54 protein-coding genes and 5 tRNA genes (2 of these 59 only partly in view) are annotated in these 55,855 nt (G+C 74.3%); 35 read left to right on the top strand and 24 right to left on the bottom strand.

Going from position 1 to position 55,855, the window contains the following annotated elements; genetic code table 11:
* The 7 genes from ACFOW4_RS29080 to ACFOW4_RS29050 form a co-directional block, all read left to right on the top strand.
* Positions 1-101: the end of a carbohydrate ABC transporter permease gene (locus ACFOW4_RS29080; protein WP_377533482.1), read on the top strand. The gene continues 814 nt to the left of window position 1, outside the view; the window shows 101 of its 915 coding nt (coding positions 815-915); the start codon falls outside the window, past its left edge; the stop codon is at positions 99-101.
* Positions 98-2,230, top strand: a complete 2,133-nt coding sequence (locus tag ACFOW4_RS29075) for an alpha-galactosidase (protein WP_377533481.1) — start codon at positions 98-100, stop codon at positions 2,228-2,230. Before ACFOW4_RS29080 ends, ACFOW4_RS29075 begins: the two co-directional genes overlap by 4 nt.
* A 114-nt stretch (positions 2,231-2,344) precedes the next feature.
* Positions 2,345-2,752, top strand: coding sequence for a YciI family protein (locus ACFOW4_RS29070; protein ID WP_377533585.1), 408 nt, complete (start codon positions 2,345-2,347; stop codon positions 2,750-2,752).
* Entirely contained in the window at positions 2,749-4,005 is a 1,257-nt protein-coding gene (locus ACFOW4_RS29065; RefSeq protein ID WP_377533584.1) for an RNA polymerase sigma factor, read from the top strand. Before ACFOW4_RS29070 ends, ACFOW4_RS29065 begins: the two co-directional genes overlap by 4 nt.
* Before the next feature lie 125 nt (positions 4,006-4,130).
* A complete protein-coding gene (locus ACFOW4_RS29060) occupies positions 4,131-4,331 on the top strand; it encodes a DMT family transporter (RefSeq protein ID WP_377533480.1) in 201 nt (66 codons plus the stop codon).
* A 210-nt stretch (positions 4,332-4,541) separates the two neighbouring features.
* Entirely contained in the window at positions 4,542-5,504 is a 963-nt protein-coding gene (locus ACFOW4_RS29055; RefSeq protein WP_377533479.1) for a TIGR03557 family F420-dependent LLM class oxidoreductase, read from the top strand.
* A complete protein-coding gene (locus ACFOW4_RS29050; RefSeq protein WP_377533478.1) occupies positions 5,501-6,346 on the top strand; it encodes an alpha/beta fold hydrolase in 846 nt (281 codons plus the stop codon). The genes ACFOW4_RS29055 and ACFOW4_RS29050 overlap by 4 nt, the downstream gene beginning before the upstream one ends.
* Positions 6,347-6,547: 201 nt before the next feature.
* On the opposite strand, the gene ACFOW4_RS29045 is transcribed toward ACFOW4_RS29050, so the two are convergent.
* The 6 genes from ACFOW4_RS29045 to ACFOW4_RS29020 all read right to left on the bottom strand — a co-directional run bounded on the left by ACFOW4_RS29045 (position 6,548) and on the right by ACFOW4_RS29020 (position 11,852).
* On the bottom strand, positions 6,548-7,351 hold the full coding sequence (locus ACFOW4_RS29045; protein ID WP_377533477.1) for an endonuclease/exonuclease/phosphatase family protein: 804 nt from the start codon (positions 7,349-7,351) through the stop codon (positions 6,548-6,550).
* An 8-nt stretch (positions 7,352-7,359) separates the two neighbouring features.
* Positions 7,360-8,850, bottom strand: coding sequence for a phosphatase PAP2 family protein (locus ACFOW4_RS29040; protein ID WP_377533476.1), 1,491 nt, complete (start codon positions 8,848-8,850; stop codon positions 7,360-7,362).
* Between the two features lie 71 nt (positions 8,851-8,921).
* Positions 8,922-9,923, bottom strand: a complete 1,002-nt coding sequence (locus ACFOW4_RS29035; RefSeq protein WP_377533475.1) for a YihY/virulence factor BrkB family protein — start codon at positions 9,921-9,923, stop codon at positions 8,922-8,924.
* Positions 9,916-10,920, bottom strand: a complete 1,005-nt coding sequence (locus ACFOW4_RS29030; RefSeq protein ID WP_377533474.1) for a diacylglycerol/lipid kinase family protein — start codon at positions 10,918-10,920, stop codon at positions 9,916-9,918. Before ACFOW4_RS29030 ends, ACFOW4_RS29035 begins: the two co-directional genes overlap by 8 nt.
* 114 nt (positions 10,921-11,034) lie before the next feature.
* Positions 11,035-11,616 (bottom strand): Clp protease N-terminal domain-containing protein, encoded by a 582-nt coding sequence (locus tag ACFOW4_RS29025; RefSeq protein WP_377533583.1) that lies wholly within the window; start codon positions 11,614-11,616, stop codon positions 11,035-11,037.
* Positions 11,616-11,852, bottom strand: coding sequence for an HTH domain-containing protein (locus ACFOW4_RS29020; protein ID WP_088946910.1), 237 nt, complete (start codon positions 11,850-11,852; stop codon positions 11,616-11,618). Before ACFOW4_RS29020 ends, ACFOW4_RS29025 begins: the two co-directional genes overlap by 1 nt.
* Positions 11,853-11,941: 89 nt before the next feature.
* Here ACFOW4_RS29020 and ACFOW4_RS29015 point away from each other — a divergent pair, with 89 nt between their 5' ends.
* The 7 genes from ACFOW4_RS29015 to ACFOW4_RS28985 all read left to right on the top strand — a co-directional run bounded on the left by ACFOW4_RS29015 (position 11,942) and on the right by ACFOW4_RS28985 (position 20,589).
* Positions 11,942-12,508 (top strand): TetR/AcrR family transcriptional regulator, encoded by a 567-nt coding sequence (locus ACFOW4_RS29015; protein WP_377533473.1) that lies wholly within the window; start codon positions 11,942-11,944, stop codon positions 12,506-12,508.
* A complete protein-coding gene (locus ACFOW4_RS29010; protein WP_377533472.1) occupies positions 12,505-13,329 on the top strand; it encodes an oxidoreductase in 825 nt (274 codons plus the stop codon). The genes ACFOW4_RS29015 and ACFOW4_RS29010 overlap by 4 nt, the downstream gene beginning before the upstream one ends.
* A gap of 115 nt (positions 13,330-13,444) precedes the next feature.
* Entirely contained in the window at positions 13,445-14,305 is an 861-nt protein-coding gene (locus ACFOW4_RS29005) for a universal stress protein (RefSeq protein WP_377533471.1), read from the top strand.
* Between the two features lie 70 nt (positions 14,306-14,375).
* The gene (locus tag ACFOW4_RS29000) at positions 14,376-16,769 is read left to right on the top strand and encodes a phosphoketolase (protein WP_377533470.1); all 2,394 of its coding nucleotides are present in this window, start codon (positions 14,376-14,378) and stop codon (positions 16,767-16,769) included.
* An 11-nt stretch (positions 16,770-16,780) separates the two neighbouring features.
* Positions 16,781-17,641 (top strand): universal stress protein, encoded by an 861-nt coding sequence (locus ACFOW4_RS28995; RefSeq protein WP_377533469.1) that lies wholly within the window; start codon positions 16,781-16,783, stop codon positions 17,639-17,641.
* Positions 17,642-17,804: 163 nt separating this feature from the next.
* Positions 17,805-18,815 carry an Acg family FMN-binding oxidoreductase gene (locus ACFOW4_RS28990; RefSeq protein ID WP_377533468.1) on the top strand — a complete coding sequence of 337 codons (1,011 nt, stop codon included), beginning with the start codon at positions 17,805-17,807 and terminating at the stop codon, positions 18,813-18,815.
* A gap of 97 nt (positions 18,816-18,912) precedes the next feature.
* Positions 18,913-20,589, top strand: a complete 1,677-nt coding sequence (locus ACFOW4_RS28985; RefSeq protein WP_377533582.1) for a GAF domain-containing protein — start codon at positions 18,913-18,915, stop codon at positions 20,587-20,589.
* Between the two features lie 16 nt (positions 20,590-20,605).
* Here ACFOW4_RS28985 and ACFOW4_RS28980 read toward each other — a convergent pair whose 3' ends face one another.
* On the bottom strand, positions 20,606-21,244 hold the full coding sequence (locus ACFOW4_RS28980) for a response regulator (RefSeq protein ID WP_377533467.1): 639 nt from the start codon (positions 21,242-21,244) through the stop codon (positions 20,606-20,608).
* 195 nt (positions 21,245-21,439) lie between these two features.
* On the opposite strand from ACFOW4_RS28980, the gene ACFOW4_RS28975 reads away from it, so the two are divergent.
* Complete coding sequence (locus ACFOW4_RS28975; RefSeq protein WP_377533466.1) at positions 21,440-22,414, top strand: Acg family FMN-binding oxidoreductase; 975 nt, start codon at positions 21,440-21,442, stop codon at positions 22,412-22,414.
* 43 nt (positions 22,415-22,457) lie between these two features.
* Here the strand turns inward: ACFOW4_RS28975 and ACFOW4_RS28970 are convergent, their stop codons facing one another.
* From ACFOW4_RS28970 to ACFOW4_RS28960, 3 genes are all read right to left on the bottom strand, one after another.
* Positions 22,458-23,465, bottom strand: a complete 1,008-nt coding sequence (locus ACFOW4_RS28970) for an NAD-dependent epimerase/dehydratase family protein (protein ID WP_377533465.1) — start codon at positions 23,463-23,465, stop codon at positions 22,458-22,460.
* Positions 23,466-23,604: 139 nt separating this feature from the next.
* Positions 23,605-23,679, bottom strand: a tRNA-Val gene (locus ACFOW4_RS28965).
* Positions 23,680-23,732: 53 nt separating this feature from the next.
* Positions 23,733-23,805 (bottom strand) — tRNA-Gly (locus ACFOW4_RS28960).
* Between the two features lie 150 nt (positions 23,806-23,955).
* Between ACFOW4_RS28960 and ACFOW4_RS28955 the strand changes: the two genes are divergently transcribed.
* Complete coding sequence (locus tag ACFOW4_RS28955; RefSeq protein ID WP_377533464.1) at positions 23,956-24,198, top strand: DUF6458 family protein; 243 nt, start codon at positions 23,956-23,958, stop codon at positions 24,196-24,198.
* A 107-nt stretch (positions 24,199-24,305) separates the two neighbouring features.
* Here the strand turns inward: ACFOW4_RS28955 and ACFOW4_RS28950 are convergent, their stop codons facing one another.
* A complete protein-coding gene (locus tag ACFOW4_RS28950; protein ID WP_377533463.1) occupies positions 24,306-25,112 on the bottom strand; it encodes an isocitrate lyase/phosphoenolpyruvate mutase family protein in 807 nt (268 codons plus the stop codon).
* Positions 25,113-25,182: 70 nt separating this feature from the next.
* Here ACFOW4_RS28950 and ACFOW4_RS28945 point away from each other — a divergent pair, with 70 nt between their 5' ends.
* Positions 25,183-26,163 (top strand): DUF5937 family protein, encoded by a 981-nt coding sequence (locus ACFOW4_RS28945; protein ID WP_377533462.1) that lies wholly within the window; start codon positions 25,183-25,185, stop codon positions 26,161-26,163.
* Between the two features lie 76 nt (positions 26,164-26,239).
* On the opposite strand, the gene ACFOW4_RS28940 is transcribed toward ACFOW4_RS28945, so the two are convergent.
* The 3 genes from ACFOW4_RS28940 to ACFOW4_RS28930 all read right to left on the bottom strand — a co-directional run bounded on the left by ACFOW4_RS28940 (position 26,240) and on the right by ACFOW4_RS28930 (position 26,505).
* A tRNA-Val gene (locus ACFOW4_RS28940) sits at positions 26,240-26,314 on the bottom strand.
* 13 nt (positions 26,315-26,327) lie between these two features.
* Positions 26,328-26,398 (bottom strand) — tRNA-Cys (locus tag ACFOW4_RS28935).
* Positions 26,399-26,432: 34 nt separating this feature from the next.
* Positions 26,433-26,505 (bottom strand) — tRNA-Gly (locus tag ACFOW4_RS28930).
* Positions 26,506-26,880: 375 nt separating this feature from the next.
* Here ACFOW4_RS28930 and ACFOW4_RS28925 point away from each other — a divergent pair.
* On the top strand, positions 26,881-27,483 hold the full coding sequence (locus ACFOW4_RS28925) for a TetR/AcrR family transcriptional regulator (protein ID WP_377533461.1): 603 nt from the start codon (positions 26,881-26,883) through the stop codon (positions 27,481-27,483).
* A 117-nt stretch (positions 27,484-27,600) separates the two neighbouring features.
* A complete protein-coding gene (locus tag ACFOW4_RS28920; protein ID WP_377533460.1) occupies positions 27,601-28,176 on the top strand; it encodes a TIGR03086 family metal-binding protein in 576 nt (191 codons plus the stop codon).
* Here ACFOW4_RS28920 and ACFOW4_RS28915 read toward each other — a convergent pair.
* Positions 28,173-29,318 (bottom strand): alkane 1-monooxygenase, encoded by a 1,146-nt coding sequence (locus ACFOW4_RS28915; RefSeq protein WP_377533459.1) that lies wholly within the window; start codon positions 29,316-29,318, stop codon positions 28,173-28,175. The two genes, ACFOW4_RS28920 and ACFOW4_RS28915, sit on opposite strands and share 4 nt — an antisense overlap.
* A gap of 223 nt (positions 29,319-29,541) precedes the next feature.
* On the opposite strand from ACFOW4_RS28915, the gene ACFOW4_RS28910 reads away from it, so the two are divergent.
* Complete coding sequence (locus ACFOW4_RS28910; RefSeq protein WP_377533458.1) at positions 29,542-32,469, top strand: M36 family metallopeptidase; 2,928 nt, start codon at positions 29,542-29,544, stop codon at positions 32,467-32,469.
* A gap of 100 nt (positions 32,470-32,569) precedes the next feature.
* Here the strand turns inward: ACFOW4_RS28910 and ACFOW4_RS28905 are convergent, their stop codons facing one another.
* Positions 32,570-33,460 (bottom strand): hypothetical protein, encoded by an 891-nt coding sequence (locus ACFOW4_RS28905; RefSeq protein ID WP_377533457.1) that lies wholly within the window; start codon positions 33,458-33,460, stop codon positions 32,570-32,572.
* A 151-nt stretch (positions 33,461-33,611) separates the two neighbouring features.
* Here ACFOW4_RS28905 and ACFOW4_RS28900 point away from each other — a divergent pair, with 151 nt between their 5' ends.
* The 4 genes from ACFOW4_RS28900 (at position 33,612) to ACFOW4_RS28885 (ending at position 37,680) form a co-directional block, all read left to right on the top strand.
* Positions 33,612-34,280 carry a class I SAM-dependent methyltransferase gene (locus tag ACFOW4_RS28900; RefSeq protein ID WP_377533456.1) on the top strand — a complete coding sequence of 223 codons (669 nt, stop codon included), beginning with the start codon at positions 33,612-33,614 and terminating at the stop codon, positions 34,278-34,280.
* A 9-nt stretch (positions 34,281-34,289) separates the two neighbouring features.
* Entirely contained in the window at positions 34,290-35,453 is a 1,164-nt protein-coding gene (locus tag ACFOW4_RS28895) for a cytochrome P450 (protein ID WP_377533455.1), read from the top strand.
* 497 nt (positions 35,454-35,950) lie between these two features.
* Entirely contained in the window at positions 35,951-36,883 is a 933-nt protein-coding gene (locus tag ACFOW4_RS28890) for an ATP-binding cassette domain-containing protein (protein ID WP_377533454.1), read from the top strand.
* On the top strand, positions 36,880-37,680 hold the full coding sequence (locus ACFOW4_RS28885) for an ABC transporter permease (protein ID WP_377533453.1): 801 nt from the start codon (positions 36,880-36,882) through the stop codon (positions 37,678-37,680). The genes ACFOW4_RS28890 and ACFOW4_RS28885 overlap by 4 nt, the downstream gene beginning before the upstream one ends.
* A 35-nt stretch (positions 37,681-37,715) precedes the next feature.
* On the opposite strand, the gene ACFOW4_RS28880 is transcribed toward ACFOW4_RS28885, so the two are convergent.
* Genes ACFOW4_RS28880 through ACFOW4_RS28865 form a run of 4 tightly spaced genes read right to left on the bottom strand, consistent with a single transcriptional unit; the run spans position 37,716 to position 41,963 of the window.
* Positions 37,716-38,393, bottom strand: a complete 678-nt coding sequence (locus ACFOW4_RS28880) for a response regulator (RefSeq protein ID WP_377533452.1) — start codon at positions 38,391-38,393, stop codon at positions 37,716-37,718.
* Entirely contained in the window at positions 38,390-39,991 is a 1,602-nt protein-coding gene (locus ACFOW4_RS28875) for a sensor histidine kinase (RefSeq protein ID WP_377533451.1), read from the bottom strand. Before ACFOW4_RS28875 ends, ACFOW4_RS28880 begins: the two co-directional genes overlap by 4 nt.
* Positions 39,992-40,045: 54 nt before the next feature.
* A complete protein-coding gene (gene bioD, locus ACFOW4_RS28870; RefSeq protein ID WP_377533450.1) occupies positions 40,046-40,771 on the bottom strand; it encodes a dethiobiotin synthase in 726 nt (241 codons plus the stop codon).
* 55 nt (positions 40,772-40,826) lie between these two features.
* Positions 40,827-41,963 carry an 8-amino-7-oxononanoate synthase gene (locus tag ACFOW4_RS28865; RefSeq protein WP_377533449.1) on the bottom strand — a complete coding sequence of 379 codons (1,137 nt, stop codon included), beginning with the start codon at positions 41,961-41,963 and terminating at the stop codon, positions 40,827-40,829.
* Between the two features lie 139 nt (positions 41,964-42,102).
* Here ACFOW4_RS28865 and ACFOW4_RS28860 point away from each other — a divergent pair, with 139 nt between their 5' ends.
* The 5 genes from ACFOW4_RS28860 to ACFOW4_RS28840 all read left to right on the top strand — a co-directional run bounded on the left by ACFOW4_RS28860 (position 42,103) and on the right by ACFOW4_RS28840 (position 45,452).
* The gene (locus ACFOW4_RS28860; RefSeq protein WP_377533448.1) at positions 42,103-42,288 is read left to right on the top strand and encodes a hypothetical protein; all 186 of its coding nucleotides are present in this window, start codon (positions 42,103-42,105) and stop codon (positions 42,286-42,288) included.
* 10 nt (positions 42,289-42,298) lie between these two features.
* Positions 42,299-43,294 (top strand): biotin synthase BioB, encoded by a 996-nt coding sequence (bioB, locus tag ACFOW4_RS28855; protein WP_377533447.1) that lies wholly within the window; start codon positions 42,299-42,301, stop codon positions 43,292-43,294.
* A gap of 14 nt (positions 43,295-43,308) precedes the next feature.
* Positions 43,309-43,518 carry a hypothetical protein gene (locus tag ACFOW4_RS28850; protein ID WP_377533446.1) on the top strand — a complete coding sequence of 70 codons (210 nt, stop codon included), beginning with the start codon at positions 43,309-43,311 and terminating at the stop codon, positions 43,516-43,518.
* A 4-nt stretch (positions 43,519-43,522) separates the two neighbouring features.
* Positions 43,523-44,029, top strand: coding sequence for a GNAT family N-acetyltransferase (locus ACFOW4_RS28845; protein WP_377533445.1), 507 nt, complete (start codon positions 43,523-43,525; stop codon positions 44,027-44,029).
* A 142-nt stretch (positions 44,030-44,171) separates the two neighbouring features.
* On the top strand, positions 44,172-45,452 hold the full coding sequence (locus ACFOW4_RS28840; RefSeq protein WP_377533444.1) for a YbfB/YjiJ family MFS transporter: 1,281 nt from the start codon (positions 44,172-44,174) through the stop codon (positions 45,450-45,452).
* Here the strand turns inward: ACFOW4_RS28840 and ACFOW4_RS28835 are convergent.
* Together ACFOW4_RS28835 and ACFOW4_RS28830 are read right to left on the bottom strand one after the other, a co-directional pair.
* Positions 45,378-46,364 carry a GlxA family transcriptional regulator gene (locus ACFOW4_RS28835; RefSeq protein ID WP_377533443.1) on the bottom strand — a complete coding sequence of 329 codons (987 nt, stop codon included), beginning with the start codon at positions 46,362-46,364 and terminating at the stop codon, positions 45,378-45,380. The genes ACFOW4_RS28840 and ACFOW4_RS28835 overlap by 75 nt on opposite strands.
* Before the next feature lie 9 nt (positions 46,365-46,373).
* Positions 46,374-46,940: a DUF488 family protein gene (locus tag ACFOW4_RS28830; protein WP_377533442.1), complete on the bottom strand. Its 567-nt coding sequence runs from the start codon at positions 46,938-46,940 to the stop codon at positions 46,374-46,376.
* Positions 46,941-47,190: 250 nt separating this feature from the next.
* Here ACFOW4_RS28830 and ACFOW4_RS28825 point away from each other — a divergent pair, with 250 nt between their 5' ends.
* From ACFOW4_RS28825 to ACFOW4_RS28815, 3 genes are all read left to right on the top strand, one after another.
* The gene (locus tag ACFOW4_RS28825) at positions 47,191-47,985 is read left to right on the top strand and encodes an LPXTG cell wall anchor domain-containing protein (RefSeq protein ID WP_377533441.1); all 795 of its coding nucleotides are present in this window, start codon (positions 47,191-47,193) and stop codon (positions 47,983-47,985) included.
* Positions 47,986-48,371: 386 nt separating this feature from the next.
* On the top strand, positions 48,372-49,937 hold the full coding sequence (locus ACFOW4_RS28820) for an aldehyde dehydrogenase family protein (RefSeq protein WP_377533440.1): 1,566 nt from the start codon (positions 48,372-48,374) through the stop codon (positions 49,935-49,937).
* Positions 49,938-50,056: 119 nt separating this feature from the next.
* The gene (locus ACFOW4_RS28815; protein WP_377533439.1) at positions 50,057-50,425 is read left to right on the top strand and encodes a VOC family protein; all 369 of its coding nucleotides are present in this window, start codon (positions 50,057-50,059) and stop codon (positions 50,423-50,425) included.
* A gap of 63 nt (positions 50,426-50,488) precedes the next feature.
* Here ACFOW4_RS28815 and ACFOW4_RS28810 read toward each other — a convergent pair whose 3' ends face one another.
* Entirely contained in the window at positions 50,489-51,556 is a 1,068-nt protein-coding gene (locus tag ACFOW4_RS28810) for a GNAT family N-acetyltransferase (RefSeq protein WP_377533438.1), read from the bottom strand.
* 223 nt (positions 51,557-51,779) lie between these two features.
* Between ACFOW4_RS28810 and ACFOW4_RS28805 the strand changes: the two genes are divergently transcribed.
* Positions 51,780-52,991: an IS110 family transposase gene (locus tag ACFOW4_RS28805; RefSeq protein WP_377533437.1), complete on the top strand. Its 1,212-nt coding sequence runs from the start codon at positions 51,780-51,782 to the stop codon at positions 52,989-52,991.
* Between the two features lie 128 nt (positions 52,992-53,119).
* Here the strand turns inward: ACFOW4_RS28805 and ACFOW4_RS28800 are convergent, their stop codons facing one another.
* Positions 53,120-53,821: an amino acid-binding protein gene (locus ACFOW4_RS28800; RefSeq protein ID WP_377533436.1), complete on the bottom strand. Its 702-nt coding sequence runs from the start codon at positions 53,819-53,821 to the stop codon at positions 53,120-53,122.
* A 149-nt stretch (positions 53,822-53,970) separates the two neighbouring features.
* Here ACFOW4_RS28800 and ACFOW4_RS28795 point away from each other — a divergent pair, with 149 nt between their 5' ends.
* Together ACFOW4_RS28795 and ACFOW4_RS28790 are read left to right on the top strand one after the other, a co-directional pair.
* Positions 53,971-55,050, top strand: a complete 1,080-nt coding sequence (locus ACFOW4_RS28795; RefSeq protein WP_377533435.1) for a phosphotransferase family protein — start codon at positions 53,971-53,973, stop codon at positions 55,048-55,050.
* Positions 55,050-55,855, top strand: the 5' portion of a protein-coding gene (locus ACFOW4_RS28790; RefSeq protein ID WP_377533434.1) for an acyl-CoA dehydrogenase family protein. The gene runs 412 nt beyond the window's last position; only the first 806 of its 1,218 coding nucleotides appear in the window; its start codon is at positions 55,050-55,052; its stop codon lies off the right edge, out of view. Before ACFOW4_RS28795 ends, ACFOW4_RS28790 begins: the two co-directional genes overlap by 1 nt.

Here is a 55,855-nt window from a genome sequence, read left to right as displayed (position 1 = left end):
CGGCGGGCAGCGTGCTCGTCGCGATCCCCACCCTGGTGATCTTCTTCATGCTCCAGCGGCACTTCGTCCGGGGCCTGACCTTGGGAGCTTCCAAAGGATGACCATCCTGCACCTGCGCCGCGCGCGGACCAGCCTGGTGCTCGACGCGCGCGGCCCGGGGCTGCCCCGGGTCGTGCACTGGGGCGGCGACGTCGGCGACCTCGACCCCGACGCGCTGGGCCAGCTCGCCGCCGCGACCGCACCGCCGGTGGTGCCGAGCAGCTTCGACGAGCCGACCGTGCTCTCCCTGCTGCCCGAACCGAGCGCCGGGTGGAGCGGCCGGCCGGCACTGGCGGGGCACCGCGACGGCACCGGCTGGTCCACCGCGTTCCGACTGGACACGGTGGACGTCGCCGACGACGAGGGCTCGGCCCGGGTCACCGTCTCGGCCAGCGACCCGGACGCCGGGCTGTCCCTCACCGTCGAGATCGAGCTGGACCCGACCGGGTTGCTGCTGCTGCGCCACCGGCTGACCAACGACGGGGGCAGCCCGTACGAGCTGCGGGAGCTGACCCCGGTGCTGCCGGTGCCGGCGGTCGCCACCGAACTGCTCGACCTCACCGGCCGTTGGTGCCGGGAACGGTCCCCACAGCGGCACCCCTGGCACCACGGCACCTGGGTCCGGGAGGGCCGGCACGGGCGTACCGGGCACGACGCCGCCCTGCTGCTGGTGGCCGGCACGGCCGGCTTCGGCTTCGGGCACGGCGAGGTGTGGGCGGTGCACACCGCCTGGAGCGGTGACCACGTGACCTTCGCCGAGCGGCGGCCGACCGGCGAGTCGACCCTCGGTGGCGGCGAACTGCTGGGCCCGGGCGAGGTGCGGCTCGGCCCCGGCGAGTCCTACGAGACACCGCTGCTCTACGCGGTCTGGTCCGACGCCGGCCTGGACGGGCTCAGCGACGTCCTGCACACCCACCTGCGGGCCCGGCCGCGGCACCCGCGCAGCCTCCGCCCGGTGACGCTGAACGTCTGGGAGGCGGTCTACTTCGACCACGACCTGGACCGGCTGCGCAAGCTCGCGGACCGGGCCGCCCAGATCGGCGTGGAGCGCTTCGTGCTCGACGACGGCTGGTTCCGGGGCCGGCGCGACGACACCGCCGGGCTCGGCGACTGGTTCGTCGACGAGGACGTCTGGCCGGACGGCCTGCAACCGTTGATCGACCACGTCACCGGCCGCGGCCTGCAGTTCGGGCTCTGGGTCGAACCGGAGATGGTCAACCCCGACTCCGACCTGTTCCGCGCCCACGCCGACTGGCTGCTCGCCGTACCGGGGCGACTGCCGCCGGCCTGGCGCAACCAGCAGGTGCTCGACCTGGGCCGACCGGAGGTGTACGACTACCTGCTCGAACGCCTCGACGCGCTGCTCACCGAGCACCCCGGCATCAGCTACCTCAAGTGGGACCAGAACCGGGACCTCACCGACGCCGGGCACCACGGCCGCCCGGGGGTGCACGGGCAGACCCTGGCGGTCTACCGCCTCCTCGACGAACTGCGCCGCCGCCACCCCACCGTGGAGATCGAGAGCTGCTCGTCCGGTGGCGCCCGGGTGGATCTGGCGATCCTGGCCCGCACCGACCGGGTCTGGGCCAGCGACTGCAACGACGCGCTGGAGCGGCTCAGCATCCAACGCTGGACCGGGCTGCTGCTCCCACCGGAGCTGATCGGCACGCACGTCGGCCCGGAGCGTTCGCACACCACCAACCGCGTACACGACCTCGGCTTCCGGGCGGCCACCGCGCTCTTCGGCCACCACGGCATCGAGTGGGACATCGCCTCGATCAGCACCGAGGAGCAGACGGAACTGGCCGCCTGGGTCGCGCTGCACAAGCGGCTCCGGCCGCTGCTGCACACCGGCCGGGTGGTCCGGGTCGACCACCCGGACCCGGCCATCTGGGCGCACGGCGTGGTCGACCACGACGGCGACCGGGCGGTGTACGCCGTGGCCCGGCTCGCGACCTCGGTGGCGCAGGCCCCGGGAGCGGTACGGCTACCCGGGCTGGACGAGGGGCGGCGCTACCTGGTCCGACCGGCGGCGGACGTGCCGGCGCCGGCCACCATCGGCCGGGCCGGGCCGGGCTGGCTGCCCGCCGGAGTGACCCTGACCGGCGCGGCGCTGGCCCGGGTGGGCGTCCAGGTGCCCGCGCTGCACCCCGAACAGACGCTGGTCCTGGAGGTCACCGCGGTCGGCTGACCGCCGGAGAAAGATGCTGGGATTTTCTCGGCCGGCATGTCGAGAACCGTGGCGCCTGCTTCTACCTCAGGGTGAGAGCACCGATGATGGTGCGCAGGCGTGAGGAGCGAGACCATGAAGTACATGCTGCTGATGCAGTTCAGCGCTGCGGGGACCGACTTTCCCAGCATCGACACCTGGACCCCGGCCGAGATCCAGGCGCACATCGGGTTCATGCAGGAGGTCAACGCCAAGCTCACCGCCAGCGGGGAGTGGGTCGACGCGCAGGGCCTGGGCGGCCCCCAGCAGGCCCGGATCGTCCGCGCCGGCGACGGCGGCGCTCCCGTGGTCACCGAGGGGCCGTTCGCCGAGACGAAGGAGTTCCTGGCCGGCTACTGGATCGTCGACTGCGACAGCCCGCAGCGGGCGGTGGAACTGGCCGCGTACCTCTCCACCGCGCCCGGCCCCGGTGGCCGGCCACTGAACATGCCGATCGAGGTGCACCCGGTGATGTCCGCCCCGTCGCAGGAGATCGACGGCTGACCACCACCGGTCCCCGCATCGAGGACCTGCTGCGCGACCTCGCGCCGCAGGTCCTCGGCGTGCTCACCCGCCGCTTCGGCGACTTCGCCACCGCCGAGGACGCGGTGCAGGAGGCACTGCTGGCCGCCGCGACCCAGTGGCCGGTCGAGGGGCTGCCGACGAACCCGCGCGGCTGGCTCGTGCAGGTCGGGTACCGGCGCATGATCGAGCTGGTCCGGGGCGAGCAGGCCCGGCGCCGCCGGGAGGACCTGGCGACCCGGCGCGACCCGGACGACCGGCAGCGCGCGCCGGCGGCGGACGAGGCGCTGACCGCCGAGCGCGACGACACCCTGATCCTGCTCTTCCTGTGCTGCCACCCGGCGCTGTCGGCGCCGTCGGCCGTCGCGCTGACCCTGCGCGCGGTCGGTGGCCTGAGCACCGCCGAGATCGCCCGCGCCTTCCTGGTCCCCGAGGCGACCATGGCGCAGCGGATCAGCCGGGCCAAGCAGCGCATCCGGTCCTCCGGGACGCCGTTCCGGATGCCCGACCCGCCCGAGCGGGCCGACCGGCTGGCCAGCGTGCGGCAGGTGCTCTACCTGATCTTCACCGAGGGGCACACCAGCACCGCCGGTCCGGACCTGCGCCGGGTGGACCTGGCGGTGGAGGCGATCCGGTTGACCCGCGCGCTGCACGCGCTGCTGCCCCGGGACAGCGAGGTCGCCGGACTGCTCGCGCTGATGCTGCTCACCGAGGCCCGCAGCGCGGCCCGGACCGGCCCGTCCGGTGAACTGATCTCCCTGGCCGACCAGGACCGCGGCCGTTGGGACGCCGCCGCGATCGCCGAGGGCATCGCGCTGGTCACCGAGGCGCTGCCGCGCGGGCCGGTCGGCCCGTACCAGGTGCAGGCCGCCATCGCCGCGCTGCACGCCGAGGCACCCAGCACGGCCGAGACGGACTGGCCGCAGATCCTCGCGCTCTACCAGGTGCTGGAGCAGCAGTCCGGGAGCCCGGTGGTGGCGCTCAACCGGGCCGTGGCGACGGCCATGGTGCACGGCCCGGCCGCCGGCCTGGCCGCTCTCGCCCCGCTGGCCGAGGACCCGCGGCTGGCCGGGAACCACCGGTTGCCGGCCGCCCGGGCGCACCTGCACGAGATGGCCGGTGACCGGGCGCGGGCCGTCGAGGACTACCGGGCCGCCGCCGCCCGGACCACCAGCCTGCCCGAGCAGCGCTACCTGACCATGCGGGCGGCCCGGCTCGCCACCACCGAGGGCTGAGGACCGCATGGCGTACGTGCTGCTGGGGATCGCCATCGGCGCCGAGGTGCTGGCGACCAGCCTGCTCAAGTCCCGCCGGGTTCAGCCGGCACTGGCCCACCCTCGTTTGCGTCGGCGGCTACCTGTTGGCGTTCCTCCTGCTGGCCCAGGCGGTCAAGCAGATCCCGGTCGGTGTCGCGTACGCCCTCTGGTCCGGCCTGGGGACGGCGACCATCGTGGCGATCGGGGCGGTCTTCCTGGACGAGCCGGTGGGCGTCGTCAAGCTGGTCGGGATCGCCCTCATCATCGCGGGCGTGGCGATCGTCAACCTGACCGGCGAGCACTGAACCACTCGGGGGCGTAACCCGCGGTGGTGGCGGATCCGTGCGGACCCGCCACCTCCGCGTTCGTGGGTCAGCTCGCGGTGCAGCTCACCTGCGGCCCGGCGTTGCAGCCGTTCCCGGTGGCGATGAAGCCGGCGGCGAACGGGACGGGAGGGTTGGCCGCTGTCGGCCTGGGTATCCCCGGACGATCCGGCGGTGGGAAGGAGATACAGGATGGTCAGCGTCGGCTACACCCTGATGTGCGAGCAGACCGGTCCGAAGCAGCTGGTCGACCACGCGGTACGGGCCGAGGCGGCCGGCTTCGACCAGCTGGTGATCTCCGATCACTACTCTCCCTGGCTGGACGCACAGGGCCACTCCCCGTACGCCTGGTCGGTGCTCGGGGCGGTCGCCCACGCCACCTCCCGGGCCGAGCTGATGTCCTTCGTGACCTGCCCGATCCGCCGCTACCACCCGGCGGTGGTCGCCCAGAAGGCCAGCACGATCGGGGCGCTCTCGGACGGCCGGTTCACCCTCGGCCTGGGCGCCGGGGAGAACCTCAACGAGCACGTCGTCGGCGGCTGGCCGCACGTGCAGCAGCGGCACGAGATGTTCGAGGAGGCGTTGCAGATCATCCGGCCGCTGCTCAACGGCGAGACGCTCACCTTCTCCGGCAACCACTTCGACGTGCCCGACGCCTACGTCTGGGACCGGCCGGAACGCCCGGTGCCGATGGCCATCGCCGCCTCCGGCCGGCAGTCGGCCACCCTCGCCGCCGAGTACGGCAATGGCATCGTGGCCACCGAGCCCGACCCGCACCTCATCCAGCTCTACGACGACGCCGGCGGCGCCGGCCAGCCCCGCTACGGGCAGGTGGCCATCTGCTACGGCCCCGACGAGGCGGAGTGCCGCAAGATCGTGCACGACCAGTTCCGCTGGTTCGGCCTGGGCTGGAAGGTCAACGCCGACCTGCCCGGCCCGGACTCCTTCGCCGCCGCCACCCAGTTCGTCCGGGAGGAGGACGTCGCGGAGGGCATCCCCTGCGGCCCGGACGTGGACGCGCACGTCGAGGCGTTCAAGAAGTTCGTCGACGCCGGCTTCAGCCACGTGGCGATCGTCCAGGTCGGCGGGGAGACCCAGCCGATGTTCCTGGACTGGGCGCAGGAGCAGCTGCTGCCCCGGCTGCGCGAGCTGTGAGCCTGACCGCGGCCGGCCGGTTCGGTGCCGCGGAGCTGCGGCTGGCGCTCGCCGCGCCCCGGCCCGCCGGCGGACTGTCCTCCGACTGGCGCCTGGTCGACGGGCTGCGCACGCACACGCGGCGCGGCGCGGACCCCGGCACCGACGCGCCGCCGGTGGTGCTGGTGCACGGTCTGGCGGTGTCACACCGCTACCTCACCCCGCTGGCCGTCGAGCTGGCCCGCACCCACCCGGTGTACCTGCCGGACCTGCCCGGCTTCGGGCTGAGCCAGCGCCCCCGCCGGGCGTACGACGTGCGTCGGCACGCCGCGCACCTGGCCGCCTGGCTGAGCGCGTACCGGATGCCGCCGGTCTGCCTGCTCGGGCACTCGTTCGGCGCCGAGGTGGCCGCCGCGCTCGCCGCGACCCACCCGGACGCCGTCCGCGCGCTGGTGCTGGCCGGGCCGACCAGCGACCCGGCCGCCCGGAGCCGGCGGGGCCAGTTCGGCCGGTGGCTGGTGGACACGCTGCGCGAGGCGCCGTTGCAGGCGCCGACCCTGGTCCGCGACGTGTGGGACGCCCGGCCCTGGCGGGTCCTCGCGACGCTGTCGCACTCGGTGCGCAACGCCATCGAGGCGGACCTGGTACGGATCGGCGCGCCGACGCTCGTCCTCGCCGGGGCGCGCGACCCGGTGGCGCCGGCGGACTGGCGCGACGAGGTGGCCCGGCTCGTGCCGGACGCTCGGCCGGTCGTCGTGCCCGGCGCCGCGCACAACGTGGCCACCACGGCCCCGACGGCGGTCGCGGACGCGATCCGTCACCTGCTCGCCTCCGCTCCCACTCCCGTACTCACGGACAGGTGATCCCGATGCGCTTCGGAAACGTGGAGGTCCGCCCCCTCGGCGGCGGCCTCGGCTGCCTGCTGATGATCCTGTTCTCGATCGTCGCCTCGGTGGTGCTCACCGTCCTGCTCAACCTGGTCCTCTGAGGCGGCGCCCCCGCCGACGTCGGCCCGTCCTGGTCCGCCGGAAGCCCCGGCATCATCGAACCCGGGTCGATCAGGATCAGCCGGCGGACAGGTCCAGCTCGGCCAGCACCGGGTAGTGGTCGGAGGCCCGGTCCACCACGCCGTCCCGCACCACCCGGCAGTCGCGGACCCGCTCGGCCAGCGCCGGCGTACCGAACAGGTAGTCCAGCCGCATGCCGGAGAACTCGCCCCCGCCGCCATGCCCGGTCGGCGCGGTCAGCCCCTCGTCCGGGCCGCCGGCGGCGCGGTACAGGTCGACCAGGCCGTCGGCGAGCAGTCGGGCGGTCGCCCGGGTGTCCGCCGTGCGCCCGTCGCGGCGCAGATGCCGACGGCGGTACGCCAGAGGCAGCCGGTCGATCCGGGCGGTGTGGTCAGTGTCCGGGTCGAGGGTGTTCAGGTCGCCGCCGAGCAGTGCCAGGTGCCCCGGCGCGCGCCGGAAGGCGGCGGCGAGCCAGCCCGCCTCGATCCGCCGCCAGGCACCGGAGTACGGGTTGAGGTGCGCGCCGAGCACGGTCAACGGCCCGGCGTCGGAGGCCACCACCACCCGTACGGCCGCGTGGTGCCACGGCCGGCGGACCGGGCCTGCGGCCGTGGTCCGCAGGGGCGGACGGACCAGCGCCGCCACCGGCTGACCGAAGCAGCTGCCGGCCAGGTACGGGCGCATCCCCAGCCGGGCCGCGAACTCGTCGAGCACGCCGGCGCGGTCGAAGCCGCGCAATTCCTGCAGCAGCAGCACGTCCGGACGCTGCTCGGTGATCACCTCCACCAGCAGGTCCCGCCGGTCCGGCCCACCCCGGTCCTGACCACCGGTACGCACGTTCCAGGTCATCACCCTCAGCACGGCGGCGCTCAGTCGACCCGGGCGGCCCGGGCCAGCTCGTCGTCGAGGGTGTGTACGTCCTCGGACTCGATGCTGGGCCGGTTGCCCTCCCGCACGTCGGCGTTGGGGCGGACCACCAGGTAGAGCACCCCGATCCAGAGCGCCGAGAGCAGGATCGCCCCCATGAAGTCGGTCGGGTGGTGCATGCCCCGGTACATCCGGGAGGTGGCCACTCCGACCGGCATGATCACCGCCAGCGCCACGAAGACCCAGCGCCACCAGCGGTCGGTGCGGGGCAGCACGATGACGGCGATCGCCACCCACAGGCAGATGGTCGCCGCGATGTGCCCCGACGGGAAGGAGGAGGTCGGCATCTGCCCGTCCAGGTTCTCCACCGGCGGGCGCGGCCGGTCCACCGCCCGCGCGGACGCCAGGAACAGGGTCAGCTCGCCGACCATGGCCAGCACCACGAAGAGCACCGGCCGCCAGCGCCGCCACACCGCCAGGACCAGCGGGCAGAACACCAGCGAGACGAGCAGGATCGCGTGGGTGTCGCCGAACTTGCTCCACCACCAGCTCGCCTCGGTCAGCACGTCGGTGTGCCGCTCGGCGAACCAGCGCGGCAGCTCGGTGTCCAGTGTGTCGAAGACGGTGCCCTTGGCGTGGTAGCTGACGTACATGCCGAAGCCGTAGAGCGCGCCGAACACCAGCACCCAGCCGACCAGCAGTTCGGCGATCGCCGAGCGGGGGTGGGCCAGCACGTGCTCCTCGGCCGGGGCGGGCGCGATGTCGTGCCCCGCCTCCGGCTCCAGGCCCTCGGTCAGCGGCGGCACCGGGCGACCCCGCTCCCGCCGCCACAGCCGGAACGCGTACGCGGTGACGCCCAGCCAGGCGGCGCCGAGCAGCCAGCCGGCCAGCACGTCGGAGACGTAGTGCACGCCCAGCGCGATCCGGGTCAGCCCGACCAGCGCCACCAGCACGGCGACCCCGGCGATCGCGGGCTTGCGCCAGCGCGGCGCCATCGCCGGAAGGAACACCAGCAGCAGGGCGCCGTACGCGACGAACGAGCCGAGCGCGTGCCCGCTCGGGAAGCTGTTGCCCGGCGCGCTGGCCACCGGCACGTCCACCACCGGGCGGAGCCGGCCCACCAGCGCCTTCAGCGACGGGTCGAGGATCAGCCCGCCCACCCCGGTGATGATCAGATAGACGGCCAGCCGGGACTGCCGCCGGATCAGCAGCCCGACCACCGCGATGGTGACCAGCCAGATGAGGACCGGCCGGCCGCCCAGGTCGGTGACCGCCTGGAGCACGGTGACCAGTGCGTGGTGCGGGGCGACGAGCCCGTTGAACCACTCGGCGACCGCGTGGTCGGCGTCCTGCAACGGGCTCCACCGCACCCGGACGAGCAACAGCAGCAGCCCGAAGGCCACCCCGGCGCCGGTGACGGCCACCAGCCCGGCGACACTCCGCTCGGCGAAGTGCCCGAGTGGACGCCGCGCCACCTCTTTGACCGCGGTCACCCCGCACCTCCCTTGTCTGCTCTGGCGAGGCGCTTTACCCGATCGGCGTCGCGCGTACACCCCGGGGGCAGCTAGAGGGCGCTCATCTCACCGGTGTCGAGGACCTCTTCGCGGTCGGCCTCGGGCTGCCACAGGTCCGGCTGGGCCGGCTCCTGCACGCCGATGCGCAGCGCCTCCAGCTGGGCGGCGAACGCCAGCCCGCCGAAGAGCGCCATGCCGGTGAGGTTGGCCCAGAGCAGCAGCGCCATCATCCCGGTGAGCGCGCCGTAGGTCTGCCCGAAGCCGTCGCTGAACCGCACGTACGCGGCCAGCAGCAGGCTGGCCAGCCACCACAGCGCGGTGGCGATGCCGGCGCCGAAGAGCAGCCACGACAGGCCGGGCTGCTTGCGGCGCGGCGCGTGCCGGAACAGCACCGCCACGGCCAGCACGGTCAGCCCGAGGCTCAGCGGGAACCGGACGACGTCCCAGAAGCCGTGGGCGGCCTCGCCCCACTCGTAGTGCCGGCGTACCGAGTCGCCCATCGGCCCGCCGCCAACCAGGATCAGGAAACCGACCAGCGCCGGCACGCCCGCGGTGACGGCCAGCACCGCGGCGCGGGCGTACTTCGCCAGCGCCGGACGGTCCCGCTCGACGCCGTAGATCCGGTTGGCGCCCCGCTCGATCTGCGCCATCGTGGTGGTCAGGGCGACCAGCCCGGTGAGCAGACCGAGGGTGAGCGCCAGCTCGCCGGCGTCCTCGGTGCGCTCGCCGTCGCCGAGCAGCTCGGCCACCACCGCCTCGCTCTGCCCGGGGGTGAGAGCCAGCACGGTGTCGGCGACCACCTGGCCGCCCTCCTCGACGCCCAGCGAGCTGATCAGGCCGGTGAGGGCGATCATGAACGGCACCACGGCGAGGCAGAGCTGGAGCGCGAAGGCCCGGGAGTGGCTGAACCCGTCGCCGTAGCGGAACCGGATGAAGGCGTCCCGCAGCAGGTGCCAGCCACCCTCGCGGCGCAGGGTGCGCCAGGCGTCGTCGGCGGAGAGCTCCTCGTCGGTCATCAGCCGGGTCTCCGGCACCATCCGGGTGCTACTCACGGCGCGCCTCCTCGATCAGCCGCTCGCCCCGCTCCCCCGCGCCCTGCGCGTCGACGGCGAGGTCGGGCGCCTGCTCCGGCTGCGGTACGCAGAGCCAGAGCGACCCGGGGCGGATCTCGGCGTGCAGCCGCCGGCCCGGTGCGATGAGGTCACCGTCCAGCTCCCGGGGTTGCGCCCGGTTGCTGCTGATCACGACGCGCTTGCCGCGGAACACCTCCATCTGCGGCACGCGGCCGCGCCGGCGGATCACCGCCCAGCCGAGCGCGAGCCAGTGCCGCAGGTTGCGCGGGGTGAGCACGGCGACGTCGAGCCAGCCGTCGTCCGGCTCGGCCTCGGTGAGCAGTCGTACCCCGCCTTGGAGCCGGCCGACGTTGGCGACCAGGACCGAGCGCGCCCGGCGGCGTACCGGCGGTCGGTCGTCGATGCGGATCTGCACCCGCATCGGCCGGTCGCGCAGGTGCCGGGCAGCGCCCACCACGTACGCGGGCCAACCGATGCGGGCCTTGGCGGTCTCGGAGGTGGCCTCCAGCATCTGGGCGTCGAAGCCCATGCCGGCCATCACGGTGAAGTAGCGGTCCTCGACCGCGCCGACGTCGAGCAGCCGCCGACCCCGCTCGACGGCGACCTGGAGCCCGGCGGCGAGGTCGGTGGAGAGGCCCAGGTTGGCGGCGAGCAGGTTGCCGGTGCCCTGGGGCAGCACGGCCAGCGCCACGTCGGTGCCGACCAGGGCGCTGACGCAGGACATCACGGTGCCATCGCCGCCGCAGGCGAAGACCAGGTCGACGCCGGCCTGGACGGCCCGCTCGGTCTGGCCGCGGCCCGGGTCGTCGACGGTGGTCTCGAACCACAGCGGCTCGGGCCAGCCGGCGGCGGCCAGGGCGTCGGTCACGGTGCGGCGCAGCTCGTCGAGATCGCCGACCTTCACCGGGTTGACCACCACGGCGGAGCGCAGCCCGCCGTCGCCGCCCGAGGGTCGCCTGTCCTGTGCAGCATCCACGGCGCCAGTGTGCAGCACCGGGACGCCTTCAGCGAGCCCGCGACCGGCGCGCGTCGGAAGTGCCACAGACAGGTTTCAGCGTGGCCACCACCGTCGTCGCCCCGCACGACATCGTCACGCCGCCGCGCGCAGCGCGCTCTCCACCCGTCGGCGCAGATCGTCCAGGTCCGCCCCGGCCTCGGTGAGCACCAACGCCCCCAGCCCCTGCCCCTCGCGGAGGATCCCGAGCAGGATGTGCTCGGTGCCGATGTGGTGGTGCCGCAGCCGCAGCGCCTCGCGCAGCGACAACTCGAGCACCTTCTTCGAGCGAGGCGAGAACGGCCCGCCCAGGTACCGGCGCCCGCGCCTCCACCAGCGTCGCGGCGCCGGCACGGCCTCCCGCAGCGCGTCCGGGCCGAAGGACTGCTCGATGCGGGCCACGATGGCGGCCAGGTCGATGCCGATCTCGCGCAGCGCGGCCGCGTCCGCGTCGCCCAGGCCGGCCCCGCCCGTGGCGGTGTGCCGGTGGATGCGCTCGCGGAGGTCGTCGGCGCGTACGCCGGCGTCGGCCAGCACGCGGCTGGCCAGGCCGGCGTCGTCGGCGAGCAGGGCGAGCAGCAGGTGCTCGGTGCCGACCGGCCGCTGGCCCTCGACCCGCGCCTCCTCGACCGCCCGCCGGACCACGCCGCGAGCCCGGTCGGTGAACCGTTCGAACATCACGCCTCCCACGATGGATTGACCGCCGGTCGCCCGGCGTGCTTCTTGTGCACCGCCTGCCGGCTGACCTCGAGCGCGTCGGCGATCTCCTGCCAGGACCAGCCCTGTCGACGGGCGTTGTCCACCTGGACCACCTCGAGTCGCTCGAGCAGCCGGCGCAGCGCGCGGACGGCGCGCAGCCCGACCCGGGGGTCGGTGCTGCCGGCGGCCGCCGCGAGTTCCGTCGCCTGACTCATGCCGTCAACATACGTTGACAACGCCTCCGTGTCAACCTGTGTTGACGATCGAGCTTGACAGCCTGACGAATCATGCAATTATTGTCAGCATGTCGAACGACCGGCTGGACGCGATCCTCGCCGCCGCCTACCAGTGCTTCACCCGGCACGGCGTGCGGCGGACCACCATGGACGACATCGCGGCCGCGGCCGGCATGTCGCGCCCGGCCGTCTACCAGTACGTGCGCAACAAGGACGACGCCTACCGGCGACTCGCCGAGCGGCTCTTCGCCGGCGCGCTGGCCGAGGCGCGGGCCGCCGCGGCCGCCCCCGGAGCGTCGACCGGGCGGCGGCTGCACGCGGTGCTCGACACCAAGCTGGAGCTCACCCTGAAGCTGCACCGCGACAGCCGGCACGCCGCCGAGCTGCTCGACGCCAGCACCAGGCTCACCGGCGACCTCGTCGAGGCGTACACCCGGGAGCTGACCGACGTGGTGGCCGGCGCCCTCGCCGACGCGGCCGGGCCCCGGGCCCGCGCCGTCGCCGACGTGCTGGTCGCGCTCACCCGCGGCCTGGAGGCCGACCTCACCGACCCCGACCTGCCCCGGCAGCGGCTGCGCGACGGCGTCGCGCTGATCGTCGCCGGGCTACCCACCGCACCGGGAGACCCGTCATGACCACCGTCCTGATCACCGGCACCTCCTCCGGGATCGGCCGGGCCACCGCCCGGCGGCTGGCCCGGCACCCGGAGCTGACCGTCTACGCCACCGCCCGCAAGGTCGAGGCGATCGCCGACCTGGCCGAGGCCGGCGCCCGGCTGCTCCCCCTCGACGTCACCGACGAGGCGTCGATGCGCGCCGCCGTCACCGCGATCGAGGCCGAGCACGGCCAGGTCGACGTGCTGGTCAACAACGCCGGCTACGGCGAGTACGGCCCGATCGAGGAGGTCCCGGTCGAGCGGGTGCGGGCCCAGTTCGAGACGAACGTGTTCGGGCTGAGCCGCCTCACCCAGCTGGTGCTGCCCGGGATGCGCCGGGCCGGGCGCGGCCGGATCGTCAACGTCAGCTCGATGGGCGGCCGGCTGGTCTTCCCCGGCGGCGGCTACTACCACGCCACCAAGTACGCGGTGGAGGCGATCTCCGACGCGCTGCGCCAGGAGGTCCGCCCGTTCGGCATCGACGTGGCGATCGTGGAGCCAGGGCTGATCCGCACCGGCTTCGGCGCGGTGGCCGCCGAGTCGCTGGGCGCGGGCGCCGCGCCGTCCGGGCCGTACCGGTCGATGGTCGCCGCAGTCGACCGGGTGATGGCGTCGTCGTACGACAACCGGCTGCTGGCCGCCACCCCGGAGACGGTGGCCCGGGTCATCGAGCGGGCCGTCACCGCCCGCCGGCCGCGAACCCGCTACCTGGTCACCGCGGCGGCCCGGGCGATGGTGCACACCCGGCGCCTGTTCGGCGCCCGGCTCTTCGACGCGGTCAACCGGCTCCAGTTCCGCTGACCCCATCCGGGAGCGGCGGGGCTGCCCGATCCCGCCCGCCGCCGCGATCACGCGACTACGCTCGGTCAGGGAACAGCGTGGTCGTGCCGGGCGCGACGCCCGGGAGGTGATGTCGATGGCCGCATCCGCCGATGCAGCGGTACTGGTGGGCCTCGGCTCGGAGCGCAACTTTCCGGTCGTCCAGCTGGCCGCGCAGGAGGCCGCCGCACACGGCAGGCCGCTGCACCTGCTGCACACCTTCGACTGGCACGCGGCCTTCGCCGCGGACACCGTCGCCGCTCCCCGGGACCGGGCCGAGGAGCTGATCACCCAGGGCGCCCAGCTGGCCCACCAGGTCGAGCCGGGGCTGACCGTCCGCGGCGAGATCGTCGAGGGCGACATGCTGCCCACCCTGATCCGCCGGTCGGAGACGGCCTTCCTGCTCGCGGTCGGCGACGGCGGCATGGCCGGCAGCGGCGAGTGCGTCCCGGCCAACACGCCCGCCGTGCAGCTCGCCGCGCGGGCCGGCTGCCCGCTGCTGGTGGTCCGCCGCGAGCCGCCACCGCAGGGCCCGGTGCTGGTCGGCGTGGACGGCTCGCCCAGCTCGAACCTCGCCCTGGAGTGGGCCCTCGAGTGCGCCGCCCGGCGCTGCACCCGACTGCTGGCGATGCGGGTGGTCGAACCCGACGAGGACGCCGAGGCCGTCACCGCCCAGCTCACCGAGGTGGTGGACCGCTACGCCGCCCGCCGCACCGAGGTGCCGGTCGAGTGCCGCAGCGTGAGCGGTGACCCCGGCCCGGTGCTGATCGAGACGTCCCGCTCGGCGCAGGTCACGCTCGTCGCCGCCCGGGGCGACGAACCGGGACGCGGAATGCTCGGGGCGGTGGCCCAGTCGCTGCTGTACCACTCCCCGGCGCCGGTGATCGTCGTCCGTGGCCTCGCCGAGGCGCCGCTGACCCGGCCGCAGGACCGCCCCGAGCGGGACCAACGGCCCTGAGCGAGAGCGCCGGCAGCGACGAGGCTGAACGTCGGAGGCACCGCTTTCCTATTCGCGAGAGGCTCAGCACATGGACACCGCTCTCGACGCGCAGAACCCGCTGACCGACGACGAGCTGCGCCGCCTGGACGCCTGGTGGCGGGCGGCGAACTACCTCACCGTCGGGCAGATCTACCTGCTCGGCAACCCGCTGCTGCGCGAGCCGCTGACCCCCGACCACATCAAGCCACGGCTGCTCGGCCACTGGGGCACCAGTCCCGGGCTCAACCTGATCTACGCCCACCTCAACCGGCTGATCGTGGCGCGCGACCTGAACGCCATGCTGATCACCGGCCCCGGTCACGGCGGCCCGGCCATCGTGGCCAACACCTGGCTGGAGGGCACCTGGTCCGAGCGCTACCACGACGTGGGCCGCGACGAGGCCGGCATGGCCCGGCTGTTCCGGCAGTTCTCCTTCCCCGGTGGCATCCCCAGCCACGTCGCGGCGGAGGTGCCGGGTTCGATCCACGAGGGCGGCGAGCTGGGGTACGCGCTGAGCCACGCCTACGGCGCCGCCTTCGACCACCCCGACCTGGTGGTGGCCTGCGTCATCGGCGACGGTGAGGCCGAGACCGGGCCGCTGGCCGGCAGTTGGCTCTCCAACGCCTTCCTCAACCCGGCCCGCGACGGGGCGGTGCTGCCCATCCTGCACCTCAACGGCTACAAGATCGCCAGCCCGACCGTGCTGGCCCGGATCCCCGAGGCGGACCTGCTGGACCTGATGCGCGGCAACGGCTACCAGCCGTACGTGGTGGCCGGCGACGACCCGGCGCAGGTGCACCGTACGCTCGCCGCCACCCTGGACCGGGCGCTGGACGAGATCGACGCCATCCAGCGCCGGGCCCGCGCCGGCGGCGTGGTGGAGCGCCCGCGCTGGCCGATGGTCATCCTGCGGACGCCGAAGGGCTGGACCGGCCCGCGCGAGGTCGACGGCAAGGAGGTGGAGGGCACCTACCGGGCCCACCAGGTGCCGCTGTCGAAGGTGCGGGACAACCCGGCGCACCTGGCCGAGCTGGAGCGGTGGCTGCGCAGCTACCGGCCGGAGGAGCTGTTCGACGCCACCGGCGCGCCAATCGAGGAGCTGCGCGAGCTGCCGCCGCGCGGCCAGAGGCGGATGAGCGACAACCCGGTGACCAACGGCGGAATGGTGCTGCGCGGCCTGGCGCTGCCGGACTTCCGCGACTACGGCGTGGAGGTCAGCCGCCCCGGTGAGACGGTGGCTGGGGCGACCGGGGCCCTCGGTCCGTGGATCCGCGACGTGATCGCCGCCAACCCGCAGACGTTCCGGCTGTTCGGCCCGGACGAGGTCGCCTCCAACCGGCTGGACGCCGCCTTCGAGGTGACCGACCGGGCGTGGGTGGCCGACCGGGTGCCCGGCGACGACCACCTCTCGCCCGACGGCCGGGTCATGGAGGTGCTCTCCGAGCACCTGTGCCAGGGCTGGCTGGAGGGCTACCTGCTGACCGGCCGGCACGGAGTGTTCACCAGCTACGAGGCGTTCATCCACATCGTCGACTCGATGCTCAACCAGCACGCCAAGTGGCTGAAGGTGACCCGGGGCATCCCGTGGCGGCAGCCGATCGCCTCGCTGAACTACCTGCTCTCCAGCCACGTCTGGCGTCAGGACCACAACGGCTTCTCGCACCAGGACCCCGGCTTCATCGACCACGTGGTGAACAAGAAGGCCGAGGTGGTCCGGGTCTACCTGCCGCCGGACGCCAACACCCTGCTCGCCACCATGGACCACTGCCTGCGCAGCCGGCACTACATCAACGTCGTGGTGGCCGGCAAGCAGCCGGCGCCGAACTGGCTGTCGATGGAGGAGGCGATCCAGCACACCCGGCGCGGGCTGGGCATCTGGGAGTGGGCCAGCAACGACGCCGGCAGCGAGCCGGACGTGGTGCTCGCCTGCTCCGGCGACGTGCCCACGCTGGAGACGCTGGCCGCCGCCGACCTGCTGCGCAAGCACCTGCCGGACCTGGCGGTGCGGCTGGTCAACGTGGTCGACCTGATGCGCCTGCAGCCGGCCACCGAACACCCGCACGGCCTGCCGGACAACGAGTTCGACACCATCTTCACCGCCGACCGGCCGATCATCTTCGCGTACCACGGCTACCCGTGGCTGATCCACCGGCTCACCTACCGCCGGACCAACCACGAGAACCTGCACGTGCGCGGCTACAAGGAGGAGGGCACCACCACCACCCCGTTCGACATGGTGATGCTCAACGACCTCGACCGCTTCCACCTGGTCATCGACGTCATCGACCGGGTGCCGGGCCTGGCCGCCCGCGCCGCCCACCTGCGCCAGCAGATGGTCGACGCCCGGCAGTCCGCCCGCGACCACACCCGCCGGTACGGCGAGGACGACCCGAAGGTCGCCGAGTGGCGGTGGATCCGCGAGACCGACCCGACCAACCGGTGAGGGAGGACGACATGCGGGACGCGGAGATCCTGGTCGGCTACGACGGCTCCACCGACGCGTCGACGGCGCTGCAGTGGGCGCTGGACGAGGCCGGTCGCGGCGGTCAACCGATCCGGCTGGCGTACGTCTTCGAGTGGCTGACGGTGGCCGGCTGGGTGGGGCCGGGCGTGGCGCCCGGCGTCTGGCCGGACGACACGGCCCGCCGGCAGGTGGATGACCTGGTCCGTACCGCCGCCGCGGAGGCCGCCGCCGCGCATCCCGGGCTGACCGTCACCGGCGAGGTGTACGACGGCCCGCCCGCCCTGGTGCTGCAGGAACGGTCGGCCGACGCCGCCCTGCTGGTGCTCGGCAGCCGGGGCCACGGCGGTTTCGGCGGACTGCTGGCCGGCTCGACCGCCGTCGCGGTCACCGCGCACGCGCACTGCCCGGTGGTGGTGGTCCGGGGCGAGCGCGACGGCGGGCCGCCCCCCGGCCCCCGGACCGGGCCGGTGACGATCGGCGTGGACGGCTCCGAGCCGTCGCTGGTGGCGCTCGGCTTCGCGGCCGAGTGGGCCGCCAAGCGGCGGCTGCCGATGCGGGTCCTGCACGCCCCGGCCCCCGGTCCCGGTGCGGCCGCCGGCGCGGTCGACGAACGGGCCGCGGTGGAGCAGGCGGTGGACCCGTGGCGGCGTACCTTCCCCGACCTGGCGGCGACCGTCGACCTGGTCCCGGGCAGCCCGGCGGGGACCCTGATCGACGCGAGCCACGACGCGGCGCTGGTGGTGGTGGGCAGCCGGGGCCGGGGCGGCCTGGCCGGCATGGTGCTCGGCTCGGTCAGCCAGCAGCTGATCCAGCACGCCCACTGCCCGGTCGCGGTGGTCCGCGAACGCTGACCGACGGCCCCTGGCACCGGCGGCGCGGGTCGAACGGCCCGGGTCCGGTGGGACCTGCGCCCCGTGCGACCAGCCGGCAGGTGGCGCAGGATGGAACGGGCAAGCCCCCCACCCGCCCCGGCGCCGCGCGCACCCGGACGGGCTGAGACGGAAGGTCGTGACGATGAGCCAGGAGAGCCCGGCGCCGCAGCGCCCGCTGACCACCGCGCTCGCGGAGGCCGCCGCGACCGCCGGTCACGCGCCCTCGGTGCACAACACCCAGCCGTGGCGCTGGCGGGTACTGCCGGAGGCGCTGGAGCTGCGCGCCGTCGCCGACCGGCAGCTCACGGCCACCGACCCGGAGGGGCGGCTGCTCGCGCTCAGCTGCGGCACGGCCCTGCACCACGCCCGGCTGGCGCTGGCCGCCGAGGGATGGACGGCGGTGGTGGAGCGGATGCCCGACCCCGGCGACAAGGAGTTGCTGGCCCGGGTGACCACGCTGGGCCGTCTCACGGCCGACCCGGAGGCCATGCGGATGGTGCAGTCCATGCGGGTGCGGCACACCGACCGGCGGCCGGTCAGCGACGAGCCGGTGCCCACCACCGCGATCGGGGAGATCGCCCGGGCGGTCACCGCGGAGGGAAGCCGGTTGCAGCTCCTCGACCGCGACCAGGTGCTGGAGCTGGCCGCCGCGGCCTCGCACGCCGACACGGTCGAGGCCGACGACCCGCAGCTGCGCGCCGAGCTGGAGTACTGGACCAGCCGCGCCGGCACCGGCACCGGGCTGCCGCCGGAGGTGCTGCCCGCGCAGGCCCCGCGGACCACGGTGCCGGCCCGCGACTTCGGCCACCCCGGCACCCTGCCGGTCGGCCCCGGCCACGACCGGGCGGCGGTGTACGCGCTGCTGCACGGCGACGAGGACGAGCCGGACAGCTGGCTGCGCGCCGGCGAGGCGCTCTCCGCCGCGTGGCTGACCGCCACCCGGCTCGGCGTGTCGGTGGTGCCGCTCAGCGCGGTCGTGGAGGTGCCGGGCACCCGGCAGAAGCTGCGCCAACTGCTCGCCGGGCTGGGTTTCCCGTACCTCGTGCTGCGGTTGGGGATCGCGGACCCGGCGCACGCCGGCCCGGCGCCCACCCCGCGGCTCACCACCGAGCAGGTGGTCGACACCTCGGCGCTGCACCGCGCCCAGGGCTGACGGGTCCTGCCCCGGTGGCCACCGGCGCTAGCATCGCCCGGTGGCCACCAGCACACCGCACCCCCGCCAGGAACCCCAGCTCACCCCGTCACTCGGGCTGAGCCCACTGTCGAGGGTCCGCCTCGACGAGCTGTTGCAGGAGATGCTGGACCGGGTCGGCGAGGTGGTCACCAGCCGGGAACGGTTGCGCGCGCTGCTCGACGCGGTGGTCGGCATCGGCACCGACCTGGACCTGCGCAGCACCCTGCAACGCATCGTGCAGGCGGCCTGCGAGCTGGTCGGCGCCCGGTACGGCGCGCTGGGCGTGGTCGGCCCGGACCGGCTGCTGCACGACTTCATCGTGCACGGCATCTCCCCCGAGCTGCACGCGAAGATCGGCGAGCTGCCGCACGGGCGGGGCGTGCTCGGCCTGCTCATCGACGACCCCCGGCCGCTGCGGATGCCGGACATCACCCAGCACCCGCGCTCCTACGGCTTCCCGCCCAACCACCCCCCGATGCACAGCTTCCTCGGCGTGCCGGTGCGCATCCGCGACCAGGTGTTCGGCAACCTCTACCTGGCCGAGAAGCAGGGCGGCGCGCAGTTCACCGAGGACGACGAGGAGATCGTCGTGGCGCTCGCCGCAGCGGCCGGCGTGGCCATCGAGAACGCCCGCCTGTACGCCCTCGCGGCCCGCCGCGAGCGCTGGCTGGCGGCGACCGCCGAGATCACCACGCTGCTGCTGGGCGAGGTGCGCCGCACCGACGCGCTGGCCCTGGTGGCCCGACGGGCCCGCGAGGTCGCCGAGGCGGAGCTGGCGCTGGTGCTGCTCTACGACACCGACACCGAGCAGTACACCGTGGAAGTGGTCGACGGCGCCGACGAGCAGGCCCGCGCGCTGGTCGGCGCCGTGCTGCCGGCCGCCGACACCAGCTTCGGCGGCCCAGTGGCCGACGGCCGCCACGACCAGGTCGACGACCTCGCGCACGCCGCGCCGTGGCCGGCCCTGCTGCACACCGGGCCGGCGGTGATCTCCCCGCTGGCCACCGCCGACACCCTGCACGGCGCGCTGGTGATCGCGCACCGGCCGGAGCGGGGCGGCGGCGCCACCGACGAGGACGTGGCGCTGCTGGGCAGCTTCGCCGGCCAGGCGGCGCTGGCCATGGAACGGGCGCGCGGCCAGGAGGAACGGGAGCTGCTGGTGGTCCTGGAGGACCGCGAGCGGATCGCCCGGGACCTGCACGACGTGGTGATCCAGCGGCTCTTCGCGACCGGCCTGCAACTGCAGAGCGCCGCGCCGATGATGACCCGACCGGAGGTGGCCAAGCGGATCAACGCCGCCGTCGACGACCTCGACGCCACCATCCGGGACATCCGCCGGACCATCTTCGAGCTGCGTACCCCGATGAGCGCCGCGCTGCGCACCGAGATCCGCGAGGCGGTGGACGTGGCCGCCGAGTCGCTGGGTTACCGGCCGAGCCTGGAGCTGACCGGCCCGGTGGACAGCGCCGTCCCGGACGCCGTGCGCCCGGACCTCACCGCGGTGCTGCGCGAGGCGCTGTCCAACGCGGTCCGGCACGCGCAGGCCGACCACGTGTCGGTGGCGGTGCGGGCCGAGGCCGGCGAGGTCAGCGTGACCGTCACCGACGACGGGGTGGGCTGCGACCCGGCCGCCGCCCGCAGCGGGCTGGTCAACCTGCGGGAACGCGCCGAACGCCACGGCGGCACCTGCACGATCCGCCCGGCGCGACCGCGCGGCACCGAGCTGCGCTGGTGCGTCCCGCTGCGGGACTGAACGGCGAAGCCGGTAATCAGGTCGCCTTGCCGAGCAGCCGGGTGGCGAGGACGGCGGCCTGGGTGCGGCGCTCCAGGCCGAGCTTGGCCAGCACGCTGGAGACGTAGTTCTTCACCGTCTTCTCGGCCAGGAACATCTTCCCGGCGATCTCCCGGTTGGTCAGCCCCTCGGCCACGTACTCCAGGATGCGCCGCTCCTGCTCGGTGAGGGACTGCAACTCGCGCGGCTGCTCCACGCCGTTGCGGATGCGCTCCAGCACCCGGGTGGTGATCGCCGGGTCCAGCAGCGACTGCCCCGCGGCCACCCGGCGCACCGCGTCCACCAGGTCGGTGCCGCGGATCTGCTTGAGGACGTAACCGGCGGCACCGGCCATGATCGCCGCGAACAGCGCCTCGTCGTCCTCGTACGAGGTGAGGATGAGGCCCCGGATCGACGAGTCGACGGCGCGCACGTCGCGGCAGACGTCGATGCCGTTGCCGTCGGGCAGCCGCGCGTCGAGGATCGCCACGTCGGGGCGCAGCGCCGGGATGCGGCGGGCCGCCTCCTGCGCGGAGCCGGACTCGCCGACCACCTCGATGTCGCCGCTGCTCTGCAGCAGGTCGGCCAGGCCACGGCGGACGACCTCATGGTCGTCGAGGAGGAACACCCGGATCATTGCTCTTTTCTACCCGCGCCCACCGCGCGGCGCACGGGCCGAAGGTCCCGACCCGGGCGGCGGCCCGCGGGCAGGTCGGGCCACTCGGACGGGACGTCCGACCCTGCCGGGCGCCGGTGGACGGGGCGCACCGTGAGGGTGCGGCAGCCTCGACGCCCGATCAGTCACCGCCGGGGCTCGGGAAGGAGCACCACCATGGACACCGGTTACACCATCGCGGAGCTGCGGGCCGCCGCCACGGACGCGGTGCGCGCCCCCTCTCTGCACAACACCCAACCGTGGCGGTTCCGGCTGCGCGACGGCGGCATCGAGGTGCTCATCGACACGGGCCGTCGGCTGCCCGCCACCGACCCGAGCGGATGGGGTGCCCGGGTCGCCTGCGGGGCGGCGCTGTTCAACCTGCGGCTCGCGCTGGCGGTGGCCGGGACCCCGGCCCGGGTCCGGCTGCGCCCCGACCCGGCCGAGCCGGACCTGCTGGCCCGGCTGTTGCCGGGCACCCCCCGCCCACCCTCCCCCGCCGAGCAGAGCCTGCACTCGGCCATCCCCCGCCGGTTCAGCAACCGGCTGCCGTTCTGGCCGGACCCGGTGCCCGCCGACACCCGCTGGCGGCTCGGCGAGGCGGCCCGCGCCGAACAGTGCTGGCTGGAACTGCTGATCGGCGTCAGCGCGGTCGCCGCGTTCGGCGAGATCGCCAGCAGCGCGCACCGGGTGCTGGAACGCGATCCCGCCTACCGGGACGAACGGGAGCGGTGGCTGCGCCACGAGGCCGCGCCGGACGGCGTACCGGCCTCGGCAGGCGGCCCGCGCAGCGAACCGCAGGACGTGCTGCCGGCGCGCGGCTACGGCGGACGGGACCGGGCGCCGGGGCGGGACTTCGAGCCGGAACCCCTGGTGGCGGTGCTCGGCGCGGCCGGCAACACCGCCATCGACCAGGTGGTGGCGGGACAGGGCCTGCAACGGGTACTGCTCACCGCCACCGACGCCGGGCTCGGCGTGTCGCTGCTCTCCCAGCCGATCGAGGTGCCGGGGGCGCGCGAACAGTTGCGGCTGTCGCTGGGGCGGTTCGGCACCCCGCAGATGGTGCTGCGGATCGGGTTCGGCCAGCCGGGCCGGCCGACGCCGCGTCGCCCCGTCGACGACGTGCTGGAACTCCCGGCGACCCGGCCCTGACCCATCCGGCCGGCACCGGTCGCCCGGCCGGAGGGAACGCCGGTCAGCTCGTCGCCGGCTCGGCGGCGAGCACGGCGGCCTCCCGGGCCGGGTCCAGGCCGATCCGGCTCCGGCGGGGTTTCCCGGCGCGCGGCGGGACACTGCCGACCTCCCGCAGCCAGCGCCAGGTGTCCGCGACCGTCTCGGCCACCGGCCGGCAGGTCAACCCCGCCGCGAGGGCGCGGCTGGTGTCGCGCTCCAGCAGCCAGCGGTACGGGTGCCCGAGCGGCAACCAGATCGGCAGGTCCTCCCACGGCTGGACCCCGGCGGCGAGGATCGTCTCCGGGTCGGTCCAGCGCAGCCGGGCGTCGGCGCCGGTGACCGCCACGCACCCGTCGAGCAGCTCGCCCATGGTGCTGTGCCCGGGACGGCTGACCGCGTTGAACGTGCCGCCCCGCCGCTGCGCGCCCTGCTCCAGCAGCCAGCCCACCAGGTCGCGCACGTCGATGTACTGGATCGGCAGCTCGGCCGGCCCGGGGGCGAGCACGTCCCCGCCGCGCTCGATCCGGCTCAGCCACCAGGGCAGCCGGCCGATGTCCTCCCCCGGGCCGAGGATCAGCCCGGCGCGGGCGATCAACGCCCGGTCGCCGAAGACCTCCCGCACCGCCCGCTCCGCCCCGGCCTTGAGGTGCTGGTAGTCGCCGTCGGTGGCGTCCGGGTCGGCGTCGGCCACCGGCGCGGACTCGTCCGAGCCGGGCACGACCGGATCGGCGTAGACCGACCCACTGGACACGTACACGTAGTGCCCGACCGCGTCGACCAGGGCGCGGGCGCTGTCCCGGGCCGCGCGGGGCGCGCCGTCCCAGGTGTCCACCACCACGTCCCACTCACCGCCGGCCAGCTCGGCCAGGCCGTCGGGCGCGGTCCGGTCCCCCCGCAACCGGTGTACGCCCGCCGGCGTCGACCCGTGCAGGCCGCGGTTGAACACCGTCACCGACCAGCCCCGGCGCAGCCCCTCGGCGACCGTCGCCCCGCCCACGAAACCCGTCCCGCCCAGCACCAGCAGTCTCATGGTCTTCACCCTGCACCCGCCCCGCCCGCGACGCCGCCCAGGTTCGCGGTCGGCGAATCTGCCGACAGCAGATCGCCGCACGACGCGAAAAGGCCCGTCACCGGATGTCCGATGACGGGCCGACCGTGCTGTTGCTCGATGGTGGGCGATACTGGGTTTGAACCAGTGACCTCTTCCGTGTCAAGGAAGCGCGCTCCCACTGCGCCAATCGCCCGTGGGTGACCACCCGACCGACCCGGCGGAGCGGGCCCGGTGAGGCGGATCGCGAGCGGACGACGGGATTCGAACCCGCGACCCTCACCTTGGCAAGGTGATGCGCTACCAGCTGCGCTACGTCCGCGTGCCCCCGGCTCGCGCCGGCGACGGGTGGAACTCTACCCGATGCCAAGATCGCCCGGCGCGGGCACCCCGCAACCGGCACGATTGCGCTGGTGAACGGCGGGGTACTGACGTTTCTCGACAGCGCACCACATCCCCTAAGGAGGCTGTCGTGGGTATCGGTACCAGCATCTTTCTGCTCGCGGTCGGCGCGATCCTCACCTTCGCGCTGGACGCGAGCGTCGGCGGAATCAACCTCGACGTGGTCGGCTGGATCCTGATGGCGGCCGGCGTGCTCGGCCTGATCATGACCACGCTGGTCTGGGGTCGTCGCCGCCGGGTGGTCGCCACCACCACCGAGCCGGTCGAGTACCGGCGCGTGGAGGAGCGTCGGGACATCGCCCCGCCGCTGTGAGCACCGGGCGGGTCCGCGGCCGACGGAGCTGATCGGTCGCATCGACACGCCCCCGGGACGTGCCGGTCACCGTCAGGTGGCCGGCACGTCGCGTGGGCGTGCGCGGGTCAGCGCATCAGCGTGTTGAGGGTTCCGTAGTCGAGCGCGTCGGCCAGCGCGTCGTACGTCCCGGCGCCGAACGCCTCGTCCGCCGCCCGGCGGGCCACCGTGTACGCGGCCTCGGCCACCGACGAGCCGAGGCTGACCCGGGCCACCCCGAGCCGGGCCAGCTCGGGCACCGGCGGCGCCCCCGGCCCGGCCAGCACGTTCAACGGCGCCGGGATCGCGTCGACCAGCTTCCGGATGGTTGCCGGGTCGACCACCCCGGGCACGAAGACGCCGTCCGCGCCGGCGGACAGGTATGCCGACGCCCGGGCCACCGTCTCGTCGAGGTCCCCGCCGGCGAGCAGGAAGGTGTCGACGCGGGCGTTGATGAACAGCGGCACGCCCGCGGACTCGGCCGCCGCCCGGACCGCGGCGAGACGGGCGCACTGGTCGTCGACCGCGCGCAGCGGCGAGCCGCCGTCGTGGTGGGCGTCCTCCACGTTCACGCCCACGGCACCGGCCGCGAGCACCGCGCGGACGGTGTCGCCCACCTCGGCCGGGGTGGCACCGAAGCCGGATTCGATGTCGGCGGTGACCGGCAGCGCCACCGCGGCGACGAGCCGCCGGATCAGGTCGACGGCGGCGCCACGGTCCAGCGCGTCACCGTCCGGGGCGCCCAGGCTCCAGGCGACGCCTGCGCTGGTGGTGGCCACCGCGCGGGCGCCGGCGGCGGCCACGATCCGGGCACTCGCGGCGTCCCACGCGTTGACGAGGACCAGCGGCGAGCCGGGGGTGTGCAGGGAACGGAAGAGGTCAGCTTGTTCGGTCACGGAGCAAGCTTCGCAGCCCACACCACCGGCGGTATTGTTTCAGCCCCAGCTGAATCCATCGGGGGGTGCGATGGTCGCCATCGGGCTGTCGGCGGGCGCCGTGGCACGGATCCGCTTCGCCGTGTCCTGCCTCTGGGAGGTGGCCGCCAGCCTGCGGGTGCTGCGCGACACCAGCGACCACGCCGTCCACCTGCCGTGGGCGCGCCGGGTCCGGCCCCGGCTGGCCGACGCGGGGCTGATCGACACGGACGATGGGCTGCTCTGGCGGCTGGTCCCCGCCCCGACCGGCTACCTGCCGGACTTTCTCACCCCACCGCCCACCGGGCTCACCCCCGACCTCACCGGCGAGTTGGCCGTGCTGTGCGCCACCCCGGCCGGCACTGTCCGGGAACAGCTCGACCTCGGCCCTGGCCGGCAGGCCCCCGTGCTCGCCGAGCTGTACGCCGACCCCGAGGCCGGGCTGCGCCGCCTGGCCGGGGAGATCGAGGCGTACTGGCGGATCGCCCTGGCTCCGGACTGGCCCCGGATCCGGGTGCTGCTCGACGCCGAGGTGTCGGCCCGGGCCCGCCGGCTCGCCGAGGACGGCGCGGCGGGCCTCCTCAACGACCTGCACGAGAAGGTCCGCTGGGAAGGCGACACGCTGCGGATCGTCCAGCGGCACTGCGAGGTGCCGGACGTGTCGGACGGCCCCGGCCTGGTGCTGGTGCCGTCGGTCTTCGTCTGGCCCTCGGTGCTGAGTGTCCTGGCCGGGGAGGTGCCGCAGCTCGCCTATCCGGCGCGCGGGCTCGGCACGCTCTGGGAGCGGGTGGCCGCGACCCCCGACGCGCTCGCGGCGGTCCTCGGGCGGGGCCGCGCCCAGTTGCTGACCGAGCTCGCCGCGCCGGTGAGCACCACCGAGCTGGCCCGGCGTACCGGAATGTCCCCGGGCGGTGTGTCCCAGCACCTCACCACGCTGCGCGCGGCCGGGCTGGTGACGACCCGCCGCCAGGGCCGGATGCTGCTCAGCGCGCGCACCGACCTGGCCGACGCGTTGCTCTCCGCCGCCGGCTGAGCAACCGACCCGGCCGGCGACAGAGGCCGCGGAAACGAGGGAAGGCCCGTCACCCGGGGGTGACGAGCCTTCTCACTGGTGGGCGATACTGGGTTTGAACCAGTGACCTCTTCCGTGTCAAGGAAGCGCGCTCCCACTGCGCCAATCGCCCGCGTTTGTTACCGAGGTGGGGACGGGATTTGAACCCGCGTACACGGCTTTGCAGGCCGTTGCCTCGCCTCTCGGCCACCCCACCGAGGTTGCCCCCGTCATGCGTGGCGGCAGCTCCGAGCGGACGACGGGATTCGAACCCGCGACCCTCACCTTGGCAAGGTGATGCGCTACCAGCTGCGCTACGTCCGCACGTCTCCGGTGTTACCCGGTGACGGATGAGAACTTTAGCCGAGCCGGTGAGCGGTTGCCAACTCGGGGTCGACCTCGGCGCGCCCGCCACCTCGCGCAGGCTTCCTAGGGGGCTGACCTGAAGGCCGAGGTCGCGCCACGGCGAGGGCGGGTTGTCACTGTCCGGGGTCACCGCGCCTCGCCCTGCCCGGCGCGGTCGCCGGGCGCGGGCGGGCCGGGCGCGGGAGCCGGCGCGTGGCGGTCGACCTCGACGAACACGCCCGGAACAACGGCGGAGACGCGTTCCGGAAAGTGTCCGGCTTCCGACTGTCGCATCGCGGATCGACTGGCGACGGTAACTGTTCGTGTTCGGTTCGGTGGGCTACGGTAGCGGTCGTGACGAGACGTGCGGCCGAAATCCGCCTGGATGCCCTGTTGCGTACGGCCTGCGAAGTAATCGTCGAGCGCGGTCTGGCCAACACCCGGACCTCCGACGTGGCACGGGCCGCCGGGGTCAGTCAGGCGTTGGTCTTCTACCACTTCGCCACGAAGGAGCGGTTGCTCGCGCAGGCCTTCGCGTACGCGGTCGAGCAAGACCTGGCCCGGCTGGACGCGGTGACCCGCTCGTCGGCTCCGCCGCTGACCAAGCTCCGCCGGATCCTGAAGCTCTACACCCCGGCGGGCCGCGCGACCTCCTGGTCGATGTGGATCGACGGCTGGTCCGAGTCGCTGCGCACCCCGGAACTGGAGAAGGTCTCCCGCCGACTGGACCTGCGCTGGCGGCAGGACCTCGCGCAGGTGATCTCCGCCGGGGTGGACGAGGGCACGTTCCGGTGTGCCGATCCGGACGGGGCCGCCTGGCGGATCAGCGCGGTGATGGACGGGTTGGCCGTGCAGCTCGCGGTGCACGACCGGGTGATCTCCCGCCGGCAGTTCGGTGAGTGGGTCCGCCTGGTGACCGCCCGGGAGCTGGGCCTGGACCCGGCCGACCTGGACTGATCCGCGCCAGCGCGACGGGGGCCACGGCGACCTCGCGGACGGCCCGGACCACAGCCTCGCTCGACCAACCGGGCAAAACCGCTCATCGTGCCGCGGTGGACCGGAACAATCGGCAGCATGGATCTGCTGGAGGCGTACCGCCGGAGCCTGGCCGAGTTCGTCGACCGGGTCGAGCAGGTCGGGCCCGGCCAGTGGTCCGACCCGACGCCCTGCGCCGACTGGGACGTCCGCACGTTGGTCAACCACGTGGTGAGCGAGGACCGGTGGAGCGTGGCGCTGCTCGCCGGTCGGACCCTCGAGGAGGTCGGCGACCGGTTCGACGGCGACTCGCTCGGCGCCGAGCCAGCCGTGGCGGCCCGGGAGGCGGCCGCACAGGCCGAGATCGCCGCCACCCATCCCGGCGCGGCCGACCAGGTCGTCCACCTCACCTCCGGGGACACCCCGGGCGCCGAGTACCTGCGACAGCGCATCGCGGAGCACCTGGTGCACGGGTGGGACGTGGCGGTGGCGATCGGCGCCGAGCCGCGACTGGACCCGGACGCGGTGCACGTGTGCGCGCAGTGGTTCGCGGGCCGGATCGACGCCTACCGCCGCGGCGAGCTGGTCCGCGCCGGAGTGGACCCGCCCGCCGACGCCGATGAGCAGGACCGGCTGCTGGCCGCCTTCGGCCGCGACCCCGGCTGGGCCCCCTAGAGTCGGCGCCGCCCCGACGGGTGCACGTTGGCCAGCGACAGGTCCCCGTCGTAGTGGGCGAGCACCCGGTGGTCCATCACCCGCCGCCACAGCGGCGGGACCAGCGCCACGACGATCATGGTCGCGTAGCCGGCGGGCAGCTGCGGCGAGGCCTCGAAGCTGCGCAGCGTCTGGTAACGGCGCAGCGGGTTGGCGTGGTGGTCGCTGTGCCGCTGGAGCTGGAAGAGGAAGACGTTGGTCACCGTGCGGTCGCTGTTCCAGCTGTGCCGCGGGTCCACCTTCTCGTAGCGGCCGGCGGCGTTGCGCTGCCGGGCCAGCCCGTAGTGCTCCAGGTAGTTGACCGCCTCGAGCAGGGAGAAGCCGACCACCGCCTGCAGCAGCAGGAACGGCAGCACCACCGGGCCGAAGGCGAGGCTCAGCGCCGCGTACAGGGCCAGCGTCATCGCCCAGCCGTTGAGCACGTCGTTGCGGTGGGTCCAGGGTGAGCGGCCGCGGAGCCGGAACCGGCCGGTCTCCAGCCGCCAGGCCGAGCGCAAGCTGCCCCACACGGTACGCGGCCAGAACGCCCAGAAGCTCTCCCCCAGCCGTGAGCTGGCCGGATCCTCGAAGGTGGCCACCCGGACGTGGTGGCCCCGGTTGTGCTCGACGTAGAAGTGCCCGTAGCCGGCCGGAGCCAGGGCCACCTTGGACAGCCAGCGCTCCACCTGCTCGCGCTTGTGCCCCAGCTCGTGCGCGGTGTTGATGGCGACGCCGTTGACCACGCCGATGGTGGCGACCAGGCCGGCGGCGCCGGGCAGCGTCAGGTCGTCGCGGGCCCAGACCGCACAGCAGAGGACCAGGGCGGCGTACTGGGCGGGCAGGTAGAGGTACGTGAGCCAGCGGTAGTAGCCGTCGGCGGAGAGCCGGGGCACCGCCTCCTCCGGCGGGTTCTGTCGGTCGTCGCCGAGCAGCAGGTCGATCACCGGGATCAGCCCGAAGACGAAGGCCGGGGTGAGCCACCAGGCCCAGGCGTCGCCGGTGGCCCGCCAGGCCGCCCAGCCGAGGAAGGGCAGGGCCGGCACGAGCAGCGCCAGCGGCCAGAGCGGCTTGCGCCGGTCCCGCCACGCGGCGGGCGGAACGGTCACATCGACATCGACGGCCATGGCCAACCTCCGGTCTCGCGGTCCCGACCCCGACTGTGGCAACCGTCACTCGTTTTTACAAGATGGCAGATTTTGTAAAGTGGATTTATCTCGATCGGCCGGCGCGTCGGCGGCTCCGGGCCTTGCCGCCGCCTCCACCGGCTGATATCCACAAATGCACATGCGTTACCACGCAGCGTGGGCCGGCGCAGCGCCGGTCACCCCGCTCCCACGAGGAGGTCCCGTGGCACAACCGCAGTGGTCACCCTGGACGAGCCGGCACCGACGCCGGCTCGTCGCCGTTCTGGCGACGACCGCGGTGGTCGCCGCGCTGCTGCCCACCGGCGGAAGCGCCGCGGCACCGGCCGGCGCGGCCCCCACCGAGCGCCACTCCGGCCCGTTCGCCGAGGGCCACCAGGCCGCCGACGTCGACAACCGCACCGGTACGGCGGCACCCGACGCCCGCCAGCGGGGGCTGGCCCGCGCCGCCGACCCGGACGTGCGGTGGAACCGGCTCGGCACCCCGCAGGCGCTCGGCCCCGGCCGCACCCCACTCGCCACCGGCCTGCCGGCCGACCCGGAGGCCGCCGCCCGCGCCTACCTGGCCGCCAACTCCGGCCTGTTCGGGCTGGACGCCCCCGCCGTCGCCGCTCTGGAGCGGGTGCTGGTCCGGCCGATCGGCGGCGGCGCCGTCGTCACCCTGCGGCAGCGCTTCGGCGACCTGCCGGCCGGGTCGGACGGCCTGGTCACGATCGCCGTCACCGGCGGAAAGGTGCTGTCGGTCAGCTCCTCGCTGGCCCGGGGCGGCGCCGCGCCGGCCCCGGCCACCCTGACCGCCGAGCAGGCGTACGCCGCCGCGCTCGCCGACGCCCGACTGGACGCCGGCGCGGTGGCCAGCCACAGTGTGCGGGCCGTGGCCGTACCCACCCCGCTGGACGGGGCCCGGGCCGCGTACGAGGTGACCCTCATCGGCGCCGACACCGACCACCCGGCGGCGTTCACCACGTACGTGGACGGGATCACCGGGCAGGTGCTGGTCCGCGAGGACCTGGTCGACTTCGACTCCGACAACCCGAGCTGGGCGGTCTTCCCGGCCACCCCACCGCGTGACCTCGGCCCCGGGCAGGACCCCCGGGTCCGCTGGTGCGGCGACCCCGCGCCGGGCTGCCAGGCGGCCTTCCGCGACCCGGCCAGCGGCCAGCCGTGGGACGTCGACGTGGCCACCGGCACCCCGACGTTCACCTCGCGCGGCAACTCGGCCAACACCGTGCTCTCCTGGGGCGCCGGCACCCCGATCGTGCCGGCGACGCCCAGCCCGGAGCGCCGCTACGAGTACCCGTTCACCGACCAGTGGCACCAGGCGAAGTGCAACCCGGAGGTGTTCACCTCCGCGCAGCGCAACGACGCCGACGCGGCGATCAGCAACCTCTTCGCCATGCACAACCGGATGCACGACTGGGCGTACCATCTGGGCTTCACCGAGTCGGCGTGGAACCTGCAGGCGGTCAACCTGACCCCGGCCGGGCTGGGCGGCGACGCCGAGCAGGGCCGCGCCCAGCAGGGCGCACTGACCGGCAACCGGAACAACGCCAACCAGGGCACCCCGCGCGACGGGCTGCCGCCGACCACCAACATGTACCTGTGGCAGCCGCAGGCCGGCGGGCCGTACCCGCCCTGCGTCGACGGCGACTACGACATGACGGTGATCGGCCACGAGTACACCCACGCGATCAGCAACCGGATGATCGCCGGCCCGGACAGCGGGATCGGCGGCCACCAGGGCGGGTCGATGGGCGAGTCGTGGAGCGACCTGCTCGCCGCCGAGTACCTGTTCCAGCACGGGCTGCGGGCCCCCGGCGAGACGCCCTTCGTCACCGGCGGCTACGTCACCGGCAACCTGGTCAGCGGCATCCGCAACCACGACATGAGCCGCAGCCCGCTGAACTACTCCGACGTCGGTTACAACACCGGCGGCCCGGCCGTGCACGCCGACGGCGAGATCTGGAGCGCCACCAACTACCGGATCCGCTCCGCGCTGGTGAAGCGGTACGGCCTCGGCACGCCGCAGCGGCAGACGGAGTGCGCGCAGGGGAAGGTCGCCGCCGACCGGTGCCCGGGCAACCGGCGCTGGTCGCAACTGGTCTTCGACTCGTTCCTGCTCCAGGCGGCCAGCCAGGTCAGCATGCTGGACATGCGGGACAACATGCTCACCGCCGACCTGCTCCGCTTCGGCGGCGCCAACCAGGACCTGATCTGGGCCGAGTTCGCCCGCTCCGGCATGGGCCGGGACGCCGCCACCCTGGGCGCCTCGGACACCGACCCGACGCCGAGCTTCGCCTCGCCGCGCGGCGGCAACGCGACGCTGACCCTGCGCCCGCGCGGCGACAGCGCCGACGCGCCGATCCGGGTGTACGTCGGGGCGTACGAGGCCCGGGCGACGCCGATCGCCGACACCGACCCGGCGACGGCGATCCCGGACACCGTGGAGCTGGTGGCCGGCACGTACGACCTGCTCGCGGTCGCGCCGGGCTTCGGCCACCAGCGGCTCAGCGTGGTCGCCACGGCCGGCAAGCAGGGGTACGTCGACCTGCGGATGAGCCGCAACCTCGCCTCGACGGCCTCCGGGGCCACGATCACCGGCGACGGGGTCAACCTGGAGCGGATCGCCGACGACACCGAGGCGACTAACTGGGCCTCGCTGGACGGGGTGACCGGGCGGCAGGTCACCGTGGCGCTGCCCGGGGACGCCGCGCAGGTCGTCAAGCGGGTGAACGTCAGCGGCATGCTGCGCCCGACGATCACCGGCGACGCCGACGCCGGGAGCCAGAACGCGCTCAGCGCCCTGCGCTCGTTCGCGGTGTCGGCCTGCAACGCGACCACCACCGACTGCGCCGATCCGGCGCGGTGGCAGCGGATCTACACCAGCGCGGACGACGCGTTCCCCGGCGGGGCGTACCGGGCGTACATCCGGGACATCAACCTGCGGTCGTTCGCGGTGCCCACCACCCTCGCCACGCACCTGCGCCTGGAGGTGCTGAGCAGCCAGTGCACGGGCGGCCCGGCGTACGCCGGTGAGCAGGACGACGACCCGGCCACCACGACCGACTGCGCGACCGCCAGTCCGGCCCGCGACCAGGTCCGGATCGCCGAGTTCCAGGCGTTCGCCAAGTGACACGTGCCGGGGCCGGCGGCGATCCCCCGGCCCCGGCACCGCATTCCGCAGCACCACACCCGCCGGGGCCGGCTCGATGCCCGGCCCCGGCGACCCCCGATCAGCGTCCGGCCGGCCGCCAGTGGCCAGCCCGGACGGGCCGCTCCCAGCGCCGGTCCACCGGCGGTTCAGAGGTACCGCCGTCGGCGGCGGCGGCCCGGGTCAACTGCCGCAGCCGCAGCAGCAGCCCCAGGCCCAGCGAGAGCAGCAACCCACCGAGCAGGAACGCCGCCTGCACCACGCCGAACCCACCGGACCGCGCGACCGGGCGGCCGGCGCCGGCAGCCGGTGTGCCCGGCTCGTTTCCGACCGACCCCTGCTCCGCCGTCGCCTCGTCGTCCGGCTGTGCCGTCGCCGGGTCGGTCGGCTCCGCCGTCGTCACCGTCGGCTCCGCCGCCGGCTCGCTCGGCGTCGCCGGCACCACTCCGATCACCGAGCGGGTGGCCGTCTGCCGCGCCAGCAGCCGCAGGTTCGCGTCGTACGCCTCGGCGGCGAGCGTGACCCGCCCCTGGGTCACGTCCTCGGCGAAGGCCACCCGGTAGCGGGCGGTCACCGTCCGGTCCGGGCAGAGCGCGCCCGGGTCGAGCTGCCGGTCGGTCAGCCGGGCCACGTCCCCGTCCGTCCGGATCTCCAGCGGGAAGGAGCCGGTCTCCTCCACCCGGTCCATCTTCACCTGGTCCAGCCGGATGCCCTGCACGCTGAGCACCATCGACCAGCGCACCTTCACGCACCCGCCGCGCTGGTCGGTCCGGGACACCACCGCCGAGACCGTGCGTACCTCGTCGCCGGCGGTGAACTGGGCCGGCAGGCCGCTCAGCTCGGTGGTGAAGGCCGCCTGGGCCGGCCCGGCCAGGGCCAGCTCCGCCGCGCTCAGACAGGCCAGCACCACCCCGACCCGCACCGCGTACCGCCACACCGTCACCACCGCAGCCCTCCGTTCGGTCGCCTCCACTCGGCAACGCTAGGAGCGCGCCGGGGCCGGGAACAGACGGGTGTGTTGGCACCGGTCGGCAAGGACGGGGCCGGTTTTCACCGACGGTGGTGAACCGGTCACCGGTCCCCCGCGACACGCCGGGAACCGGGCCGCTGGAACAATCACCTGCGTGTCCGAGCTCTCCCACGCCTTCGTCCGGCTGCACGCCCGACTGGCCCCAGTGCCGTTCGTCCCCGAGGTGCGGCTGCACCAGGCGGACGAACCCATCGGGCTCTGGGAACTGACCGAGGGCGAGTTCAGCAGCGACCGGCCGCCGCCCTTCTGGGCGTTCGCCTGGGCGGGCGGGCAGGGCCTGGCCCGCTACGTGACCGACCACCCGGAGCTGGTCGCCGGCCGCCGGGTGCTCGACCTGGCCGCCGGCTCCGGGCTGGTCGCCATCGCCGCCGCCCGCGGCGGAGCGGCGTCCGTGCGGGCGGTCGAGGTGGACGAACTGGCGGTGGCGGCGGTCGCGCTCAACGCGGCGGCCAACGAGGTACGGGTGGACGCCGAACTCGGCGACATCCTCGACGGCGACGCCGACGGCGCCGAGGTGGTGCTCGCCGGGGACGTCTTTTACAGCCAGGCGATGGCCAACCGGATGCTGCGCTTCCTGCTGCGCGCCGCCCGGGCGGGGGCCCGGGTGCTGGTGGGCGATCCCGGCCGCGCGTTCCTGCCCCGGGAGCGCTTCGACGAGCTGGCGGTCTACGAGGTGCCGGTGCCGGAGGCGCTGGAGAGCGTACGGGTGAAGCGCACCACCGTCTGGCAGCTGCGCGCCGGCCTGCCGAGGGCCGCCGGCTAGCGTGTCGGCGTGCTGTTCCGGAGTTGGGCGTCGGCGGTCGAGGCACCCTGGCCGGACCTGGTCACGGTGGCCGACCATGTCGGCGTACCCCATCTGGTGGTGACCCGGCACGCGCTGGTCCGCCGGGTCCTCACCGACCCGGTGACCTTCCGACCGGACAACGCCCTGGACGCGGTGAGCCCGATGCCGGTCGCCGCGCTGCGGGTGCTGGCCGGGCACCGGTTCCGGCTGCCGCCGACGCTGGCGAACAACGCCGGCGCCGACCACCCGGCGATCCGGTCCATCGTCGCCGACGCGCTACGCCCCGACCGGGTCGCCGAACAGCGGCCGTGGCTGACCGAGCTGGTCCGGGGGCGGGTCGCCCGGCTGCGCGCCACGCTGGCCGGCGGCGCCCCGGTGGACCTGTACGCGGAACTCGCCGCGGACCTGCCGCTGCTGGTGCTGGCCCGCCTGGTCGAGCTGCCGGACACCCCGGTCGGCGCGGTGAAGGACTTCGCCCGGGCGGCGCTGGAGCTGTTCTGGGCGCCGCTGGACGCCGACCGCCAGCTCGCCCTGGCCACCGAGGTGGGCCGGTTCCACCGGGTGCTGCGCGACTTCGCGGCCACCGGCGGTGGGCTGGCCGGCCGGCTACGGGCCGCCGGGCACCCGCCCGACGTGGTGGTCGGCGCGCTGTTCTTCCTGCTGGTGGCCGGCCAGGAGACCACCTCGCAGTTCCTCACCCTGCTGCTGCACCGGCTGGCCGGCGAGCCGGCCGTCCGGGCCGGGCTGCGCGACGGCACGGTGGCGGTCGCCGACGTGGTGGAGGAGGGCCTGCGGCTGGAGCCGCCGATCGTCACCTGGCGCCGGGTCGCCGCCGTGGACACCACCCTGGGTACGACGGCGGTCCCGGCCGGCACCAGCCTGGTGCTGTGGCTGGCCCGCGCCGGCCGGGACCCCAAGGTGGTGGAGGCGCCCGACGAGTTCCGGCCGGGGCAGCGCGGATCGCGCCGGCACCTGGCCTTCGGCGCGGGCGCGCACCGCTGCGTCGGTGACGTGCTGGCCCGGATGGAGGCGGCCGTGGTGGTGGCCGAGGCCGCGCCCCTGCTCGACGGCGTGAGCGTGGTTCGCGGTCCCTGGTGCCCGGACAACCTCACCTTCCGAATGCCCGACGCCTTCGTCATCCGCCGCGACTGACCCCCTTCGCGGACCGTCACCTGCTGCGACCGCGCCTGGCCACACGTCGGTCGACGCCGGTAACTGGACGTCCGCCACACCGGGGCAACGGCAGCGGCAGCACCCGCTCAGTTCCCTGTCGAGCTGCCCCAGATCTGGGGCGCGCCGGAGACAGCAGCGGCAGCCCCCGTCCATTTCCCTACCGAGCTGCCCCAGATCTGGGGCGCGCCGGAACTCGCCACTCGTGCGTACCACTCGTCGAACCCGACCGCGGTGCCCCACATCTGGGGCAGCTCGACAGGCGCCTGGACGACGCGGCCGACGGCCGGGGCGGCCGGTGGGTGCGGCTGCCGGTGCTGCGGAGGCTGCCGGATGCCTGCGGCGTCAACCCGCGGCCACCCGCGAGCACCCGCGGCCGGTCGCGGCCGCCGACGCGCCGGTGGACCTGACGAATGTCAGGGCCGAGTGGTGGCGATCGGGCGGGGCGGTGGCACACCTTCTGCGCCTAGCGTCAGCGCATGATCACATTACGTGGGTTGACGAAACGGTTCGGTGCGACCGTCGCGGTCGACGCCCTGACCGTCGACGTCGGACCCGGTCGGGTCACCGGCTTCCTCGGCCCGAACGGCGCGGGCAAGTCCACCACCATGCGGATGATCCTCGGCCTGGACCGGCCCACCGCCGGCCAGGCGCTGGTCGACGGGCGGCCGTACCGGGAGCTGCGCCAGCCGCTGCACCAGGTGGGGGCGCTGCTCGACGCCCGGGCGATCCACCCGGCCCGGTCCGGCCGGGCGCACCTGCTGGCCATGGCCCGCAGCAACGGCATCCCGGCCCGCCGGGTGGACGAGGTGCTGGACACGGTCGGGCTCGACCAGCGCGCAGCCGCGAAGCCGGGCCGGACCCTCTCGCTCGGCATGAGCCAGCGGCTCGGCATCGCCGGCGCGCTGCTCGGCGACCCGCCGGTGCTGATGTTCGACGAGCCGGTGAACGGCCTGGACCCGGACGGGGTGCGCTGGGTACGACAGCTGATGCGCTCGCTGGCCGACCAGGGACGGACGGTCTTCGTCTCCAGCCACCTGATGAGCGAGATGCAGCTCACCGCCGACCAGCTCGTGGTGATCGGTCGGGGACGGCTGCTCGCCGACGCTCCGATCGGCGACGTGGTCGCCGGCAGCCCGGTCGCCGTCCGGGTGCGCAGTCCCCACCCGGACGGGCTGGCCACCCTCGCCGCACGCCTCACCGCGACCGGGGCCACCGTCGAACCGGCCGGCCCGGACGAGCTGACTGTCAGCGGGGCCACGGTGGACCGGGTCGGTGACCTGGCGTACGAGCTGGGGGTGCGGTTGCACGAGCTGAGCCCGCACGGCGCGTCGCTGGAGCGGGCGTTCATGGAGTTGACCGCCGACAGCGTCGAGTACGCCGGCGGACCGAGCGGAAGCGGGTCACGATGAGCACGATCACCGCCAATCGCCCCGTCGACCGGGCAACCTCCTTCCGCGGCGCGGTGGCCGCCGAGTGGACCAAGCTGTGGTCGGTGCGGACCACCTGGTGGACGATGCTGGCCGGGCTGCTGCTGATGGCCGCGAGCGCCGGGCAGTTGGCCATCTACGCCGTCAACGCCAACACCAACGACGACCCGGCCGACGACCCGGGAATCGTCACCCTCGGCAGCGTGGTTATCGACTCGGTCGAGCTGACCCAGTACGCGGTACTGGCGCTGGGCCTGCTCGCGATCACCGCCGAGTTCACCAGCGGCACCATCCGGACCACGCTGCAGTGCACCCCGTCCCGGGGCGGGGTGCTGCTGGCCAAGGCGGTGGTCGCCGGTTCGGTCACCTTCATCCTCGGGCTGCTGCTCGCCGGCGTCGGTGCCCTGGTCGCGTGGCCGGTGCTCGGCGAGTGGGGCAGCGCGCCGGCGGCCGGCACCGTCGGAGACATCCTCGCGGTGGCTGCCTACCTGGCGCTGGTCGGGGTGCTGGCGCTGGGACTGGCCGCGGCGCTGCGCAGCGCGGTGCTCACCCTCACCGTGCTCTTCGCCACCCTCATGATCGTGCCGCTGTCGCTCCAGGAGCCCGACATCACCGTGCTGAACCGGATCGCCGACGCCTTCCCCGGGGTGGCGGGCGGGCACTTCCTGGCCGGCGACACCGAGCCGTACCCCGCGGTGGTGGGGTTGCTGCTGCTCACCGGCTGGGCCGGCGCGGCGCTGGCCCTGGGCCGGGCCGCGCTGCGTCGCCGGGACGCCTGACAGGTGCGCGGGGGCCCGGCGTGCCGGGCCCCCGCTCAACCGTCGACCAGCCCCGCCTCGTACGCGAGGATCGCCGCCTGCACCCGGTTGCGCACGTCCAGCCGGGTGAAGATGCTGGTCAGGTAGCTCTTCACGGTGCCCTCCACCAGGTGCAGCCGGCGGGCGATCTCGGCGTTGGAGAGCCCGGCCCCGACCAGCGCCAGCACCTCCCGCTCCCGCTCGGTCAGCCCGGCCGTCCGGCCCCGCGCGACCGGACGGCGGGCCAGCCGCCCGGCGCCCAGCTCGATCACCCGGCGGGCCACCCGCGGCGACAGGTACGCCCCGCCGTCGGCGACCGCGTGCACCCCGGCGATCAGCTCCCGCGGATCACCGGACTTGAGCAGGAAGCCGCTGGCGCCGTGCCCGAGCGCCCGGGCGACGTGGTCGTCCTCGCCGAAGGTGGTGAGCATGACCGTCGCCGTCGTCGGCGCCAGCCGGTGGATCTCGGCCGCGGCGGCCAGCCCGTCCAGCTTCGGCATCCGGATGTCGAGCAACGCCACCCGGGGCCGGTGGGCCCGGACCAGCTCCACCGCCGCGCGCCCGTCGCCGGCCTCGGCGACCACCTCGATGCCCGGATCGGCCGCGAGGATCGCCCGTACCCCGGCCCGGATCATCGCCTCGTCGTCGGCGAGGACCACCCGGACCGGTCCCGCTGCGGTGGTGTCGTCGTTCACTGTTCGATCCGCTCCTTGCTGACCAGCCGGCCGTCGGTGAAACAGAGCCGCCAGGTCGGCTCGGCGAGGGGGAAGTTGCCGTCGGTGTAGTACTCGCAGCCGGGCTGTTCGGCGCCGGTCGGCGGTGTGAGCTGCCGGCGGGGCAGCCCGGCCAGGTCGGCGCGCGCCGCGCCCGGCCGCATCCGGTCGAACGCCGGCTCGTCCAGCACCGTCCCCGCCGTGGCGAACGGGTAGTAGACCAATGACAGGGCGAGCGCCAGCCCCGCCGGTGCGCCGAGCGCCAGCAGCAGGCTGTGCCGTACCCGGCGACGAGCCTCGCGCAACCGCCGCTCGGCGTCGGCCGGCCGCTCCACCCCGGCCGACTCACCGCTGGTCAGCCCACCGTCAGCCGACCAGGGCAGATCGGCGGGAAGTCGCACCTCGGCGGGCCGCGCCTGGGCGGGCAGGACGACGCCGGGCAGCGGCAGCCGGGCCCGTACCGCGAAGCCGCCGTCCGCGCCTGCGCCGGCGTCCAGGGCGCCGCCGGCGAGGCGGACCCGTTCGGCGAGGGCGAGCAGGCCGCTGCCGGTGGACGGCGGGCCCGGCAGCGGGCCGGCCGGCGGCGGCGCGTTCACCACGCTCACGTCCACCCCGTCGGCGGTCCGGACGAGGCTGACGGTGACCGCGGCGCCCGGGGCGTACCGGGCCGCGTTGGTGAGCGCCTCCCGCACCACGCCGTGCGCGGCGGAGCCCGTCATCCCGGGCAGCTCGGCGGCGTCCGGCGCGGCGTCCAGCCGGACCGCCATGCCGGCCTCGCGGGCGCCGTCGACCAGGTCGGCGACCGTCTCCCCGGCCGGTCGGGTGACGGCCGGGCCGCCCTCCTCCCGCAGCACCCCGATGATGCCGTGCAGCCGTTCGGTGGCGGCGGCGACGCTGGCCCGCAACTCCCCCGCCGCGGCGCGGTGCCGCGGGTCGAGGTCGTCGGCGAGTTCCAGCGCGGCGGCGCGCAGCGCGATCAGGCTGAGATCGTGGCCGAGGGAGTCGTGCATCTCCTCGGCGATCCGGGCCCGCTCGCGCAGCCGGATCCGCTCGGTCACGCCCCGCCGCTCCCGGGCCAGCGCCTCGGTGTGGCGGCGGCCAGCGTCGGCCAACTCCTGCTGCTGCCGGCGGTACCGGCCGACCAGCCACGGAAAGACCCCGGCGAAGAGCAGCACCGACGCCAGCAGGAACCAGGTCGCGGCGCCGGTGCCGAGCAGCCCCAGGTTCAGCACCGTGCCACCGACCGCGATCACCCCGAACAGCACGGCGGCCGGGGCCGCCCCGGCGCTGCGCCGACCGGTCAGATAGCTGAACACCGGAATGGCGAAGACGAAGTTGCCGTCGACCAGCGAGCCGAGCACCACCAGCAGCAGGCCGACCAGCGGCCGGCGTCGGCCCGACGCCACCGCCACGGCCAGCACCGCCAGCGAGCCGAGCAGCAGCGCCAGGCCGTGCCGCGGGTGGGGCGGGGTCAGCCCGGCGGCCCCGATCGGGGCGGCCACCACCGCCCAGAGCAGCACGTCACCCGGCAGGCGCCGCCACCGGTCCGGCCCCGGCCGCAACCAATTCGGGATCCTCACGGCGGCCAGGCTACCCACGCCCGACCTGCGCGGACACCGACGAAAGTCAGGTGTTCAGCCGATCTCCTCGGCCCAGGCCCGCCAGTCGTCCAGGACCCCGTGCAGAGACGGGGTGAGCCAACCCGGCGCCGAGCGCCGGAACACGCCCGGGTCCATCGCGCCGGCGCCGTCCGGCAGCGCGCCGAGCAGGTTCGGTACGAGGTCGGTGAGGTTGGTCCAGTGCACCAGCTCCGGCTGGGCGGGCCAGGCGCCGATCACCACACCGGCCGGAACCGCACGCCGGTCCAGTGCCTCCAGGGTCAGCGCCGTGTGGTTGAGCGTGCCCAGCCCGGCGCGGGCGACGACCACCGCCGGCGCGCCGAGCGACACCGCCAGATCGGCCATCGTCCACGGCTCGCCCGACGGGCGCAGCCCCATCGGCACCAGCAGCCCGCCGGCACCCTCCACCAGCACCAGGTCGTGCTTGTCGGCCTCCTCGCGGACCGCGTCGACGGCGCTGTAGAGCTCCAGCGGCGGCAGGTCCGCCACCCGGGCCGCGGCCAGCGGGGCGAGCGGGTCCGGATAGCTGGCCAGGGTCCGACCGGTCAGCGGTGCGGCCAGCCGGTTGACCGAGTCGACGTCGCCGGGCTCGCCGCCGGCCGTACCCGTCTGACCGGGTTTGACCACCGCCACCCGCAGGCCGGCAGCCTGCGCGGCGGCGGCGATCGCGGCGGTCACCACCGTCTTGCCGACCTCGGTGTCGGTACCGGTGACCAGCACCGGCCCGCGCCACGCGCTCATGGGGCCACCTCGGTTCGCGACTGCGGGGCTCGCAACCCCGGCCCACTCCTCGCGCTCACGGGGCACACTCCACGATGACGTCCAGCGCACGGACGAAGTCCGCCCGGGGCACCCCCGCGCTGACCGTGAGCCGCAACCGGGAGCGGCTGTCCGGGGTGGACGGCGGACGGAAGCAACCGACGGCGACTCCCCGGTCCCGGCAGTCGGCGGCCCAACTCGTCGCCGCCTCCGGCCCCGGTGCGGTCACCGAGATCACCGCCCCGTCCGGGGCGGAGACGGTCAGCCCGGCGGCGCGCAGCCGGGTGACCGCCAGCACTACCCGGTCGGCCAGCTCGGCACGCAGGTCGTCGCCGGTACGGGCCAGCCGTAGCGCGGCGTGCACCCCGGCGGCGACCGCCGGCGGCAGCGCGGTGTCGAAGATGAACGTGCGGCCGGTCTCCACCAGGTGCCGGACGAACTCCGCCGGGCCGGCGACCACCCCGCCCGCGCCGCCCAGCGCCTTGGACAGGGTGGCGGTGACCACCACGTCCGGCTCGCCGGTGAGCCTGGCGGCGGCCACCGCACCCGCGCCGGACGGGCCGGTCACGCCGAGCGCGTGCGCGTCGTCGACCAGCAGCAGCGCACCGTGGCGGCGGGCCACCTCGTGCAGCCGAGCCAGCGGGGCGAGGTCACCGTCGACCGAGAAGACCGACTCGGTGACCACCACCGCGGGACGGCCCGGGGCGACCGCCAGCGCGGCGGCCACCGCCGTGACGTCGGCGTGCGGCGTCACCACCGTCTCCGCGCCGGAGATCCGACAGCCGTCGATCAGCGAGGCGTGGTTGTGGGCGTCGGAGACGAGCAGGGTACGGGGTTGCACGAGGGCCCGGAGCGCCCCGAGGTTGGCCAGGTAGCCGGAGGAGAAGACGAGCGCCCGGTCGGCGCCGAGCCACACGGCCAGCTCGTCCTCCAGCGCGTGGTGCGCGTCGGTGGAGCCGCGTACCAGCCGCGACCCGGTGGCCCCCAGCCCGTACGCCGACAGCGCCCGCGCGGCCGCGGCGGTGACCTCCGGATGGGTGGCCAGGCCGAGGTAGTCGTTGCCGGCCAGGTCGGTCATGCCGTCGGCGGCCGGGCGCGGGTGCAGCCGCCGGGTCAGCCCGGCCTTCGCCCGCAGCTGCGCCCGGCGGTCGAGCGCCGCCAGCCAGTCCGCCACCGTCACCCTCCAAACGCGCCCGCGGCGGCCGTTGCGACCATCCCGCCGGGCGAAATTACCACCCGCCACCACCGGCCCGACGAATCCACTCGGCTCCCGGGGTTGACCTCCACCAAGCTTGAACTTCCAGGCTGGCCGGATGCGACGACTGCTGCGTACCGCCGGAGCCCTGCTGCGCCGCGCCACCTCGCCCGACCGGGCCGGCTTTCGGACGACCGCCCTGCTACTGGCGGCGGCCGACCCGACGCGGGCTGCCGGCGAGCGGGCCTGGTTGGCCGACGCCGTGGTGGGCTCGGACGTTTCCGCCGCTGGAGGGGCCTTGTAGGGTACGAGCCATGCCAGAGATCCTCGACCAGGCCCGGACCCAGGTCCTGGGTGACGGCGTCGGCCTCGACGAGGCCGGCGTCCTCGCCGTGCTGAACCTGCCCGACGAGCACCTGCCCGCCGCCCTCCAACTCGCCCACGAGGTGCGGATGCGCTGGTGCGGCCCGGAGGTCGAGGTCGAGGGCATCGTCTCGCTGAAGACCGGCGGCTGCCCCGAGGACTGCCACTTCTGCTCCCAGTCCGGCCTGTTCACCTCCCCGGTGCGCTCGGTCTACCTGGACATCCCGTCCCTGGTCGAGGCGGCGAAGCAGACCGCCAAGACCGGGGCCACCGAGTTCTGCATCGTGGCCGCGGTGCGCGGCCCGGACGCCCGGCTCATGAAGCAGATGCGCGAGGGTGTCGCGGCCATCAAGGCCGAGGTCGACATCCAGGTCGCCGCGTCGCTGGGCATGCTCAACCAGGAGCAGGTCGACGATCTGGTCGACATGGGCGTGCACCGCTACAACCACAACCTGGAGACCTGCCGCTCCTACTTCCCCAACGTGGTCACCACCCACTCGTGGGAGGAGCGCTGGGAGACGCTGCGGATGGTGCGTGACTCCGGCATGGAGGTGTGCTGCGGCGGCATCCTCGGGCTGGGCGAGACGGTCGAGCAGCGCGCCGAGTTCGCCGCACAGCTCGCCGAACTGGACCCGCACGAGGTGCCGCTGAACTTCCTCAACCCCCGCCCCGGCACCCCCCTGGGTGACCGCCCGGTGGTGGAGGGCAAGGACGCGCTGCGGGCCATCGCCGCGTTCCGGCTGGCCATGCCGCGCACCATCCTCCGGTACGCGGGCGGCCGGGAGATCACCCTCGGTGACCTGGGGACTCGCGAAGGTCTGCTGGGCGGCATCAACGCCGTGATCGTCGGCAACTACCTGACCACGCTGGGTCGCCCGGCGACCGCCGACCTCGACCTGCTCGACGAGCTGAAGATGCCCGTGAAGGCGCTGTCGGCGACCCTGTAGACGGTGAGGACGACGTGACCGAGCTTGTCGAGCCCGTGGCGGCGCAGCGCTGGTGCGACCGCTGCGGCGAGGACGCGGCGGTCGGCGGGCACGATCCGTGCGCGGTGGCCCGGGCACTGGAGCCGCCGCGCTACTGCCCGCACTGCCGCCGCCGGATGAAGGTGCAGGTGCTGCCGGTCGGCTGGTCGGCGGTCTGCGTCCAGCACGGCGAGATCCGGGGCTGAGCCGGTGCTGCGGGGCCGGGCGGTGACCCTGCGACCGGCCACGGTCGCGGACGTGCCGGCCCTCGCGGCGATCCGGGCCCACCCCGAGGTACGCCGCTGGTGGCGCGGCGACGACGACCTCGCCGCGTCCGTACGCGGCGACCTGGCCGACGACTCGCTGACCCTGTACGCCATCGAGCACGACGGCCGGCTGGTCGGCGCGATCCAGTGGTACGCCGAACCGGACCCGGACTACCGGCACGCCAGCCTGGACATCTTCCTCGACCCGGAGGTGCGCGGCGCCGGGCTCGGCGGGGACGCGATCCGCACCCTGGCCCGGCACCTGATCGACGAGCACGGGCATCACCGCTTCACCATCGACCCGGCCGCGGCGAACAGCGCCGCCATCCGGGCGTACGCCAAGGTCGGCTTCCGGCCGGTGGGGGTGCTGCGCCGCTACGAACGTGGTGCGGACGGCCGCTGGCACGACGGCCTGCTGATGGACCTGCTCGCCGACGAACTGGCTGAGTGACCCGCACCACCACCGCCGCGGGCGCCCCGCGCCGATGTCCCGATCCGAGGGTCACCGGTCCGTCCGGGCAGCCACCGACCACCGACACCGCCGGGTTCCACCTGATCAGCGGGCCGACGAGCCCGCCGACCAAGGAGGAACCATGTCCCGATTCCCGTCCTGGCGGGAACCGCTGATCGCCCTCGGCCTGGCGGCCGGACCGGTCGTGGCGCTCGGCTTCACCCGCTTCGCGTACGCCCTGCTGCTGCCCGCCATGCGCGGCGACCTGCACTGGACGTACGCCCAGGCCGGCGGGCTCAACACCGCTAACGCCGCGGGCTACGTGATCGGCGCCGGCACGGCCGTGTTCTGGGCCCGCCGGTTCGGCGACCGCGCCGCCTTCCTGGGCACCCTGCTGGTGAGCGCGCTCACCCTGCTGCTCACCGCCGCCACCGCGGACTACCCGGTGCTGGGGCTGCTGCGCTTCGTCGGCGGGTTGACCACGGCGGTCACCTTCGTGCTCGGCTCGGCGCTGGCGGCCCGGGTCGCCACCGGCGGTGGGCAACGGCGGGCCTCGTCGCTGGTGGCGCTCTACATGGCCGGGGTCGGCATCGGGGTGGTGCTTTCCGGGCTGCTGGTGCCGGCGGCGCTCGCGGTGGCCGGGGACGCCGGCTGGCGGGTCGGTTGGCTGCTGCTCGGCGTGGTCGCGGTGCTCGCGGTGGGCCCGGCCCTGCTCGCCGTGCGCCGGGTGCCGGCGGTGACGGGGGTCACCCGCGCCGGCCTGCCTCGGGCGGACCTGGCCCGGCTGGCTCCGACCTTCGCCTGGTACGTCCTCTTCGGCGCCGGCTACGTGAGCTACCTGACCTTCGTGATCGCGCTGCTGCGGGACGAGGGATTGCGGACGCCGGGTGTCGCCGCGTTCTTCGTGACGCTCGGCGTCGCCTCGGCGGTGGCCACGCTCACCGTGTGGGGGCGGCTGGTCGGCCGGCTCCCCGGTGGCCGGGCGCCGGCGCTGGTCTCCGTGCTGGTCCTGCTCGGCGTACTGCCGGTGCTGCTGCTCCCGGCCCGGCTGCCCGCGGCGCTGCTCTCCGCGGTGGTCTTCGGCAGCGCGTTCATGGCCGGCCCGACGGCGGCCACGGTGCTCGCCCGCCGGGCCCTGCCGGCCAACGGCTGGACCGCCGGCATCGCCCTGCTGACCGTGGCCTTCTCGGTCGGCCAGGCCATCGGCCCGCTGTTGTCGGGCGTGCTGTCGGACTCCGGCGGGATCGCGACCGGTCTCTGGCTCTCGGTCGGCCTGCTCGCCGCCGCGGCGCTGGTCGCCCTGCGTCAGGGCGAGACCGCGCCGGCCGAGGCTCCGGAGCCGCGGGGGTCAGCGGGCGTCGGAGATACCGGTGGTGCGAAAGCGGGACCGGTACGCGCCCGGCGTGACGCCGACGTGGCGTAGGAAGATCCGACGCATCGTCTCGGAGGAGCCGAAGCCGACCCGGCGGGCCACCACGTCGAGGGTGTCGTCGCCACGCTCCAGCAGGCTCCGCGCCGCCTCCACCCGGATCCGGTCCAGGTACCCGGCCGGGGTGGTGCCCAGCTCGGCGCGGAACAGCCGGGCCAGGTGCCGGGCACTCACCCCGGCGAGCGCCGCCATCCCGGCCAGGTCGTACGGGCCGGCCGGGTCGGCGGCCACCGTGTCCAGCACCCGGCGCAGCACCTCGTTGCGGGTGCTCGCCGCACTGGTCCGAACGCTGAACTGCGACTGCCCGCCCGGACGCTGCATGAAGACCACCAGGTGCCGGGCCACCGCGCGGGCGATCTCCGGGCCGAGGTCCGCCTCGACCAGCGCCAGGGTCAGGTCGATGCCGGCGGTGATTCCTGCCGAGGTGATGATCCGACCGTCGGTGATGAAGATCGGGTCCGGGTCGACGGTGACCGCCGGGAAGTGCGCGGCGAGCTGGTCGGCCAGATCCCAGTGGGTGGTCACCCGCCGGCCGTCGAGCAGGCCGGCGGCGGCCAGGGCGAAGGCGCCGGCGCAGACCGACGCGGTCCGGTGGGACCCGGCGGCCAGCCGCCGGATCTGGTCCAGCAGCCCCGCGTCGGCCGCCGCGGCCTGCCAGTCGGGCGCGCCCGGCACGACCAGCGTGCCCACCGGTCCGGCGACGTCGGCCAGCGCCACGTCGGCGCCGAGCCGGGCGCCGGCGCTGCTGACCACGTCCCGGCCGTCGGGTGAGGCGAGCAACGGCCGGTACGAGCCGCCGTGCTCGTTGGCCACGGTGAGGACCTCCAGTGGGCCGGTGACGTCGAGCAGCCGTACCCCGTCGTAGACGACGAAGAGCACGGTGGCACCACGCTCCGGGGCCCGCACCGTTCGAGCCTAGTCAGCCGCCGCGGGTCCGGCCGGCGCATCGCGCCTTGAACCGTCCCAGAGCAGGTGGCCGTCGGGGAGGCGCCGAGCCCCCTCGGCCGGCCGGTGCGGGCTCAGCCGACCGTCGGGCATCAGATGCGCCACCGGCGTCCCGTGGCCGAGCACCGCGACGTCGGCGATCAGTCGGCGGTGGCACCGCCACCAGACGCTCTCGCTGCACATCACCGCAGTGGTCTGTCGGGCCGCGTCAGCGAGCACTCCGGCCAGCGCGTCGTCGAACTCCGCCGTCCGGGTGTACGCGGCGTACGCCCGGAACGCCGCGACCGTCCACCAGGTGTCCGGCTCGGGTTCTCCGGCGCGGACGTGCCGGCGTCCGCCGAGGTGCGGCTCCCAGCGGTAGTCGACTCCCCGCTCGGGTAGCCAGCGCTCGAGTTCCTCGCGCCGGACGTCGGGGTTGGTGCGGCTGGCCGGGTACCGCCGCACATCCACCACCAGGGCGACGCCGGCTCCGGCGAGCAGCTCCCCCAGCCGACCCCGGTCGGCGGCCCCGTGCCCCACGGTCAGCAGCTCCCGCACGACGTTGACATGCCCCGAATCCCGCAGACCTATCCCTGCCCGCCGGGGATCGCGGCGCTGGGAAGCTCCCCGGAGCGTCCAGGCGGCCGTACGCGTTACGGCGACACGCGCAGGAGGGCCCTCCAAGTTGGCCCGAATCCTGTTCCTGTCCGGCACGTCGTCCCAGCTCAGGCCGATCGACCGATGTCGCCCGAAGATCCCGTACATGGGATCATGTGCCGTCCCCTCGACCAATCTCGGAGGAAACCTCATGCCACAGCGTCGGCGCCTGGCGCGCGCGGCCATCTGCACGGCCGCAGCCACGGCCGGTCTGGCCCTCGCCACCCCGGCGTGGGCGGTCGCCACGTCGGTTCCGCTCAACCCGGCTCACGAAAACTCCACCGCGGCGAACTTCCCCACCAAGGACTGCGACGACGACCGGTTCGACAGCCTGCCCGCCGGCTACGACGGCTGGCACTTCGTCCTTCCGCAGGGCAAGACGTCCAGCAGCTTCGAGTCGCTCACCCTGACCTTCAGCAACGGGTCCACCGCGGTCACGGTGCAGGTGCCGGACAGCACCGACGCCTACCCGGACTCCTTCTACTCGGCCGGCGGCAAGCAGATGCACGCCTACCTCTTCACCCCGGCCGGGTGGACGCTGACCGGCGGCAGCGCCGAGGTCACCAACGCGGTCGACAAGTTCAACCTGAGCCACACCTGTGCCGGCACCGTCGCGACGCAGTCGCCGAGTCCGAGTCCCTCGACGTCGGTCTCGCCGTCGACGTCGGTCTCGCCGTCGACGTCGGTTACGCCGTCGACCTCGGTCTCGCCGTCCGAGTCCACCTCGCCGTCGGAGTCGGTCTCCCCGTCGGACTCGGCCACGCCCACGGGCTCGGTCTCGCCGTCGGCGGGCACGGGCGGCAACGGTGGCGGTGACACCGAAGGGGGCCTGCCCCTGACCGGTGTGGCCACGACCAGCATCGCGCTGGGCGGCGTCGCCCTGATCGGTGGTGGCGCGCTACTGATGATGCGGCGCCGTCGCGACCGGATCACCTTCACCAGCTGATTTCGCTCGGCCCCGCGGCCGGCCGCCGGACCCTGTCCGGTGGCCGGCCGCGACCCTTTTCTCCGCTGGCCGAACACGTTCCACACCGCAGCCGAGGCGAAGACCACTCTGGACGATTGATCCGATGCGGGCGCCGATCCGTACCGACGGGTAACCCGGTCGACGGCGCCCGGACAAAGCTCACACCATCGATGCATAACGATCGATGGTCGACGTAACCGCAGGTCACAGTGGCCCGAAGCGCGCGCAACGCCCAGCAAGCGGACGTGCGGACGTCCTGCCATACGAACGTACTGTTGCTGTCCCGCTACCCGACACGGGACAGTACCGATCACCAGCGGTGCCATCGACGCCGCCGCTCCCCGGTCAACCCTGAGGAGAACGCGATGGCACTACGACTCGCCGAGGGCACCGCCTGGTCCGACGTCCTGGCCCGCGCGGTGGCCGCCACTCCGGAGGCGTTCGGCGCCGAGGTGGACGGCGTCACCACACTGCACAACCTGGTCCAGGGCGACTGGCAGGCGGTGGGCAGCCCCTCCCCGGTCCGCACCCCGGTGGACAACACCGTCGTGATCAACCTGCCCCGGCTGGACGCCGACACCGCCCGAGCCGCCGTGGCCCACGCCGCCGCCGCGCACCGGGCCTGGGCGGACACCCCGCTCGCCGAGCGCAAGGCCCGGGTCACCGACGCCCTCGACGCGCTCACCGAGCACCGCGACCTGCTCGCCCTGCTGCTGGTCTGGGAGATCGGCAAGCCGTGGCGGCTGGCCTGCGCCGACGTGGACCGGGCGCTGGACGGCGTGCGCTGGTACGCCGGGGAGATCGACCGGATGCTCGCCGACGGCCGCGAGCCACTGGCCGGCCCGGTCAGCAACATCGCCTCCTGGAACTACCCGATGAGCGTGCTGGTGCACGCCGAGCTGGTCCAACTGCTCGCTGGCAACGCGGTGATCGCCAAGACCCCGTCCCAGGGCGGCGCGGTCTGCCTCACCGTCGCGCACGCGCTGATGCGCCGGGCCGGGCTGCCCGCCACGCTGGTCTCCGGCGGCGGCGAGGAACTCTCCGAGGTGCTGGTCCGGGCGCCGGAGATCGGCGCGGTCGCGTTCGTCGGCGGGCGCTCCAACGGCGGCAAGGTGGCCGCCGCGCTGCTGGACAGCGACAAGCGGCACTTCATCGAGCAGGAGGGCCTCAACGCCTGGGGCATCTGGGACTTCTCCCAGTGGGACCTGCTCGCCGCGCACCTGAAGAAGGGCTTCGAGTACGGCAAGCAGCGCTGCACCGCGTACCCCCGGTTCGTGGTGCAGCGCGACCTGGTCGACGAGTTCCTCGACATGTACCTGCCGGTCGTCCGCTCGGTCCGGTTCGGACACCCGCTCGCCGTCGGTGACGACTGGACCACCGGCGACCCGCTGCCCGAGCTGGACTTCGGGCCCCTGATCAGCGCCGCCAAGGCCGAGGAGCTGCGTCGCAAGGTCGACGAGGCGGTACGCGGCGGAGCGGTGCCGCTGCACCGGGGCAAGCTGACCGGGGCGCCGTTCCTGGACGGGCAGGACACCTCGGCGTACGTCGCGCCGTCGGTGCTGCTCGCCCCGCCCGGCCGGTCCCGCCTGATGCACGCCGAGCCGTTCGGGCCGGTCGACACCATCGTCGTGGTGGACACCACCGACGAACTGCTGGCCGCGATGAACGCCTCCAACGGCGCGCTGGTGGCCAGCCTCGCCTGCGACGACACCGACGAGGCGGCGAAGCTGGCCGTCGACCTGCAGGCGTTCAAGGTGGGCATCAACAAGCCGCGCTCGCGGGGTGACCGGGACGAGCCGTTCGGCGGCCGGGGCGCCTCGTGGAAGGGCGCGTTCGTCGGCGGCGACCTGCTGGTGCAGGCGGTCACCCAGGGCGGCGACGGCCGGCTCTACGGCAACTTCCCCGACTACAGCAGCTACCCGGCCACCTGACGACCGGATGCAAGGAAGGGCCCCTTGTTAACGCCTGGCGCATAGCAAGGGGCCCCTCTTAACGCCGAGTCGTCCGCGTACCGTCGAGGGATGGCGATGATCGCGCAGCTGTCCCCGGCGTGGCCGACGCCCGACGGGCGGCGACGTTCTGGGCCGCCGCCCTCGGCTACCGCCGCCGGCCGCCCCGGTTCGCGGGCGACGAGTGGATCGTGCTGGAGCCGCCGCCCGGGGCACCGGGCGCGGCCATCGCGATGGACCTCAGCGAGAGCCCGGTGCAGGAGTTCCCCCGGCTCCACCTGGACCTGGACGCCGGCGAGCGTCCCCTCGACGACGAGGTCGACCGGCTGCTCGGCCTCGGCGCGCAGCGGGTGGACTGGCGGCACTATCCCACCGACCCGCACCCGAGCGAGCCGCCGTACGTGGTGCTGGCCGGCCCGGAGGGCAACCGGTTCTGCGTGTCCGGCCGCCGCGAACCCCCCACGACGTAACGCGGCGCCCGTCGCTGCGGCCGAACCTCCGCGGGGCGCCCCGTTGTTAACAAGGGCCCCTTCCTATGCACCAGGCGTTAAGAAGGTGCCCTTCCTTACCGCAGTCGCGACGGCGAGCGGGACGGTGAGGGTGAGCAGGGCGCCGTCGCGTTCGGCCGAGTGGGGCCGGCGCAGCCGGCGCAGGGTCCGCAGCATCGGCGTGTTCTCGGCCTGCACGTGCAGCACCAGCGCCGCGTAGCCGGCCCGGTCGGCGTGCCGGACCAGCCGGCGCAGCAGCGCCGAGCCGATCCCGCGCCGCTGCCAGTCGTCGCGTACCAGCAGCGCCACCTCGGCCTCGTCGCCCTCGCCGAGCAGGTTCGCCATCGCGACCACCGACTCGGCGGCCGGATCGGGGCCGGCGGCCGTGGCGATCAGGGTCAGCCCCCGGGACGGCTCCAGCAGCCGACGCAGCCGGGCCGGCGCGGCCGCCCCGCCCAGGTAGCGCCGGTGCCGGCTGCGCGCCGAGCACCCCTCGTGCAACTCCACGAGGCCCGTTAGGTCGTCCGCGCCGGACGGCCGGACGCCCAGCTCCGCGCCGTCGGGCAGCACCAGGGTGACCTGCTCGGCGGCCCGACGCGCCACGGTGGCGGCCAGCTCGACCAGGGCCTGCGCCCGCGCGTACTCGGCCGGGGTGAAGGCGGGCGCCGCCCGTCGCAGCGCGAACGAGCCGCCCGCCGGATCGGCCAGCAGCATCGCCGTGCCGGTGCTGCCCCGGTCGACGCCGGTGGCGGCCGGCCGCCAGCTGACCGAATCGGCGTTGAGCAGCGCGCGCAGCGCCTCGCCGGTCGCGTCCGGATCGCGGACGAGGCGGTTGGCCAGCCCCAGTACGCGGGTGGGCTGGTCGGCCAGGCCGCGCGCCTCGCTGCGGGCCACCCAGCAGTCCCGACCGCGCCCCCGCTGCACGGCGGCGACCAGCTCGGCCTCGTCGAGTGTGTCCGGCGCGTCGACCAGGAAGTCGTCCACCGCGCCCTGCTCGGTGGGCTGCACCTGCACGGTGAGGATGTTGACCCCGCGCAGTGCGAGGCTCGCCGTGAGCACCGACAGGTAGCCCGGCCGGTCGTCCACGGTGGCCCTGATCCGCCACAACGTCATGGTTGGCTCCATAAGGTTGTTGATGTTCGGGATCGATGTCTCGGATGCCCGGAGCGGTGGGGTGTGGCTGATGGTTGCTTGCCCGTGGTGGTTCCGAGGGAGTAGCCGCCCTGCCGTTCTGCGATGGCCTGGCTGCTGATTGAAATCTGCGTTTGGTCGCTGTTTATGGAGCTGCCGGCAGTGCCGTCGACGGGGTCACGCTCGACTGGGGAGGTTCGGGCCGGTGAAGGTCCGTGAGCAGATCTGGGTCGGTATCGACGTCGGCAAGGCGCATCACCATGCGTGTGCGGTCGACGGGACCGGGAAGGTGGTGTTCAGTAAGCGGTTTGCCAACGGCCAGGCCGAGATCGAGGCGTTGATCGCCCGGGCGGGTAAGGCTGCCGGGCAGGTGCGGTGGGCCTTGGATATGACCTCGGGGACCGCGAGTCTGCTGCTCGCGGTGCTGCGCCAGGCCGGCGCGACGGTGGTGTATGTGCCCGGTCGGCTGGTCAACCGGATGGCCGGCGCGTTCGCCGGGGAAGGTAAGAGCGACGCCAAGGACGCGTTCACCATCGCCGAGACAGCCCGGCTGCGCCACGACCTGACCGAGGTCACCAGCCCGGACCAGGCCATCGCCGAACTGCAGGTCCTGACCGCCCGACGGGAGGACCTGACGGGTGACTGGGTGCGCGGGGTCAACCGGCTGCGGGACCTGCTCGCGTCGATCTTCCCCGCGTTGGAAGCAGCGTTTGACTACTCGACCCGCTCGCCGCTGGTCCTGCTGACTGGTTTCCAGACCCCCGCCGGTATCCGCGAGGCCGGCACCGACGCGGTGGCCGAGCATCTGCGAGCGGGCGGCGCCTGGGCCAAAGGCATCCCGGCCATGGTCGACAAGGCTCTGGCCGCAGCGACCGCGCAGACGATCGCGTTGCCCACCGAGCAAACAGTGGCGCCGCTGATCGCTCGTCTCGCCGCGCAGCTGCTCGACCTGGACCGCGAGATCAAGAACCTCGACAAGCAGATCACTGCCACGTTCGAACAGCACCCACACGCGGCCCGGATCACCAGCGTGAACGGGTTCGGGCCGATCCTCGGCGCCCAACTGCTCGCCGACACCGGCGGCGATCTGCAAGCCACGTTCGGCAGCTCGTCGCGGCTGGCCGCCTACGCCGGCCTCGCCCCGGTGCCCCGTGACTCCGGACGCGTGCGCGGCAACCTGCACCGGCCCAAGCGCTACCACCGCGGCCTGCGCCGCGTGTTCTACCTCGCCGCCTTGTCCGCGATCAAACCCGAGGGCCCGTCGCAAGTCTTCTACCGGCGCAAACGCGCGGAGGGCAAACTCCACACCCAAGCCCTGATCGCCCTGGCCCGCCGCCTGATCGACGTCCTCTGGGCACTGCTGCGCGACCGCCGGGAGTTCCAACCCACACCACCGCTGACCGCGCCCACGGCTTGACTTGGTCATTGAAACTCCCTTCCCCGGTACGAGCCTCGTCCCCCGCTGTTGCCGCCCGATTGCCCGACGGTGACGGCCCGGGAACTCCTGCGGGCTGTGCAGGGCCCGGCGACCAGGAGCGGCGCTGTTCAGGGCCCGGCGACCACCGGCGGCGCGCCCACCAGGTCCAGCCGGTCGCCGAGGATCACCGCGCTGGCCCGGACGAGCTGGGTGAGCCGGTCCACCTCGGTGGAGTGGAACGCGGCGGCGCTGAGCGCGTCGCTGTGCTCGCGGGCCACCACCAGGACCAGGCCGGCCCGCCCGAACGGCGCGACCGCGTGGTGCGTGCCGTCGGGCGTGGTCATCGACCGGCCGCGCAACGGCGTCACCTCGGGCAGCCGCGGCGGTACGGGAGCACGCCAGCTGGCGTGCCCCACGGTCGCCCCGCCGCCCCCGGACCGGGACGCCCAGTCCACCGGGACCACCGCGGCGACGGCCCAGTCGGCCGCCAGCAGGCCGGGCACCGCGTCGACCAGGGTGGCCAGCCCGTCGGCCGGGTTCGCCGCGACCTGGGCCAGCAATTCGGCGTCCTGGCCGGTGGTGGTGGGCGCGCCGATCGCCCGCCACACCCCGTCCACCCGGACGCCGGGGATGGCGGCCAGACCGGCCAGCAGTCGCTCCACCCGGGCCGCGCCCGGCCAGACCACCGTGAAGTCGTCCACCGCCCGCCCGCCGAGCCGCTCCAGGACCACCACCTGGACGATGTCCGCACCGGACACGCCCAGCGTACGGGCGACCTGACCGAGCGTGCCCGGACGGTCCGGCAGGGTGACCCGAACTCGCAGCAACATGTCTGTCCCTCCGCTCGGCGGGCCGGCGTCAGCGGCCGGCAGGCTGGGCACCAGCCTGGCCGTTGACCATTTCGTCCCTGTTGCAGGGGCATGTCCCGAGGGCAAAATCCGACCTTGACAACATGGCCGACCTGCCATCAACTATTCGGATGACCGATCCGGCCGTCGACGCGCTCCGGCCGGAGGCCACCCCGGCCTCCCCCGCCGGCCTGGACCTGGCCCGACTCGCCGGTCACCTCGCCGCGCACCGGCCCGATCTGGCCGGCGGGCCGCTGCGGGCCCAGCTGATCGCCGGCGGCAAGTCCAACCTCACCTACCTGCTGCACCTCGGCGACCGGCAGGTCGTGCTGCGCCGGCCGCCGCTGGGGCACGTGCTCGCCACCGCGCACGACATGGGCCGCGAGTTCCGGGTGATCTCGGCGCTGGCGCCCACCGACGTCCCGGTACCTGACGCGCTGCTGCTCTGCACCGACCCCGAGGTGATCGGCGCCCCGTTCTACCTGATGGAGAAGGTGGCCGGCGAGGTCTACCGCAGCCGGCGCCAGACCGACCCGCTGGGCGACGAGCGGCGCCGGGCGCTGGCGATGGCCATGATGGACACCCTCGCCGCGCTGCACACGGTCGAGCCGGCCACGGTCGGGCTGGCCGACTTCGGCCGCCCCGAGGGCTACCTGGCCCGGCAGGTCCGCCGCTGGGCCGGCCAGCTCGACCGCTCCCGCAGCCGGGACCTGCCCGGCATCGACGAGCTGCGCGACCTGCTCGCCGCCACCGCCCCCGAGGGCGCGAACGCCGGGCGGATCGTGCACGGCGACTACCGACTGGACAATCTCCTCGCCTCGGTCGACCCGGTCGAGGTCCGCGCCGTCCTGGACTGGGAGATGGCCACCCTCGGCGACCCTCTCGCGGATCTGGGCCTGCTGCTGACCTACTGGGACGTGCTCGGCGACAGCGAGGCCGCCACCGGCAACCCGGTTGCCGACGGGCTCGGCCCGCGCGCCGGTTTCCCCACCGGCGCGGAGCTGATCGAGCGGTACGCCGGCCGCAGCGACGTCGACGTCGGGCCGCTGCACTGGCACGTGGCGCTCGGCTGCTTCAAGCTCGCGGTCATCTGCGAGGGCATCCACTACCGACACACCCTCGGGCAGACGCTCGGGGAGGGTTTCGACCGGATCGGCGAGATGGTGGCACCGCTGGTCGCGCACGGGCTGACCGCCGCCAGGGAGCGGTGATGGACTTCTCGTACGACGCCCGGACCGAGGAGCTGCGCGGCGAGCTGACCGCCTTCCTGGAGCAGCACGTCTACCCGGCCGAGGCGGTGCACGCCGAGCAGGTGGCCGCCGCCGACGACCCGTGGTCGCGTACCCCGCTGATGGTCGAGCTTAAGGCGGAGGCCCGCAAGCGCGGCCTGTGGAACCTCTTCCTGCCCGACCCGCGCTACGGCGCCGGGCTGACCAACCTGCAGTACGCCCCCCTCGCGGAGTTGACCGGACGCAGCCCGCACCTGGCGCCGGAGGCGGTCAACTGCGCCGCGCCGGACACCGGCAACATGGAACTGCTGGCCGAGTTCGGGTCCGAGGCGCAGCGCGAGCGCTGGCTCAAGCCCCTGCTGGAGGGCGAGATCCGCTCGGCGTTCTGCATGACCGAGCCGGACGTCGCCTCCTCCGACGCCACCAACATCGCCACCCGGATCACCCGCGACGGCGACGAGTACGTGATCAACGGGCGCAAGTGGTGGTCGTCCGGGGCGATGGACCCGCGCTGCGAGATCTTCATCGTGATGGGCAAGACCGACCCGGGCGCCGACCGGCACCGCCAGCAGAGCATGGTGCTGGTCCCCCGGGACACCCCGGGCGTCACCGTCCGCCGGGGCATGACCGTCTTCGGCTACACCGACGGTACGCACGGCGGGCACGCCGAGATCGACTTCACCGACGTCCGGGTGCCGGCGGAGAACCTGATCGGCGCCGAGGGCACCGGCTTCGCCATCGCGCAGGCCCGGCTGGGCCCGGGCCGGATCCACCACTGCATGCGGCT

It is taken from the genome of Micromonospora sp. GCM10011542 (assembly GCF_042650685.1).
Lineage (GTDB): Bacteria > Actinomycetota > Actinomycetes > Mycobacteriales > Micromonosporaceae > Micromonospora.
Note: the sequence above shows the minus strand (reverse complement) of the source record. Positions and strands in the feature narration are given on the sequence as shown.

Bases quoted from the DNA above. Each gene is read 5' to 3' on its own strand.
- ACFOW4_RS28920 (WP_377533460.1), top strand. From the start codon at position 27,601: ATGGATCTGCTGGAGGCGTACCGCCGGAGCCTGGCCGAGTTCGTCGAC.
- ACFOW4_RS28975 (WP_377533466.1), top strand. From the start codon at position 21,440: ATGGACACCGGTTACACCATCGCGGAGCTGCGGGCCGCCGCCACGGAC.
- ACFOW4_RS28825 (WP_377533441.1), top strand. From the start codon at position 47,191: ATGCCACAGCGTCGGCGCCTGGCGCGCGCGGCCATCTGCACGGCCGCA.
- ACFOW4_RS28980 (WP_377533467.1), bottom strand. From the start codon at position 21,244: ATGATCCGGGTGTTCCTCCTCGACGACCATGAGGTCGTCCGCCGTGGC.
- ACFOW4_RS29020 (WP_088946910.1), bottom strand. From the start codon at position 11,852: ATGAGTCAGGCGACGGAACTCGCGGCGGCCGCCGGCAGCACCGACCCC.
- ACFOW4_RS29025 (WP_377533583.1), bottom strand. From the start codon at position 11,616: ATGTTCGAACGGTTCACCGACCGGGCTCGCGGCGTGGTCCGGCGGGCG.
- bioD (WP_377533450.1), bottom strand. From the start codon at position 40,771: ATGAGCGCGTGGCGCGGGCCGGTGCTGGTCACCGGTACCGACACCGAG.
- ACFOW4_RS29010 (WP_377533472.1), top strand. From the start codon at position 12,505: ATGACCACCGTCCTGATCACCGGCACCTCCTCCGGGATCGGCCGGGCC.
- ACFOW4_RS28945 (WP_377533462.1), top strand. From the start codon at position 25,183: ATGGTCGCCATCGGGCTGTCGGCGGGCGCCGTGGCACGGATCCGCTTC.
- ACFOW4_RS28915 (WP_377533459.1), bottom strand. From the start codon at position 29,318: ATGGCCGTCGATGTCGATGTGACCGTTCCGCCCGCCGCGTGGCGGGAC.
- ACFOW4_RS28890 (WP_377533454.1), top strand. From the start codon at position 35,951: ATGATCACATTACGTGGGTTGACGAAACGGTTCGGTGCGACCGTCGCG.
- ACFOW4_RS29070 (WP_377533585.1), top strand. From the start codon at position 2,345: ATGAAGTACATGCTGCTGATGCAGTTCAGCGCTGCGGGGACCGACTTT.
- ACFOW4_RS29055 (WP_377533479.1), top strand. From the start codon at position 4,542: ATGGTCAGCGTCGGCTACACCCTGATGTGCGAGCAGACCGGTCCGAAG.
- ACFOW4_RS29015 (WP_377533473.1), top strand. From the start codon at position 11,942: ATGTCGAACGACCGGCTGGACGCGATCCTCGCCGCCGCCTACCAGTGC.
- ACFOW4_RS28970 (WP_377533465.1), bottom strand. From the start codon at position 23,465: ATGAGACTGCTGGTGCTGGGCGGGACGGGTTTCGTGGGCGGGGCGACG.
- ACFOW4_RS28840 (WP_377533444.1), top strand. From the start codon at position 44,172: ATGTCCCGATTCCCGTCCTGGCGGGAACCGCTGATCGCCCTCGGCCTG.
- ACFOW4_RS28795 (WP_377533435.1), top strand. From the start codon at position 53,971: ATGACCGATCCGGCCGTCGACGCGCTCCGGCCGGAGGCCACCCCGGCC.
- ACFOW4_RS28885 (WP_377533453.1), top strand. From the start codon at position 36,880: ATGAGCACGATCACCGCCAATCGCCCCGTCGACCGGGCAACCTCCTTC.
- ACFOW4_RS28860 (WP_377533448.1), top strand. From the start codon at position 42,103: ATGCGACGACTGCTGCGTACCGCCGGAGCCCTGCTGCGCCGCGCCACC.
- ACFOW4_RS28800 (WP_377533436.1), bottom strand. From the start codon at position 53,821: ATGTTGCTGCGAGTTCGGGTCACCCTGCCGGACCGTCCGGGCACGCTC.
- ACFOW4_RS29005 (WP_377533471.1), top strand. From the start codon at position 13,445: ATGGCCGCATCCGCCGATGCAGCGGTACTGGTGGGCCTCGGCTCGGAG.
- ACFOW4_RS28820 (WP_377533440.1), top strand. From the start codon at position 48,372: ATGGCACTACGACTCGCCGAGGGCACCGCCTGGTCCGACGTCCTGGCC.
- ACFOW4_RS28990 (WP_377533468.1), top strand. From the start codon at position 17,805: ATGAGCCAGGAGAGCCCGGCGCCGCAGCGCCCGCTGACCACCGCGCTC.
- ACFOW4_RS29000 (WP_377533470.1), top strand. From the start codon at position 14,376: ATGGACACCGCTCTCGACGCGCAGAACCCGCTGACCGACGACGAGCTG.
- ACFOW4_RS28810 (WP_377533438.1), bottom strand. From the start codon at position 51,556: ATGACGTTGTGGCGGATCAGGGCCACCGTGGACGACCGGCCGGGCTAC.
- bioB (WP_377533447.1), top strand. From the start codon at position 42,299: ATGCCAGAGATCCTCGACCAGGCCCGGACCCAGGTCCTGGGTGACGGC.
- ACFOW4_RS29075 (WP_377533481.1), top strand. From the start codon at position 98: ATGACCATCCTGCACCTGCGCCGCGCGCGGACCAGCCTGGTGCTCGAC.
- ACFOW4_RS28995 (WP_377533469.1), top strand. From the start codon at position 16,781: ATGCGGGACGCGGAGATCCTGGTCGGCTACGACGGCTCCACCGACGCG.